We start from the raw sequence: 56,875 nt of genomic DNA on the forward strand, positions 1-56,875 counted from the left end.
TGAACTTCATAAAAAGAATTCTTCTTTAACCCAGGTAGCTTAGTATAAGCTTAAAATTAAGCTTAAAATGAGCGCAGAATTAATCTATTATGTATGACAGTAATTTTATGTAATTTTCAAAGAGCTTTAGATTTAGACAGATTTTTTACATTAATAAGGGGCTAAGTCGACCAGACCGCCATACGGTATCTTTTGCTTTTCATTGCCGAACTGCTCAAAAAATTCCCCAGGGTTTATACGCAGTAATTTTGTGTCAAGTTCAATATTGGATTGCTGGCCAACCAGCATAAATTAGGGCTTTGATGCCTGTTTTAAACTGCGAAATTTGGGTGATATAACTAATTCGGTTGTTACTGCTATAAATACCAGATAATAAAAGATTTCTGAGGTGAAACAAAGCCAGCAAATGCTCCAACCGCCTGTTGCTTGGATATTCATCAATGCGGATGATATTACTGCAGAAACCCCAGCTGTCACAATACAAACAATTCTAATCACCTTCCACTTTTTTCCCATCATGTATAACCCCAAAATTACACAGGCTCCTACAAGTGATAGTAATGATAATATCAAATGTGTTGTTTTCAGGCCTGCATTACATGTCGGGCAAATAGGTGTAGACAACACCCATTTGTCAATAAATACGAATATCGAAATAGCCAAGTTGCTGTAAATCAACCCTAAAACGATTTTTCTCATTTTATTACCCCCATATAGACTAATAAGGGAAGTATAAGTTTTAATAGAGCTATTATGATTGCCAAACCCAACATCCACCAGCCAAATATTCTTAAATAGCCTTCGTCTTTTAATTGAGCTGCCTTCTTAAGATTGTATAACCCTGCTAAAAGCAATGTTACTACGGCAAGAAAATCAAAAATATATTTTAACATCTTATCTCACCTACCAGCATTGCCCAAAACAATATGTTACGGTTCCTACAAGGACCACTTCTGCTGCTTTAAGACAAAGCAGACAAGCAGCACCCGCAGTGCCAATACATATAGCAGAACATGCAACACTTAGAGCTGTAATTGCCCATGCAGGGACGCCCATCCCTGCTAAACATGAGTTAAAGCAGGACCAGAATCCAGCTGCTATAGCGGTCTTAATCGTTAAAAAACTGGCTGCAAAACCAGATGCATTGGCATCTTGATTTTTATACTCTAGAATCTTGCTCAGATCTTGTCCTACACCGGATGAATCAATTTTTTCAGCATTAAGAATCTTGCCATTCTCTAAAATGTTGGCTGTAACTGTAGAGTCGCTAGTTTTAGCAACGAATTGGTAAATTCCATCCTCAAGTTTATTAAACTTGAATAACACTGCTTCTTTTTGCTGGCAGTCTTTATCAAAGAACACGGTATAGGAACTGTATTGATATCCAGTATTATCATTAATCGGGATTCTAACAGCATAGACTGAACCGTTTTCTTCCGGGAACTGCTTTACGACAACGTTGTCTGTATTAAAGGCATACTTAGCTTGCATCTCTTTAAACTTGCCGTCTTGCATGACTTTATCTCGCAGGTCATTCTGTATCTCTACTGAGACATTGGATAAGCTCCCTTCCTTTAGTGCTTTTGCCGCAGCGTTGCCTACAAATCCCGGGGTCATTAGTAAACATGAGACTAAGATTATCGATATAAGTTTTCTGAAATTTATATTCATATATTACACCTCCATTAAACAATTAATCTGACGAGTTAATCAAGTAAACCTTCATAAGGTTCATCAGATAAACAAAGCAAATCTGTAAATGTTCCGGTATTTAGAGACTTTAGGGGCAACCATCCGGGTAACCCTACCTGAAAAAGAGCAATTTCGGCTATAAGAAAGAAGGGTAGAGGTCTGGACTAGGTTGGATGGAGTCTTAGGGTTGCAAATTCTGTTCTCTCGCCTTAGCCCCTTATTAATGTAAAAAATCTGTCTAAATCTAAAGCTCTTTGAAAATTACATGAAATTACTGTCATGCATAATAGATTAATTCCGCGATCATTTTAAGCTTATATTAAGCTACCTGAGTTAAAGCAGACTTCTTTTTATCAAATTCATAATATTCAGCAGGAGTAAGATATCCCAAACTACCATGTATTCTCCGATGGTTGTAATATTCTAGGTACTGGCTTACTATTTCATATGCTTCTCTGGCCCGTTATCAGTTCTTACTATTTCTGCTTTAGGCAAAGTCTTTACAGATCCGGTTTGGCGATATTTTTTAATCCAGGTATGGATAGTATTAGTTGAAATATTATAACGCCGGGCTTGGGTAGCTACATTACCTGTTTCCCCACATTTTTTGATAATTTGCTCTTTAAACTCATCACTATACTGGTTTTTGCTGCTCATTAACATCTACCCCCATTTCCTTATTAAAGGTTATCACATTAGACAGATTTTCTCTAAAGGTTTTGGGGGGCTAAATAGACTAACGGCACAAGCACCTTAACATTAAATGTCTTGGTGTGGCAGCCCTATAGAATTCTACAAATACCATAAGTTTTACACCGTTTATCGCTGGTTTCCTATGATCGCAAAGGCTTTTGGTCAACAAAACCAATAAATTGCTTTGCTTTAATTAACCCAACCTGTGGAGGGATTCCAAAAGGTGAAACTAAAATTCGGATAATGGTTGGTAGGAAATGTATCAGAACTATGCCACCAAGAACTGGCAATAGCTTTTAAAGGGTAGTTTGAGTAAATTAGCTTTTTAGCAAATAAATCAATCCCCCTTTCATATTAGATTAATTTTTTTCCTATAAATTGCCACCAATTCTAAAATACAAAAAGAAAAAAATCAATATCCTGGGAATAAATGGTATAATTTTGAACTTAAATAACACCTTTTCAGGTATAACCAGTAAAAAAATCAACTTTTTAACAAAAAACAAAAAAGTCAATTTCAGGTCTTGCCCTTCAACCTGAAACCGACTTTTGCAATAAAATAAATATCAAAACTTCAAAACTGTCATTTTCCTTAATCTCTCATAACGCCTCTTTACCAGTTCTTCTGAAGTTAAACTTAAAAGCTCTTCTAAAGCTTCCCTTATACATTTTTTCATAATATCCGCTGTTTCTTCTAAATCCTGATTAGCCCCCCCTACCGGCTCAGGTATAATATCATCTATAATGCCGAAAGCCTTAAGATCATCGGCAGTAAGCTTTAAAGCTCCCGCCATTTTTTCTACTTCATCAAGGCTTTTCCACAGGATAGACGCACTGGCTTCCGGGGAAGCTACGGAAAAAACAGAGTTAGAAAGCATAAAAAGCTTATCCCCTACTGCCAGGGCTAAAGCTCCGCCGCTTCCACCTTCTCCGATAACTATGCTTATAATCGGTACTTTAAGCCCGGACAGCAGCATTAAGTTCTCGGCAATTGCCCAGGCCTGTCCCCTTTCTTCAGCTCCTACCCCGGGATAAGCCCCGGGAGTATCTATAAAAGTTATTACCGGCCGCCTGAATTTTTCAGCCTGTAAAAACAGCCTTTTAGCTTTGCGGAAACCTTCCGGATGCGGCATTCCAAAATTGCGTTCGATATTTTCTTTGGTGTTTTTGCCTTTTTGATGGCCTACCACCGTCACCGGGATACCCTCAAAAAAGGCTATACCCCCTATAATAGCTTTATCATCGCCAAAAGTGCGGTCCCCATGCAGTTCAACAAAATCAGTAAAAATTTCCTCTATATACTGCCGGCAGGAAGGCCTGTCCACCTGACGGCTTAAAACCACCTTTTCCCAGGGGCTTAAATTGGAGTACCTTTCCTCTTTGAGCCTTTCAATTTTTGCTTCGAGAAGTTTAATTTCTTTGTCCAGATTAAAACCAGTAGAAGCTGAAATGTTTTTTAATTCATTAAGTTTATTTAAAAGGTTCTCATGCTGTTCCTCAAACTGAAACTTTTTGCTCATATTTTCCTCCTTGATGGAGCTTTAAAAGCTTAATAAGTAGATCTCTGATTTCGTTTCTCTTTACTACCATATCAATCATGCCATGTTCCAACAGGAATTCTGCCTGCTGAAACCCCTCCGGCAGTTCCTGCCTTATCGTCTGTTTTATTACCCGCGGCCCGGTAAAACCGATTAAAGCCTTAGGCTCAGCAATAATAATATCAGCCAGGGCAGCAAAGCTGGCTGCTACTCCCCCGGTAGTAGGATGAGTCATGATTGATATATAAAGCAAACCAGCCTTATGCAGCCTTTCTATCACCGCACTGGTTCTGGCCATCTGCATAAGGGAAAACATGCCTTCCTGGATGCGGGCACCGCCTGAGGCAGTGCATAAAACCAAAGGCAGCCTCTCTTTAAGCGCTCTTTCCCCTGCCCGAAGTATTTTTTCCCCCACCACAGAGCCCATACTTCCCATAGCAAAGCGGGAATCCATAACCCCTAATATTACCTTGTATCCTCCTATACTAGCCTTGCCTGTAATTACCGCCTCATTAAGCCCTGATTTCTCCCGGGCTTCTTTAAGTTTTAAATCATAATCCGGGAAACACAAGATATTAAAAGAAATAAGTTCCTTATCAAACTCTTCCCAACTGCCTTCATCGACCAGCAGTTCTATCCTTTCCGGCGCACTAAGGAGATAATGATAGCCACATTCCGGGCAAACCCGGCAATTTTGGCTTAAAACTTCCTGGTCAACCCTTGCCCCACAGGAAGGACATGCTTCCCCCCCTGCGGTGCTTTTTTCACGATCAAAAACCTTATTACCAGCCGGGTGTACTACATAATATTTTTTCCTATCTGTCCATCCTTTTTTAAACATATTTCATCTGCCTTCAAGATAAGGCAAACAGGAACTCACCTCCACAAACAGGTTTGCCATTAAGGCTTATACTTCCTTTAGCCTTGCCTATACTACCTTTTACTGTAATTAATTCTGCAGTAATAAAGAGGACATCTCCCGGCACTATTCTCTGCTTGAAGCGAAATTTATCAACTCCAGCCAAAAAAGCAAGTTTCCCCTTATACCTTTCATCACTCAAAAGAGCAATCGCTCCTACCTGGGCTACCGCCTCTATCATCAAAACCCCGGGCATAACCGGATTTCCCGGGAAATGTCCGGCAAAAAAAGGTTCATTAACAGTCACATTTTTAACCCCCACCGCTTTTTCGCCTGGATGGAGTTCCACAATCTTATCTACCAGCAAAAACGGATAACGGTGAGGTATTATTTTCATAATTTCTTCTATATGCATAAAATCACCTAGCCCAACTTGCGTAATATCAGCACCGCATTATGCCCGCCAAAGCCCAGGGAATCAGATAGCACCGTTTTTAACTCTTTTTCCCGGGGAGTAAGCGGTACATAATCGAGATCACATTCAGGGTCCTGGTTTTCTAGATTCAAGGTAGGAGGAATAAGGTTATTCTCCAGAGCCAGAGCAGAAGCGATAAGTTCAACTGCTCCCGCTGCCCCCAGCATATGTCCGGTAGCTGCCTTAATGGAGCTTACCGGCAATTCATAACTGTATGGGCCAAATACTGTTTTTATTACTTTGGTTTCAATCACATCATTAAGCCTGGTGCCTGTACCATGAGCGTTTATATAATCTATCTCCTCAGGCTCTATCCCGGCTTGAGCCAATGCCATTTTGAATGCCAAAACTGCTCCTCTTCCTTCTTCATCCGGCTGTACCATATGGCAGGCATCAGCACTTGCTCCATAACCGATTATTTCTGCATAAATATGGGCACCTCTAGCCAGGGCATGTTCCAGGCTTTCCAAAACCACAATACCTGCTCCTTCTCCCATAACAAAACCTTCCCTTTCCCTATCAAAAGGCCGGCAGGCCTTTTGAGGTTCATCATTACGGTCAGATAAGGCCTTCATGGCACAAAAGCCTCCTAACCCCAGCGGGGTAATAGCAGCTTCAGTCCCGCCTGCTATCATCACTTCTGCCTGTCCATCCCTGATAATGCGGAAAGCTTCCCCAATGGAGTTGGTCCCCGACGCACAGGCCGTAACCGTACAGCCGTTGGGCCCCTTTACCCCCAACACTATGGCCACCTGTCCAGAAGCCATATTAGGGATAAGCATAGGAATAAAAAAAGGATTAATTCCTCCTACTCCCTTCTCCAGCATCTGCCGGTGGTTTTTTTCCAGGGTTTCAATACCACCGATGCCGGAACCTATCCATACCCCGATTTTTTCTCTATCTACCCTGGTAAGATCAATACCGGCATCTTCTACCGCTACCTTAGAAGCTGCACAGGCATATTGGACAAACTTGTCCATCCGGCGCACTTCTTTCTTAGGCAGATAATCTTCTGCCTTGAAGTCTTTTACCTGGGCAGCAATCCTAACCGGAAAATCAGAAGTATCAAAATAGTCGATATATCCTATGCCTGTATGGCCATTTAATAAATTATGCCAGAAAGTATTTTTATCATGGCCCAGGGGAGAAATCATCCCCAGGCCGGTTATAACTACCCTTTTTGCCAAACTCAACCCACCCCGATTATTTAAACTTTTTCTTTCAGCCTTTCCTCAATATATTCAACAGCATCCCTTACGGTCTTCATATTTTCGGCTGCTTCTTCCGGAATCTGGATATCATATCTTTCTTCCAAAAGCATAAGCATTTCAACAATATCTAAAGAATCAGCATCCAGATCTTCTTCAAAAGAAGCATCCATGGTTACTATTTCTTCCGGCACATCCTTAATCTCGATTATTATCTCCTTTAAAACTTCAAAAACTGACATTTTTTATTCCTCCTTCATAGTTTTTTAATTATAAAATTGACATACCTCCATCAACCCTTATAACCTGACCGGTTATAAAAGAAGCTTCAGCAGAAGCCAAAAAAGCAACTAAGGATGCCACATCTTCAGGATTTCCCATCCTGCCCACCGCTATTCCTGCAATTATGCGTTCCTTGACTTCTTCAGGCAAAACATCGGTCATAGCTGTTTTTATATAGCCAGGGGCTACTGCATTAACCGTAATGCCACGATTACCATATTCCCGGGCCATAGAAAGGGTAAGCCCTATAAGTCCTGACTTAGAAGCGGCATAGTGAGCCTGTCCCGCATTGCCGCTTATACCTACTACGGACGAAATATTTATTATGCGTCCAAAACGGTTTTTCATCATCGGTCGCAGGGCTGCCCGGCTGCAGTAAAAAGCGGAATTAAGGTTAGTCCTTATAAGCTTATCCCATTCTTCATCACTCATGCGCAGCATAAGCTGATCTTTATTAATTCCGGCATTATTTACCAGAACATCTAGCCTACCATAGGTGTCAACTGCACTTTTAATCAGATTTTCCGCCTCCCGGGAAGAAGAAACATCTGCTTTAAAGATCATCCCTTCTCCCCCTTCTTTTTTTATCTCTTCTAATACTTCTTTAGCTTCTTTTTCATCATTAAGATAATTTACTACTACCTTATACCCTTCTTTAGCCAACCGGATAGCTATAGCCCTTCCTATCCCCCTTGAGCCGCCGGTAACTACTGCCACCTTATGTTCCAACCTTTTCTACCTCCTTCAGTAAAGCCTCAAGTGATTTAATATCCTGCACATTGCCCAAAAGCCTTCTCTTATCAATGCGCTTTATAAGCCCTGACAAAACATTGCCCGGCCCGATCTCTACCAGATAATCAACCTCACTCAGCATATACCTTACACTCTCTTCCCATCTAACCGGAGAATAAAGCTGTTTTACTAAAATATCTCGTAAATCAGTATAGTTATTTTCCCGCGCATTAACATTGCTTATAACTTTTCCTCTCCCGGGCCTGAAATCTACCTTGTCCAGATAAAACCTGAACTCTTGGGCTGCCTTTTCCATCAGCCGGCTGTGGGAAGGAATACTTACAGCTAAAAGCCTGGCCTTTCCCCCTTCGGTATTAATCTTACAGACTGCTTCCTCTACGGCCCTGGTTTCCCCGGATATAACCACCTGCCCCGGACAATTATAGTTAGCAATATCAACTATCCCCTCTACCGTCTTAAGAATGGCCTCAATCCTTTCCGTTTCCATCCCTAAAACAGCCGCCATCTTCCCTTCTCCAGTCGGAACTGCATCCTGCATAATTTCCGCCCTCCTGACCACCAGAGGCAAAACTTCCTCCAAATCTATACAGCCGGCAGCTGTTAATGCCGTATATTCACCCAGGCTGAGTCCTGCATAAACAGAAGCCGTAAGCCCCTGTTTTCTTACTACCCTTAAGATAGCCAAACTGGTAGCCAGAATAGCCGGCTGGGCATATACCGTACTATCCAGTTTTTCCTGTTCTCCTTCAAAACAAAGGGTACTCAGCTTATAACCTAATACCTCATCCGCCCTAGCAAATACTTCCCTGGCTTCCGGGAAAGCGCAGGCGATTTCTTTTCCCATCCCTTTATATTGAGAACCCTGCCCGGGAAAAACAAATCCCAGTCGCATTAAAACTCCTCCCACTTTTCTTTTATAGCTAAAGCATGGGCTATTATCTCTTCCACAATAAGCCCGGCCGGTTTTATATCCTTTACCAGACCTGCAATCTCTCCTGCCAGTACGGTGCCATTATCTACTTCTCCCTTAAGAGCTGCTTCGGGATATCTGCCTCTCCCTAGTTCTTCCAGTTCTTCTTTCTTCATCCCAGAAAACTCACATTCCAGATAATGGCGGGTAAACTTATTGTGGATAGCCCTTACCGGGTGCCCGGTGGATATGCCGCAAACTACGGTCGCCCTGTCTCGGGCTTTTATAACCTTTTCCTTATAGGCAGGATGAACTTCACATTCCTCGGCACAGATAAACCTGGTTCCTACCTGCACTCCTTCTGCTCCTAAAGCAAAGGCAGCCATAAATCCACGGCCATCAGCAATTCCTCCTGCTGCAATAACCGGCACATCTACGGCATCAGCCACCATCGGCACCAGGCACATAGTGCTCATTTCCCCTACATGTCCTCCTGATTCCATTCCCTCGGCAATAACCGCATCAGCACCCAGCCGCACCAGCCTTTTAGCCAGAGCAACCGAAGCTACAACGGGTATAACCTTAATTCCAGCTTTTTTAAAACTATCCATATATATGCCCGGATTGCCGGCACCAGTAGTAACTACCGACACCTTTTCTTCCACCACTACCTGAATAAGTTCTTTAATATTAGGGGAGGCCAGCATAAGATTTACCCCAAAAGGTTTATCAGTTAAAGATTTAACCATCCTTATCTGTTCCTTAAGCCAGGTTTCATCTGCCCCTCCGGCTCCTATAATTCCTAAACCTCCTGCCTGGGAAACAGCAGCAGCCAGTTTTCCGCCTGCAATCCAGGCCATACCTCCCTGCAGAAGAGGATATTTTATATCCAAAAGCCTGCAAATCCTGTTATTCTGGAACATCTAACCCCTCCCCCACTTTATTAGGGCTCCGCCAAAAGTAAGTCCGGCGCCAAAAGCTACGGTTAATATAAGATCTCCTTCTTTAAACTTTCCTGCTTCATCTGCTTCCGACATGGCTACCGGCACGGAAGCTGCCGACATATTGCCCAAACGCTCCAGATTAATAATCGTTTTTTCTTCTCCAATGTCCATCTTTTTCATAGCCGTCTGGATTATGCGTATATTAGCCTGGTGAGGCACAAAATAGTCTATTTCCTCATAAGTAATTCCTGCCATCTTTATAAGCTTATCGCTAACTGTTCCCATAATCCGGGTAGCAAAACGAAATACTTCATTGCCATTCATCTTTATATAATGCAAGCGGTTTTTAACCGTCTCTTCGGAAGGGGGAAGCTTAGCCCCACCGGCTGGCATATAAAGAAGACCTGCTCCTCCTCCGTCAGCCCCTAAATAAGTCGCTATAATACCGCATTCGCCTTCTTCCTTGCCCAGAACAGCAGCTCCTGCCCCGTCACCAAACAGGATACAGGTAGAGCGGTCAGTATAGTCAGTTATGCGCGAAAGCATATCGGCTCCTATTACCAGAGCATATTTATGCGTTGAAGCCAGCAAAAATTTTTCCGCCATAGATAAAGCATAAACAAAACCTGTGCATCCTGCCCCTAGGTCAAAGGCAGCTGCATTATAGGCTCCTAATTTATCCTGAACGATACACGAAGTAGAAGGAAACAGCATATCAGGGGTAACTGTAGCTACCACTATCAAACCTAATTCTTCCGGCTTAACCCCTGCCTTTAAAAGGGCATGATGGGCTGCCTTTTCACACAAATCAGAAGTAGTTATGTCTTTTTCCCCTATCCTTCTCTCAGAAATCCCGGTTCTTTCCTTTATCCATTCATCACTTGTATCCACCATCATTTCTAAATCTTTATTGCTGAGTATCTTATCAGGCAGGGCATGGCCCAGGCCTAAAATCTTCACCTTCATAAACTGCACCACCACAATAAGCTGTTTTATTTTTCCTTGTTTTTATCTTTTTATTCCACGATTATGCATATAATAAATCAACTTCCGCGCAAAAGTCAATGTATTTTTCAGAATATTCTGATAAATATTGTCAGGTTAAAAAAACACCTATAACAACTATATTTATTGGGCACACAAAAAAACCGCTTTCAGGTTTAGAAACCTGAAAGCGGTTTTGGACAGTATGGTATCTATTTTAAAAGGGGGGAGATCTTTTACATCATGGGCATTCCGCCGCCTGCTCCCGTCATGGCTTTCATTTCATCTTTATCCGGAACTTCTACTACTATCGCCTCAGTGGTAAGGAGCATAGCTGCGATACTTGCCGCATTCTGGATAGCAGAACGGGTTACTTTAGCCGGGTCAATAATTCCCGCGGCGATCATATCTTCATATTCGCCGGTTAAAGCATTAAATCCGATTCCCGGAGCAGCTTCTTTAACTTTTTCTACTACTACTGAACCTTCCACACCGGCATTATTAGCAATCTGGCGCAGAGGCTCTTCCATCGCTTTCTTAACCAGTTTAACACCGGTAAGTTCGTCTCCTTCAGCTTCAATGGTATCCAGCACCTTCATGACATTGATAAGAGCCGTTCCTCCACCCGGAACGATACCTTCTTCTACAGCAGCTTTGGTAGCAGCCAGAGCATCCTCAATGCGGTGTTTCTTTTCTTTAAGCTCAGTTTCGGTAGCAGCACCAACATGGATTACAGCTACGCCTCCAGCCAGTTTAGCCATTCTTTCTTGCAGTTTTTCCCGATCATATTCGGACTCAGTTTCTTCAAGCTGCATCTTGATGTTGGCAATGCGGTCTTTTACTGCCTGTTCAGAACCTGCTCCGTCCACGATAATAGTTTCTTCTTTCTTTACTACTACCTGACGGGCACGACCCAGCATGTCAAGATCTACATTTTCCAGTTTAGCTCCCATATCTTCAGATACAACTTTACCACCGGTAAGTATAGCTATATCTTCGAGCATAGCCTTTCTTCTTTCACCAAAGGCAGGAGCTTTTACGGCTACACAGGTAAAGGTTCCTCTTAATTTGTTAACTACGATAGTAGCCAAGGCTTCGCCTTCAACTTCTTCAGCTATGATAAGGAGCGGTTTTCCGGTTTGTACTACTTTTTCTAATACAGGTAAAATCTCATGTATAGAGGAAACTTTCTTGTCGGTAATAAGGATGTAGGGATCTTCCAAAACAGCTTCCATCTTTTCAGCATTAGTAACCATATAAGGAGAGATGTAACCACGGTCAAAGCTCATTCCTTCAACTACTTCAAGAGAAGTTCCCACAGACTGGGATTCTTCAACAGTAATAACCCCGTCTCTTCCTACTTTGTCCATGGCATCAGCTATAAGCTGTCCAATTTCCGGATCACTTGCAGAAATAGAGGCAACCTGGGCAATAGCTTCTTTAGATTCAACCGGTTTGCTTATTCTCTTAATTTCTTCTACTACAGCCTTAACCGCCTTTTCAATACCCCTCTTCATTATCATGGGGTTAGCGCCAGCAGCTACATTCTTAAGCCCTTCTTTGATCATAGCCTGAGCTAAAACCGTAGCAGTAGTAGTTCCATCTCCTGCCACATCATTAGTCTTGGTAGCAACTTCTTTAACCAGCTGGCACCCTAAGTTTTCCCACGGATCTTTGAGATCTATATCACGGGCAATAGTAACACCATCATTAGTAATAGTAGGAGAACCAAACTTCCTGTCTAATACTACATTTCTTCCTTTGGGCCCCAGAGTAACTTTAACCGCATCAGCTAAGGCATCTACTCCTCTTTCTAATGCTCTTCTTGCTTCTTCCCCAAATTTGATTTCTTTAGCAATCATCTACTGTACCTCCTTTTCCTCTGGTAATTATTTAATTATAGCCAGAACATCTCTTTCAGAAAGAATGAGGTATTCTTCACCATCAATCTTTACTTCCGTTCCTGCATATTTGGAGAAAATAACCTTGTCGCCAACATTAATATCCATAGGTATTCTTTCCCCTTTATCATTGCGGGCTCCCGGTCCTACTGCTAAAACTTCACCTTCCTGAGGTTTTTCTTTAGCTGTGTCTGGAACATAAAGTCCGCTCTTAGTCTTTTCTTCTTTAACTTCTGCTACCTTAATTACCAGACGATCTCCTAACGGTTGAATCTTCACAGGTATACCTCCTTCTATATTTAATTTTTTCCTCCGTTTGTTGTTAGCACTCATTAAGTGCGAGTGCTAATCGCTATCTATAATATTAGGCCAGACTTAATAAGCTTTCAAATAACAACACTTATTAAATCTGCCCAATATTTCCGATTTATATTATGCTCCTTCTATTTTCTTTTTATACCTTTAAAAATCACCTTTTTTTAATAATTTATCATAACTGCCCGCATTCTCCGGCTTCTCCTTTAAGGATATCCAGGCCATGCTCTAAAGCAGGCATTATAGCTTCTAACCCTTCCCTTACTCCTTTTACACTTCCGGGGAGATTAATAATAAGGGTTTTCCCCCTTATTCCGGCTATTCCTCTTGACAGCATGGCCCGGGGAGTATTTTTTAGACCATAAAAACGTATAGCCTCTGGAATTCCGGGAACCAGCCTTTCCACCACTTCATAGGTAGCCTCGGGAGTAACATCACGCGGGGAAAATCCCGTACCCCCCGAAGTCAAAACTAGATCCAGCTTTAAGCTATCACAGGCATATTTTAATCTATCTATTATAATATCCTTTTCATCGGGAATCATTTCATAATACTCACAAATATATTTTTCCCCCATCAACTCCCGTATAGTCCTGCCGCTCACATCTTCGCGCTCACCTTTAGACCCCTTGTCACTCATGATCAAAATACCTGTCCTGTACATCATAACACCTCAACCTTATCTCCCCTGCGTATAATGCCTCCCTTTACCACCCGGCAGAACAAGCCTTCATAAGGGAGCAGGGTTATTCCTCCATAAGTCCTGGTAACAATGCTCGGATGGTCTTCTTTTCCTATTTGCATAACTTTCAAAATTACATCCTCACCTATTTTAAGCATTCCGCCCACCCCTATACTTACCAGGTCTATCCCTTCAATCAGAAGATTTTCAGCAAAACCTCCCGGCCCTACATTAAGGCCGTATTCTTTATTCACTCTATCCACACTCGCTTTATTAAGACAGGTAACCTGCCTGTCCCAATCCCCGGCATGTCCATCATTTTCAATACCAAAATTTTCAATAACCCTGGCCTCAGGAACTTCCTTTTTGAGCTGCCCTCTTTCCGGGCTTATACTTATGGAATATAAAATACCCCCCTGCAAGCTGACCCCTCCTAATCTCCTTCTCTCAGCAAATGTCCGCTTTTGCCACCCATTTTTTCCACCAGCTTTATATCAGTAATCTTCATCCAGCGATCTACTGCCTTACACATGTCATAAATGGTAAGTGCAGCTACGCTTACCGCAGTCAGGGCTTCCATTTCCACCCCCGTCTTGCCTGTAGTCTTAACTTCTGAAGTTATTATTATCTCACTTTTTTCCTCATCCAGAGTAAAATTTATATCTACCCCGGTAATAAAAAGAGGATGGCACATGGGAATAAGGTCCGCCGTCTTCTTGGCCCCCATTATTCCAGCCACCTGGGCTACCGCTAAAACATCCCCTTTCTTAATCCCTCCGCTTTTAATCTTTTCTAAAGTCTCCTTGTTCATTACTATCCTGGCCTGGGCTACAGCCAGCCTTTTGGTATCTTCTTTATGCGTAACATCTACCATTTTAGCCCGGCCCTGTTCATTAAGGTGTGTAAAATCCAACGCCTTTCACCTCTCGCTTATGTCAAATTAAGAATACGAACAGCTACCGCAAAATAAATTAAAAGGCCTGCAATATCTGCAATAGAGGTAACCAGAGGACTGCTGGCAACTGCCGGATCCACCTTAAACTTAGCCAGCAGGAAAGGTAAAAATATACCTAAGAGGTTGGTAAACAAAACGATAATTACCATAGACAAACCTACTACCAATCCTATTTCATATCCACCCCGCCACAAACCAAAAGCGCCTACTACTACACCCATAGTTAATCCTAAAAGTAATCCTATAACCAGTTCTTTTCGGAAAGCAGTAAACCATTCGCTCAGTTTTATATCTCCGGTAGCTAAAGCTCGGACCATTAGGGTTGCTGCCTGCGAACCTGTATTTCCCCCTACATCTATAAGCAGGGGAATAAAAAAAGCCAGAGCAATTACCTTTGTTAATACTTCCTCATAAGAAGCTATCACTTCAGAAGCCAAAAGCATAACAAAAACCAGAGCAACAAGCCATCCCGCTCTTTTTCTAAAAAGCTCCTTAAAAGAAACTTGTCCATAATCAGTAGTAAGAGGGGTAACAGCTGCCCCCCTTTGAAAGTCTTCCGTAGTCTCTTCCTGTACGACATCAAATATGTCATCAAAAGTTACAACTCCCAGCAATATACCATCCGAATCAGTAACTGGTAGAGCAGAAATATCATATTTTTGCATTACCTGGACTGCCTTTTCCTGATCATCAAAAGCTGACAGGCTTATAAAAGAATTATCCATTATATCAGCAACTTTAGCATCAGGCGAAGCTAAAACAAATTTTTCAATCCCCAGCGCATCAAGCAGTTTCCATTTTTCATCAGTTACATATACCGTGCTTAAAGTTTCTATTTTCTTACCTTTGCTGCGAATATGTTCAAGTGCCTCTGCAACTTTCCATTCCGGTCTTACTGCCACATATTCAGGCGTCATCAGCCTACCAACGCTTTTTTCCGGATAACCCAGCAAAAACCTGGTTTCTAATAAATCCTCATAGCTTAAAAGGTTTAATAATCTCTGGGTAACCTGTCCGGGCAATTCCTCCAAAAGGTCAGTACGGTCATCAGGCTTAAGATTGGCCAATAAAAGACGGGTTTCTTCATCGGTCAAATCCTTGAGCAGAGAATTTTTGTTTTCTTTATCCAGATAAGAAAAAACATCAGCAGCAATATCCCGGGGCCAAAGCCGAAATAGTACTGCCCGGTCTGTTTTGTCAAGGCTTAAAAGGAGATCTGCCAGATCAGCCAGATGCCATTTATGCCATTCTTCTCTTTTGAGAAGTTCAAAACTTCGCTTTTTTATAGCTTCCTCTACTTTTTCTTTAAATTTTTGCATAAACTCCTCCTTGGACCAAACTTATTTTTACATTATATGTAAAAACCAATTGGCAATAAAAAAATATATAAACAGACTTAATATATCAACAATAGAAGTAATAAGGGGGTTGCTGGCAACTGCTGGATCCAAACTTATTCTCGCCAAAAAAAACGGCAGCAAAACCCCTATAAGAGAAGCCGCGATTATCACAACTATCATAGTTATACCTACAATAAGAGCAATTTTAGCCCCTCCGGTAATCATACCGAATATGGCTACGATAAAAGCCATCACTACTCCCAAGCTGAAAGCTACGAAAATTTCACGCCTTAAAACTGATAAAAGTTGTCCAGTTTTTAAATCCCCGGTAGCCAGTGCCCGCACGGTAAGGGTAGCCGACTGGGATCCCGCATTACCTCCACTGCAGTTTAATAGAGGAATGAAAAAAGCCAGAGCAATAAAAGAGGCCAGTAGCTCTTCATAAAAAGCTATAACTTCAGAAGCAATAAGCATAACAAAAACTAAAACCACAAGCCAGCCTACTCTTTTAAAATATAACTCGCGAATACCTGCTTCACGATAAATATTTTTTAGAGGAGCTACCGCTGCTCCTTTGTGAAAATCCTCGGTCGCTTCTTCCTGGGCTACATCTAAAACATCGTCAAAAGTTACAACTCCGATTAATATCCCATCTGAATCCGTAACCGGAAGAGCAGAAACATCATATTTTTGCATTACCTGAACTGCTTTTTCCTGATTATCAAAGGCTGATAGGCTGACAAAAGATCTGTTCATGATATCTGCCACTTTATCTTCAGGATCAGCTAGGATAAATTTTTCTAACTCTAAAGCATCTAATAGTTTCCAATTTTCATCTGTTATATATATGATATTTAAGGTTTCTATATTTCCCCCCATTTTGCGTATATGCTCGAGGGCTTCTTTAACTTTCCACTCCGGCCTTACTGCTACATATTCCGAAGTCATAAGACGGCCAACACTTTTTTCCGGATAACCCAGCAAAAACCTTACTTCTTTTAATTCTTCAACACTTAAAAGGTTCAAAAGCCTCTGGGTAACCTGTCCAGGCAATTCCTCAAAAAGGTCAGTACGGTCATCAGGCTTAAGATTGGCCAACAAAAGACGGGTTTCTTCATCGGTCAAAGCCTTGAGCAGAGAATTTTTGTTTTCTTTATCTAGATAAGAAAAAACATCAGCAGCAATATCCCGGGGCATAAGCCGAAATAGTACTGCCCTGTCTGTTTTATTAAGGTTCAAAAGAAGATCTGCCAGATCAGCTAGTTCCCATTCATGCCAGTTTATGTTTCTTATTTTATTAAAATCATGCTTCTTTATCGCTTCTTCTATTTTTATCTTAAAATCTTGCATAAAAATCACCTAAATATATATTTTAATTAAAAATAAGCCGATCAGAATTTTCACCAAATTCAAAAAAATCATACCACCTTTTTATCTTATTTTTTTAAATCTAAAGAATATTATATACTATTACCCTCCTATCTGATACATCTTGCGTTCATTTTCTCTTCCCCAGCCAGCATCCATTCTATGTCGAACCGGCTTATTGTTGATAGTTTCTAAAAAAAGAAGGATTAATTCCTCATCAGAAGCTCCTTTCTTTAAAGCTTCCCACAAATCTACTTCTTCCTTGCTGTAAAGACACCCTCTCAGCTTACCATCAGCTGTAAGCCGGATGCGGTTACATGCAGCGCAAAAATGGTTGCTCATAGGGCTTATAAAACCAATTGATCCCTGTCCGCCTTCTATCTTAAAATATTTAGCCGGTCCATTGCCGGTAATCTTATCGGGAACGGTTAACGGGAACTTCTTCTCGATTTTTTCTTTTATCTCCCTGCTTTTTATAAGCTTGTCCTCATGCCAGAAAAGAAGATCTCCTACCGGCATAAATTCAATAAATCTTATATGCAGAGGATAATCATAAGCTAAAGAAGCAAAATCAATTATTTCATCATCATTAAATCCTTTTATAACTACCGTATTTATTTTTACCGGATTAAGCCCTAATTCCAAAGCTTCCCAAATGCCTTCCTTAACCGGCCGTATATCTCCCCCCCGGGTAATATAACGGAACTTTTCCGGTTGCAAACTATCCAGGCTGAAATTTACCCGCTTAAGCCCTGCTTTTTTAAGCCTATCCGCCATAGGTTTAAATTTTATACCATTGGTAGTAAGGGCAATATCATCTATCTCCGGTATCTCGGCAATATATTCAATCAATTTTTCAATATTTCGCCTGACTAAAGGCTCTCCTCCCGTAAGACGCACTTTTTTTATCCCTACCCGGGCCGCTATTCTGGTAAGGTAGGCCAGTTCTTCCAGGCTTAAAATCCCCTGGTGATTAAGTTTGCCTTCTATGCCCTCTTCCGGCATACAGTAAAGACAGCGCAGATTACAGCGGTCGGTTACCGAAATGCGCATATAATTTATTTCTCTTCCCCAGCTATCAACCATCTAAAAACACTCCCCTGGAGGGGAAAACCCCTTACTTAAAAACATCCTAGTTCACAGGCCCAAATCTTTATTTTAAGCTCATCACACATATTGCCTACTTCTCGCGGGGATACACCAAGTTCTTCGGCTATTTTTCTGGCTTCGCTGCAGGTTATCTTGCCATTTACCGCTTTTTCTTGCAATGCCTGCACTATTTTTTCTTTTTTTTCCATAAATATTCCTCCCCATAATAAAATAAACACCCCGGAAAAGGGTGTAAAAATCCCTGGTATAAAAAGTTTACACTCCTTTCCTGACGGGAGGCATAAAGGTTTCCCTTTACACCCTATCGTTCAGCCGCCATAGCTCTAAGCCTTAGGTCAGACTGAATCGGAGCTTTATTTTTTTACAAACATTATATAACATTTTAAGCTTTAATTCACAATTAATTTAATTTCCCATCCTGATAATTTTGTCCCCCACCTACACGCTCCTTATGGGTTTAAAAGTAATTCCAGTTTACGGCTACTTCCGATTTATCGGTTACAATCCAGTGTACAGGAAAATCGGCTGCATGAGGATAAACGGTTTCTACTACCTGAAAATCATAGCATACTCCGCATAAAAAAGCATCTTTGCGTAAACGGGGAAGAAAGCGGTCATAGTATCCTCTTCCATAGCCCAGGCGGTATCCTTTAACATCAAAAACTAACCCCGGAACCAGCACTACATCAATCTTTTGCGGGTCAAAAGGTTCTCCCACCGGCTCAACTATACCGAAAGGCCCACTTTTAGTATACTCCCTTCCGCGGTATTCTATAGCCTCCATATTTTCCTCATCTATAACCCGCGGTAGAACAATTATCTTCTCCCTCCGCAATGTTTCCAGCCAGGGCATAAGGTTGACTTCATTCCGGATACTAGAAAAACCCATGATAACCCGGGCATGGGCAATTTTGTCTATCTGGCCTAGTTTCTCACATATCCTGCGGCTTAAACCTTCCACTTCTTCGGGAGTAAGGCTCTTACGTTTTTCGCTTATTATCCTTCTCAATTCATCACGTTTTTCTTGCATTACTACCACCTCGTTCTCTGTTCATGGTAAAATCGCATTTTAAGCCACTTATAAAGTATAACCCCTATAATAAACAAAACCCCTGTATATAACTGTCCTAGAGTAAACATACCGTAGTTTATAAGGCTTTCCCGGAAAAATTCTATTATAAAGCGATAGACAGAATATCCTATTATATAAACAGCAAAGACCTGTCCCTCAAACTTACGCCGGGGATAAAGCCACCACAGCACTCCAAATAAAACTAGATTTAAAAAAGAACTGTAAAGCTGGGTAGGATGCCGGTGAAAACCGTCTACATAGGGGAAAACCACCCCGCAGACAGAGTCGGTAACCCCTCCATAACAGCAGCCATTAAAGAAACAACCCACCCTTACTATCGCATAACCTAGAGCTATATAAGGGGCAAACATATCAGCTATCCTAAAAAAAGGAAGCTTATGCTTCTTAACATACAGGTAGTAGGCTATAAATCCTCCTACAAACCCTCCATACCATATTAAGCCTGATAAACCGGCAGTAAACAGAACTGATGCTGGATCTCTTAATAAATCCTGCCATTCATAAATAAGGATATAAGCTGCTCTCCCCCCTATAACCCCTGCTATAATCATAATAATTGTCATACTTAAGGCAGTATCTGGAGAAAAACCTTCCCTGGCAAACAGCCTTCCTACTCCCCAGACACCAATAATAACTGCCAAAGCCAGCATAACCCCCCAGGAATATACCGTAAATGGCCCCAACTTTAATAAAACCGGATACAATATTTTCACTCCTTCTTTTTACTTATCCACAGAAAAACCTGTCGTTTTTTCTCTTCTTTTCTCATCATCCGTATTTCCTTTTCTACGCCTCCTCTAGTTCCCCCGAGTTATCAACAGACTTATGCACATTATCCACAGCCTTTTTCACAGCATCGACATAGTAGCATAAGCATTAAGGTCCAGAGAAGCAAACTGGCCATTTATAAACTTATGATAAGCACTGCCTGCTATCATAGCTGCATTATCGGTACACAGCTTTAAAGAAGGATAATAAAGTTTTATTCCTAACCTATCTGCTTCTATCTGTGCTGCTCTTCTAAGCTCACTGTTAGCAGCAACTCCTCCCGCCAGGAGAATACTCCTCGCCTTATATTTCTCGGCAGCCCTGGCTGTCTTAACTGCCAGCACTTCTACTAAAGCTGCCTGAAACTCGGCTGCCATATCATAAACATTGGCTTCTCCTCTTCTTTCCATTTTAGTCCAGAGATTCATGGCTGCGGTTTTAAGTCCGCTGAAGCTGAAATCAAAATCATCCCGGTCTAAAAAAACCCGGGGCAGCTGATAACGTCCTTTTACTCCTTTTTCCGCTGCCCTCTCTACTGCCGGTCCTCCTGGATAACCTAAACCTAAAAAACGGGCTACCTTGTCAAACGCTTCTCCGGCAGCATCATCCAGAGTCTCACCAATAACCTCATAATTTTCTATATCCTGCATAAAAAGAAGGCTGGTATGCCCTCCGGAAACTACCAGGCAAACCAGAGGAAATTCTATGTTATCATGCTCCAGAAAATTGGCATAAATATGCCCATAAAGATGGTTTACCGCTATAAGGGGCTTATTAAGGGCATAGGCAAACGATTTGGCAAACGAAACCCCTACCAGAAGGGCTCCTATAAGACCCGGCCGGTTAGTAACCGCTACCGCATCAATATCGTCATAACTCATACCGGCTTCCGCAAATGCCGTATGGACTACCATCACTATATTTTGGATATGCTTGCGGGAAGCTACCTCAGGCACTACACCACCAAACTGCTGGTGCACCCTTATCTGGGAATTAACCACATTCGACATTATCTCTTTACCGTTTTTTACAATGGAGGCAGCTGTTTCATCACATGAAGTTTCAATACCTAAAATCCTTATCTCCTTCGGCACTCTTTTCACCCTCAGTTCTGTTAAATTTATCCCCAGTTTTATAAATTTATCCACAGAATTCTGTGGATAAAAAGTGAATCCTGTTGAAAAGTGTCAATAGATTTAACCGTTAAAATAACAGCTTGGTCATGACAATAGCATCTTCTCCATTATCCGCATAATACCCTTTACGGATGCCGGTTTCCATAAACCCCATGTTCTGATAAAGCCTGCGGGCCACCTCATTGGAAGGCCTTACCTCCAGGATTATGCGCAAAACATTTTTTTCCCGCGCTATCTTTTCCAGTTCCTCTAAAAGCCTTCTTCCCATACCCATTCCTCTAAAATTCTTATCTACCGCAATATTAGTTATATGAGCTTCCTCAAATACGATCCACATTCCCGCATATCCTACTACTTCGCCTTCAAAATCACAAACCAGGTAAACAGCAAAATTATTCCTCAGTTCATGCCGGTAAGCTTCCCGGGACCAGGGAACGGGGAAAGATTCGTTTTCGATGCGTACTACGGCATCCAGATCTCTTTCCGTCATTTTACGTATAATAAAAGGAACGCTTTTTGCTTTCATTTAAAGCTCTCCTCTTCCCAAACGATATTCTGCTTCCGAAAGTCTTAGATAAACCGGAGTTAATGTAAACACATCAGCAAAGTCGCCTCTTTCCGCTTTAGCTAAAGCTATTTTCCCCATCGCAGCTGAACGCGGATACATTAAATGCTCCGGAGGTAAAAGCAAACTCTCCTCCAAGACCTCCTGCCAGTAGGCAGCATAAGGATAATAACCATCACCCAGTATTACCACATATTTCTTAAAAAGGCTCTCCTTTTTTTCCCTTATCTTCAAAGCCAGTTCTTCTATTCCCCATGCCTTCTCTTCTACTACCTTTTGCATTGTCCCATAGCGGAAAGTATAAACTGCACTGTAAACCTCATTTTTACGCGCATCAAGCAGAGGTACTGCCAGTATATCTTCACAAGGCAAAACATTAGCAGCCAGCATATCGAGGGTAGATACAGCAACTATGGGCTTGCCGGTGGCCAGACTTAAACCTTTTACCGCTGCCATCCCTATTCTAAGTCCCGTAAAAGAACCTGGTCCAGCGGTTATACCAATTACATCAATATCATGCAAACTGCAGGCACAAACCTTTAAAGCCCGGTCAATCATGGGCAGCAAAGTTTCGGAATGAGTTTTCCTGTAATTACAAAACTCTTCATATAAGACTTTTTCCTCATTTAAAATAGCTACCCCGGCCACCGGAGTAGCACTATCAATTGCCAGAAGCAGCAATTTCCTTCAACTCCTTAATCTTTTGTCTATATTTTTCGCCTTTAGCAGTAAACCTTACCTTCCTACCCCTGTCATAATCACCATCCAGGATCTCTATATTTATAAACAAAGCCTCCGCAGGTAAAAAACCCGACTGCAAACGGGGCCACTCAATAAGGGTTACCCCTCCTTTGCCTACATAGTCATCCAAGCCTAAATCCTCAAAATCTGCATCTTCGTCCAGGCGATAAAAATCAAAATGAAAAACAGGCATTATGCCTTCATAAATATTCATCAAGGTAAAGGTAGGACTCGTAACCTTACCTTCATAGCCTAATCCCTTAGCTATCCCTCTAACCAGGGTGGTTTTACCAGCTCCCAGCTCTCCGATAAGATAAGCTACATCCCCTTCCTTCAAGACCGAGGCCAGCTTTCTCCCTAGTTTTTCCATATCTTCGGCACTGGTAATGATCAGCTCCATTTATCCACCTCTTTTAAATTTATCCTTCCTTAATTTTTTTAAACTGATCCCGTATCATCTTAAAATCTTCCCAGCAGGGACGCTTGTAAGATTCATTACGCAAAAGAGCTGCCGGGTGGAAAGTAGGCATTATCATTATTCCTTGCCTGGTGAACCATTTTCCTCTTATCTGCGTAATGCGCGCCTTGGGGCTTATAATAACCTGACTGGCTAAGGAACCTAAACAGACAATAATATCCGGTTTTATTATCCTTATCTGGGCTTCTAGATATCCTTTGCAGCTGTTTACTTCATCCGGGTTAGGCAGCCTGTTCCCAGGAGGACGGCATTTCACGACATTAGTGATATAAGCTTGTTCACGCGGGATTTCAGCCGCCTTAAGTATCTTATCTAAAAGCTGCCCGGCTCTGCCAACAAAAGGCCTTCCCTGTTCATCCTCATCCCCTCCCGGGCCTTCCCCTACAAACATAATGCGGCTTTTCGAGGGGCCTTCGCCAAATACCACCTGCTTGCAGCCTGCACGTAAACGACAGCTCTGACAACTTAGCGCCGTTTTTTTTAGCTCGTCCAGATCATCGATATGGGGATATGCCTCTTCCAGCCTAACTCCCTCTAAAAACGGTAAAACCGGCTCCCCCCGGCTTATATCCCCGGCTTCTTCCTTTTCTATTTCCGGGAATAAACCGGCAAAAAGATCAGGCTGCTTTATTTCCACAATATCCCCTCCCTAAAGTATAACCTTTTTCCCCATCTGAAATTACTTTTTAAGACAAAATTTTACCGCCTGTCAAAGGCGGTGCTACAAGTTAATTATATATTAAAAACCACAACATGAAACGAAATTTTTAACTTCTTCCTCTCTCCTGCAAAATCTGATATAAGTCGGTAAATCCATTTCCTATTCGCCAGAAGGAAATTCCCCCGAGATCATATTCCCTGGCTACCTTAAGCTTTTCCTCCAGACTTGTCCTGTTTTCCAGATAGATAATATGTCTGTTTCCATATTCATCATAGTATATATAATACGGACTTAAGCTTAAGCTATCAAAATACTCGGTCAGCTTATATTTGCTTTTAAGCTGATTAAGGCGGGCAAGGGTAACAGTAGTTGCTCTTCCCCCCGCTGAAGACCAATCATAACCATAAGTCGGCACCCCTAAAAGAATCTTTTCCCGGGGAATCAATCCTGTCATATAATGGGCTACCTCCTTCACCCACCACAAGGGAGCAACCGGCCCCGGTGCTGAAGTAGCGTAGCTGTAGTCATAAGCCATAACTACCACATAATCTGCTATTTTCCCTATATTTTCATATTCATAAGCTACCGGCCATTTTTCCTTTCCGGTACGGGCAAAAACAGCTACGGATAAGGGAATATTTTCTCCCAAAGCGTTTTTAAGTTCGCGCAAAAAGGTGGTAAAATAAGGGCCATCAGCAGGATCTATAAATTCAAAATCGATATTTACCCCATTATAGCCGTCTCTTTTTACTACATACACAATATTATCAATAAGCCGCTTTCTATTCTGGCTGCTGGTTAAAAGCTCATGCAGAAGGTCTTTATTCATCAATGCTATACTGGCATGACTTTTAATTCCTGCTTCCCGGGTAAATTTTAAAATTTCCTCATAATTATCCTTATATTCATAAAAAAGATCACCTTTTCCATTAGTTTCAAACCAGCGAAAAGCTACATCAGTAAACAAACGGGCATTCTGTTTAAGCTCATCAAAAGCCCGGTAATAATAGTAGGCAAATACCAGCTTAGGCTGCTGGGAGTTAAAACTTATAGCAACTTCCCTTTTGCTGCCATCCCAAAACACTTTAGCACCTAAAGCCTCAGCGAAAAATCTTAAAGGGATATAAGTCCGGTTTTGGTAAATATAAGGCGGGGTATCAAAATAATAAATATTCCCATCGACTACCGCTTTAAGGCTCCCTATGTAAAACTCCAGGTATTTCCCCTGACAATTAATAGCTATTTTACGCCTGGTTCCATCCCAAAAAACTTCTCCCCCGAAAGAAGGATGTTCAACTACCAGGCGTACAGGTACCATAACCCGATTATTCACCAATTGCGGCCCGGTTTCAAAAGTACACAGCTGGCCGTCAATTTTTATGTTAATATTGCTAGCCTGTACAGGATAAGCCAGCATAGATAGTAAAAAGCAAAACACCAGACCTAAAGCCGTAAATTTTTTATACAAATTCTCCTCACCTCTTAAAAAACATCATTTTCTTACAAAATTCGCATAAAAAACCGGCTTTCCTTTAGGTAAATAATGCCAAAAACAAAAAGGCCTCCGTTTTGCGGAAGCCTTAAAAAAATTCTATTTAATTCAGATATTTCTTATGGGGGAAAATCGCTTCTAAATCAGCCGCTGGAATATGGACCAAATTGTCCTGATTTACTACAGCCAGAATAACCATCTCCTCACCGCTATATTCTTCCCGGTAAAACCCTAAGACACAAACGGTAAGGACATTGCCATCAATATATACGGTAAAAATATCTCCCTTATTCAAGTTTATCCCCCCATAAAAGGCCATCAACCAGAACATATCTTACTCGGGTCCTAAAGTCCAGCGGATGTCCATCAAAAATAACTATATCGGCTCTTTTGCCCGGAGCAATAGAGCCCAGTTCATCATCACATTTTAATATTCTAGCCGGCTGCCAGGTTAGAGCCTTTAAGGCCTTTTCTTCCTCTAAACCTTCTCTTACCGCTAAAGCAGCACAAACGCGTAAATGTTCAACCGGTATTACCGGATGATCAGTTATAAAAGCAAAATTTACCCCCGCCTTAGCAAGGAGGTAAGCATTCCTAAACGAAACCTCCTTCATCTCTACTTTGGCACGGTTAACCAGAAGCGGACCCAAAAACACGGGCACATCCCTTTTCACCAGTTCATCAGCTACCATAAAAGCTTCTGTCCCGTGCTGGATAACCAGATCAAAGCCAAACTCATCTTTTATGCGCAGAGCAGTTAAAATATCATCAGCCCGGTGGGCATGTAAAAAAAGCGGTATTTCCCGGCGCAAAACTTTAAAAAGGGGTAAAAGCTTGAACTCTTCTTCCGGGGATAAATCTTTTTTCTCCATTTTCTTTAAAGCATTATAAAAAGCCTGCCTGAGTAAACTTGCATTAGCCATTCTGGTTTTAGGCGACTTTTTTTCTGCTGCATATACCCTTTTGGGATTTTCACCTAAAGCCGCCTTTAAGGCAAGCGGATTCTTATAAATCATCCCGGTCATATTCTCCGCCAGATGTTTTAAAAAAACGGCCTGCCCGCCTATAATATTGGCACTTCCCGGCATACTTACCGATCTGGTCACTCCGCCTCTTAAAGCATCAGTAAATGCCAAATCGGCAAAATTTATACCGTCTACCGCCTGCAGCTCGGGACTTATCGGATTATCTATTTCGTTTACATCATCCCCTTCTACCCGATATATTTCTTCTTCCAGCCCTATATGGGTATGAGAGTCAATAAATCCTGGTGTTACATAACATCCCGCAGCATCAATAACCTGGCATTCCTTTTTAATTTCTACATCCGTGCCGACTTCCCTGATAAAACCGTCTTCGATAATAATAGTTCCCTTTTCTATTAACCCTGCCCTATCCATGGTGAGTATTCTGCCATTTTTTATAGCCAGCATAAATATGTTTTTCCCCTTTCCTCTCCCTTATCATCTTATGAAATCATATTTCTGGATGTTCAATATCTCCTACGGGTGGATTTAATCTATTATAATACTAACAACTATACTTAAGACAAGAACTTACCAAAGACCTAAATAAGTAAAAAGAGTATTTATCTTCCATGCACTCCGGATGCCACTGAACCCCGATAACAAAAGGATGATCTTGGCTTTCCAGGGCTTCAGCTATTCCATCCGCCGCCCGGGCCGTTATCTTTATATTGGCCCCCGGTTTATCTACGGCTTGATGATGGAAGCTGTTTACCCTTATCTTTTCTGCTCCCAGTATCCGGTGTAAAATACTCCCTTTTTCTATAAATATATCATGGAAAGGATAATAGCAAGGAGCATTCTGCTCATGAGAAAGCGAAGTAGAAATATCCTGTATAAGGCTTCCCCCGGCAGCTACATTTAAAACCTGACATCCCCGGCAGATACCCAAAACCGGTTTATTTCCGCCCAAAAGCCTTACGGCCAGCATCATCTCAAACCTGTCCCGCAAAGGATTTATTCTCCTTACCGCAGGTAAGGCTTCTTCTCCCCAGTAAAAAGGGTTGAGGTCTCCTCCCCCGCTGAAAATAAAACCATGGCATATATTGATATAATTATTTACCACCACTTCATCCGCCACCGGAGGCAGAATAATCCCCAGCCCTCCGGCATTGAATACCGCATCAAGGTAATACTTCCTGACGCCTATTAAATTTTCATCTTCCAGAAAGTTTCCCGTTATGCCAATAATAGGACGCAAAAAATCTCCTCCCTATATATGAATTCATCTATATCTATTCTCTTGGTATAGCCGTTAATGTATATATAATAATGATTAGCAAATGCAGATTTGTTTTTCCATTAAGCAACCCCTCCTTCAGGCCCCCTTTTTATCGGAACCATTTTGCTTGACCCTTTAATTTCTCCATAACAGCTATAAAATCTATTTATCAATATTACACCTGCAAGAAATATAGAAATAAATCTTGACTGCAATCTTTTTATCTTTTATTATTGATATTGATAATCATTATCAATATCAATAAAGGGGGTTAAAAAATTGAGACTTCTACCTTTTTCTTCTAGCAAAACTAAATTACTGTTAACATTTATTCTTATTTTAGCCTTACTAATCAGCACCTCGTCATTTCCAGCCTATGGTAACGAACCAGATAAAAAAATCGGTGTACTGCTGATCGCCCACGGTTCTAACCAGGAAAGCTGGAACAATAAAGATCCAATTTTTCAGGACACAGAAGGCCACTGGGCACAAGACCATATTAAAAAAGCATACAGTATTGGCTTGATTGCCGGATATGATAACAATAAATTTGCACCCGACTCACCTATAACCCGTGAACAGGCAGCGGTTATAATTGCCCGTATGAATGAAATCACTGGTAAATATTCCACTTCTGGCAGTAACAAAAATTTAAATTTTGCCGATACACATCTTATCTCTGCCTGGGCTAGAAAAGGAGTGCAAAAATGCATAGATATGAATATAATGCATGGTTATCCTGATAATAGATTTTATCCTGACCAGAAACTCAAAAGAAGCGAAGCTTGTGTTATTTTTTCCCAAATGCTTTAAGGCTAAATTTTCAATTTGTTCCCTCCCTTCACTAATATAAATAAAACCTCACCCATAGTACCTTTTCCCCAAAAATACCCCGGTATTTCTACACCGGGGTATTTTTTCCCTTATGTAATTTTACACTTCAGTTAAACCCAGGCTTATAAGCAAAGCCTCGTCTACTTTCTTCATGGTCTCTTCATTCAATACCGCTATACGCTGTTTCAGCCTGGTTTTATCGATAGTTCTTATCTGTTCTGCCAGTATAACAGAATCTTTTTCCAGACCATAGGTTTCCGCCTTTAATTCTACATGGGTAGGTAGTTTAGCCTTATTTATTTGTGAGGTTATGGCCAGTATAATCGTAGTCGGACTATACTGGTTGCCAATATCATTTTGCACAACCAAAACCGGCCTTATCCCGCCCTGTTCTGATCCTATAACCGGGTTTAGCTGAGCAAAATAAATCTCACCTCGTTTTATCATCAAGCATATCACTCCACTGATTTTTCTACCCTTTTTTTCATAACCTCATCTTCCACTCCCACATTTTCATAGGCCAAACGCAGATTTATCTCCGCCATTTCCATATAGCCTTTTCGCATCTTTTCCCGCATTAAAACCTTTTTACGCTCCCCAAGATAAAACTGGATAGCATCCCTTATTATCTCACTGCGGGTTTTAGAATCAGCAAGCATTATATCATCAACCTCGGAAAGGAGGTTTTCGGGAACAGTAATTATTATCCTCTTTGAGGCTGGCAAGATGAGCACCTCCACAATAGCAAAACATATAAACCGATATAAACATTATATATAAAACAGAAAGGTGCTCGCAAATCCAATAATTTCTTTTTGCCTACCCTGCAATATAAACCCGGGGAACCCGGGGGCCTATACAGGATACTATCTCATAATTTATGGTTCCTATAATAGCTGCCAGGTCATCTGCCGTTACTCCATCTTCTTCACGCCCAAAAAGAATAACTTCATCTCCTTCTTTTACCCCTTCTACTCCGGTCACATCAAACATACACTGATCCATACACACCGTACCTATCAAAGGCACTTTAACCCCTCTTACTACCGCCCAGGCTTTGTTGGACAAAAGCCGGCTGTAACCATCGGCATAGCCTATAGGTACAGTAGCCACCTTGGTAGGAGAAGTGCACCTATAAGTTCGACCATAGCTTACTGTATATCCAGGCGGCAGCACTTTAAGAAAAACTATCCTGCTCTTAAGGCGCATAGCGGGAATAATTTTCAGCCTATCCCGCTTTACTTCCCGGGAAGGATAAAGGCCATATAAAGTGATTCCCGCCCGCACCATATTAAACCTGGCTTCCGGTATATCAATAAGGGCAGCACTGTTGGAACAATGTTGCCAAGGAATTTTTATGCCCTCTTCTTCTATTTTCTTTATAAATCGGTTAAACTTATCTAGCTGCTCATAAGCAAAAGCTTTATCTTCAGTATCAGCCGTAGCCAAATGGGTAAATACCCCTTCCAATTCCACACCCGGCAAACAGGCTATCTCCTTTACAAGCGCCAGGCCATCTTCATCAGGGAAGAAGCCTAATCTCCCCATTCCGGTATCGATCTTTAGATGTATCCTGGCTTTGCTTCCTAGCCTGACGGCAGCAGCCGATAAAGCCCTAGCCGCTTCCAGATTAAAAACTGTACTGCTTATATTATTTTTTACCACCACCTCCGCATAACAAGGGGGAATATACCCCAGAACCAGTACCGGATTTTTTATCCCGCTACTACGCATGGTCAAAGCTTCATCCAGGCTGGCAACCCCAAAATATTCTACCTTTTCCTGCAAACAAACCTTGCATATCTCCAGCATTCCATGTCCATACGCATTGGCCTTTACTACCGCCATTATCTGTGCCTTACCTGCTGCTTCCCTGATACAGCGCAAATTATGTCTTACCGCCCCTAAATCTATTTCTGCCCAGGTAGGCCTTTTATTATCCATCTTTTCTTACCAGAAATTTTAAGATATCATTCCGGGTAATAATTCCGGTTATTACTCCATCCTTAACTACCGGTACCCGGTTTACTTTCTCATTCTGCATAATCCGGGCCACTTCCGGCACCGGGGTATTTTCATCTACCGTAATTACCCGGGCAGTCATCACCTCTTTTACCTGGGAAGCAAAGTATTTGCGAATATGGTTATTAAATTTTATGGGGTTTTCTAAAAAAATAATACTGTCAAATAAAGTAATATAAAAAGGCACCTTGAACTCAGACGCCTTAACCATCAAATCCTTTTCCGTAACTATGCCCAGTATTCTTCCTTCGTCATCTACCACCGGGATCCCGCTTATCTTATTATCCACCATAATCTTAGCCGCTTCTTCTATCGTAGTATCAGGCTTAACGGTAATAACTTCCCGCGTCATTATATCCCTGGCTAACATTTTTCTCCTCCTCTTGCAAATAATTTTTTTTATTAGACATGAGACTGCCCTCTGTCTAGCAAGCTTCCATCTGCCTTAAAACTTCCGGCAGCCATTCTACCAGATCAAGAGCTATAAGTCCTCTTTCTCCCTTGGCCATAGAGGCTAAATCTCCTGCCCGGCCATGGACATATACACCAGCTACTGCCGCCATTTGCGGATTAAGGCCCTGGGCAATAAAACCGCTTATAATCCCGCATAATACATCACCACTACCAGCAGTAGCCATACCTGGATTTCCGGTTAAATTTACATACACATCACCACTAGGCATAGCAACTACCGTCTTGTTTCCCTTCAAAACCAGAGTTACATTCCAATCTACGGCAAAGCTGCGCGCTATTTCTACCCGGTCGGCCTGCACTTCTTTTATGCTCTTTTGCAAAAGCCTTGCCATTTCCCCCGGATGAGGAGTCAAAACTACCGGTACCTGCCTGTTTTTTAAAATACTTATATCTTCAGCCAGAGCATTGATCCCATCTGCATCTATCACCAGCGGAACTCCTGCTTTTTCCAGAATAAAATTCATTATCGCCTTAGCCTCTAAATAACGCGACATACCACAGCCCACAGCACAAACCGATACGGCTCCTAAAAGATTTTCTATCGCCGGCAGGGCTTCTACGGCAATAGCTGCCTTTCCCGTCTCCGCCAGAGGAACAGTCATAATTTCAGGGCGAAAACCTGCCACTATAGGAAGCAGCGATTCCGGAACCGCAGCAGTAACCAGTCCAGCTCCTGCCCGCAAGGCAGCATAAGCAGCCATACTTACTGCCCCCGTCATACCCAGGGAACCGCCTAGCACCAGTACATGACCATAAGTACCTTTATGTGATTCACGCTTTCTTTTCCCCCAATAAGGTTTTATCGTTTCCTCGCGGATTAGATTACTTTTTAAACTGCTCTGTTCCAGTAAAAAACGGGGAATAGATATATCTGCCACCGTAAGATTTCCGGTGAAATCAGCACCTGGCTCTAAAATATGTCCCCACTTGGGAGCAGCAAAAGTAACGGTATGGGAAGCTCTTACCGCTGTACTATGTACTTTGCCCGTATCCGCCTCTACTCCTGAAGGTATATCTACAGCTATCACCGGCACCCCTCTGCTGTTAATTATATTTACTACTCCGGCTTCAAATTCCTGTAAACTTCCTTTAAATCCTATCCCATATATGCTGTCAACTATTATTTCCGCCTTCTGGACTTCCTCAGCAAATTTTTCCATATGTTCAGGTTCATACAGAGGATAAATATCCCCTTTTATTTTCTGCATGATTTCATAATTTATCCTCGTATCCGGAGTAAGCTCCTCTTTTTTACCCATAACAAAAACGGTTACTCTAGCTCCTCCGTTCATAAGCTGCCTGGCTATTACCAGGCCATCTCCCCCGTTATTACCTCTGCCCGCTACTACTACCACCTTTTTATTTCTTATTTCCCCCAGTATCTCATTTATAACTTCAACCGTGCGTATTCCAGCATTTTCCATAAGGACAATACCAGGTATTCCATATTCATTGATCGCCATCCCATCAATAAGCCTCATTTCCTCTGCCCGCAATATTTTCAAAATGTCCACCTCCTAAAGCTATAATCGCAGCCACCGCCTGGCTCTTAGAATGGGACAAACTTAAAATCATCCTCTCTATCCCCGCCTTCTCCTGCCAGAGCAAGGCCTGTCCGTGCAATACGATCCTTGGCCTTCCGCTTTTTTCATTTCTAACTTCTACTTCCTGAAACCTTATTCCGCTTGCAAAATATGGATGTACTTTGCGCAATGCTTCCTTAGCCGCCCACCTAGCGGCCAGTGAGGGATAAGGGTCTTTTTTGCTAAAACAGTAGGCAATCTCTTCCGGAGTAAAAACCCGCTTTAAAAAGCGCGGGGTTCTCTGGACCACCTCTTTTATGCGTTCTATATCTACAATATCTATCCCTATAAACATCATACCACCTGCCCATTATTATATATGCATTATAACCCAAAAATAATAGCCCTGGAAACTTCATCCCTCCAGGGCTCTCTTATATTAAAACTCGACCTTATTCCTTTACCTCAGCCAGTTCCTTCTTTTCATGTTCGGTCAATATCTTATCCATATCCAGCAGAATAAGAAGCCTATCCCCTAGTTTACCTACCCCTTTAAGATATTCAGCGGTGATACCACCTATAACTGCCGGAGGAGGTTCAATGCTGCTTACCGGCAGGCGCAGCACTTCACTCACTTCATCTACAATTATCCCTACCGTCTGCCCTTCTACTTCTACTACCACGCTTCGGGTCTCACTTGTAATTTCCGATGTTCCCATAGCAAACCTCTTTTTCAAATCGATAATGGGTATAATCTTTCCTCGGAGATTTATAATACCTTCCACAAAATCAGGGGTCTGAGGTAGTTTAGTCGGAGTAGTCATGGGTATTATTTCCTGCACCTGCGTTATCGGTACCCCGTATTCACAAACTACATCGCCCTGTTTTAGAGTAAACACTACCAGCTGTATCTCATCAGCCATCTTTTAACCCTCCTTCTCCCGCCTTTAAACCGGCTTGCTTTAAAAATTACCCCTTACTTAATAATATACATTATATTTCACACTTTAGGCATAAAATCCTTTCTAATAACAAAAAATATTTGCCAATATATCACACTAACCGACATTAAAACCTGGCCCCTTATTATATAAACATATATCCAAAGCTCTTTTTAACTGCTCCTGAGTAAAAGGTTTGCTCAAATAATAATCACAGCCTGCCTTAAGACATTTTTCTCCATCTCCCTCCATGGCATAAGCAGTTAAAGCAATAACCGGTATATCCTTTATCCCTTCCGTCTCCCTTATAATCTTAACCGTCTGATAGCCATCCAGAACCGGCATCTGCATATCAAGCAGGATAACATCAGGCCTTTTTTCTTTTAAAACTTCCAGGCATCTTTGACCATTTTCAACATCTATGACTTCATAGCCTAAATTTTTGAGCATATACCCTATGAGCTTACGATTTACCCCTATATCCTCTACCAGCAAAATCTGTTTGCAGGAAGTCAAAGCATAACCAAAGCCATCAAACCATCCCTTTTCCATCATATTCTCCTCCATCTGGGCCTCTTGTAAAGGCAAAGAAAAACCAAAAATAGACCCTTTTTCTCCATTAGGCTTATACCATATACGTCCCCCCATAAGGCTTACCAGTTCTCTGGTAATAGCCAGTCCTAATCCGCTTCCCCCACTTCTCCTTTCCCCATCTCGCAGGCGCACAAAAGGTCTAAAAACTCGTCCTATATCTTCTTCTTTAATACCTATCCCCGTATCATAAACCGCAAACTGAACTTCTCCTTCGCTTAGCAGATTAACCTCCAGTTTAACATATCCTTCATCCGTATACTGTACGGCATTAAGTAGAAGATTGTTAAGTACCTGTCTTAAGCGCACTTCATCCCCCAGGACATCTTCCGGTATTTTTTCATCAATAACTAAACCTAAAGCCAGTCCTTTTTTTTCTATCTTAGGCTGCAGGGAAAAAAGCGTTTGCTTTATTAAGCGGAAAAGGTTAAATTTTTCCTTTCGTATCTCTATCTGTCTCGTTTCAATTTTGGACAAGTCAAGCACATCATTAACCAGCCCTAAAAGCTGCCGGGCACAGCAATGTATGATCTCTATCCCTTCCCTCAGCTTTAATTTATCCTCCTCGTTTTGCATTATCTCACAAAATCCTAAAATCCCTACCAGTGCATTCCTTACTTCGTGGCTTATGCTGGCCACAAACTCACTTTTAATATAGCCTACCTGTTCTGCTTTATCCTTTTCCCGGATAATATCGGTAATATCAGCTCCCCAGAAAACCAGGTACCTTTCACCTTTCTCATCTATAAATTCTTCCCTGTGCAGTTTAAAATTCTTTATCTGTTTTCCATCTATCTTTAGATTAATTATTTTTTCCTTATTTTCTGCCTTAAAAGCATATATCTCTTTTTTTAATTCTTCTAAATGCCATAAATCCCTTACTCCCTTACTATCCATTACTATATTATAATCCTCATCAGTTACCAGAAAAAAAGCTTCTAAAGCTTCGATCAGTTTTATATCCAAATCTTTTTTATCTTTTAAAACATCTGCCGTCCTGCAGTATACAAGATTTGTATCCAAAACCTCACCGCCCCCTGCCTGGCAAAATAAAGGACAAGTTTTATTAACCAAAGAATCTAAATTTATATAAGTAAATTATAACTGCAATAACCATCTTTTTACTGTCGAAATGATACACAAACAATATTTTTATTTTATTCATTCCCTAATTTGAAATTCTCCTTAATAATCGAAATAGTTAAAAAATAAAGCCTATAAAAAAACTGAGATTTAACTGGCTACAAACAAGGAAACAACATAAATGTAAGTAGCATCATCGCCTTTACAAACCTTTCTATAATTGATACCATTTTATTGAAATACTACAAAAGGAGGAAAATTCGTGCCCAATAGAGCTCTGGATTGGCTAAAACAGGCACTAAAAAACTTAAACCATGCTGAAGGGTCAAGAAAAAATGGGGACCATGAATGGGCATGTTTTGCGGCTCATCAGGCAGGAGAAAAAGCAGTAAAAGCACTGCATCTTTACCGGGGACAGGAAGCATGGGGACATGTTATAGCACGACTTCTAAAAGATTTACCTGAAGACATTGAGGTAAGTGATGAACTTATCGAAAAAGCAAAAGTATTAGATAATTTCTATATACCCTCCAGACATCCAGACAGTCATCCGGAGGGAGCACCTTTTGAACATTACGGCTCATTACAAAGCGGGGAGGCTATAAAGTATGCTGGTGAGATCATTGCATTCGTCCGTTCTCAAATGGCCACATAAAGAAGCAGTAATTTCTTCACTTCTCCTATGGGTAGAAAAAATAGTTAAGGAAAACAAAAATATTGTCAAAATAGGATATTTTGGTTCTTATGCCCGTGGCGATTGGGGAGTCGGAAGTGACCTTGATGTAATAATTATATTAAAAAAATCAGCAACCCCTTGGTCTAAACGCTCAGCTGCATGGAACACAAATCATATACCTGTCCCTGTAGATCTTCTAATCTATACAGAAGAAGAGTATGAAAAAATGAAAAATTTTTCTCCCAGATTCTATAAAATCATGGCCAAGGAAGTCATATGGATTTATCCTTAAGGAAAATCTCATTTTTACGCAAGCAAAAAAATAAGAGATAGATCTAATTTTGTCAAAACATGTCATGGTCTCAAAATATTTCCTCTTTTAGGTTATATTCCCTGTCGCCCTTTCCCGTCTCTTATATTTCCCAACAAAAAAGATGGCCCGTAAAACCTCATCTTTAATAATTATTAATAATTATTAAAGGGGGAATTATCTATTCTTTTTCTTCCCGCATAAGTTCTTCATTCACCAGTTTTAATTCTTCTTCTAAATATTTCTTATATCCTTTAAGGTCAAATCCAGGGCCCCAGATAAACCCCCGGCCCCATCCGGCTCCCCAGGCGCGTCCCCATCCTCTCCTGGTAAAGCCGCGTCTCATTTTTCTTCCACAGGGTCCAAGACCCCTTCCCGTCACAGGGCTATACCCTAAAGGACCAGTTTCATCCCATCCCGGCATAAGATCTGCACCTCCCTTTTTGAACATATGTCTATTTTCATTTTAGGGAGTATATGAACATATGTCAATATTGTTTAATCAATTAACCCTAAAGCCCGATAAACATCTTCATCTACTTTGCCTGTAGGCTCAAGTCCATGCGTTATCTGAAAATACTTTACAGCTAGTTCAGTCATGTTGCCAAATCTTCCATCTGCCCTATCAAATACATAACCCAGATCTTTTAATCTCGCCTGGACATAAACCACCTGCTGACCACTGCTTCCTTTTTGCAAGGGTTGGGGAAGTACCTTTTCCGGATACATTTTCCCATTCCTCACTATCCGCACGGTAGTCCCCCAGGGTATCATAGGATAAAGTTTTTCCACATCACGATTAAACATCCTTATGCAGCCATGGGAAGCATAAGTTCCTATAGATCCCGGTTTATCCGTCCCATGTATGCCATAAATACCCCAGGGGACATTCAGTCCCATCCACCTGGTACCAAAACCATTTCCCCAGTTTAACGATTTATGCACTATGCGCCATTCTCCAAGCGGGGAAGGAGTAGAACTTTTTCCTACCGCTACGGGATAGCTTACCACCTCTTTTCCATTCTCATACACAGTCAATCTGCGCGTTGCTGTATCAATAACAATAATCACTCTCCCTTTAAGCTGTTCCTTTCTTTCCGTAAGGCAGTCTTCTCCTCTTTCCTCCTCCGTCAGTTTCAACCACAACTGACGATTAACTACCCCATTATCTTCCATGCCGTGGGCCAGCTGAAAAAGCCTTACTATTCTCTCGGTTTCTTCATCATATATGCCATCAGGCACTATATCATAACCTAGTTCTTTTAAGCGAGCCTGAAGCAGCCAAACTGTTTCTCCTTTAATACGCGGCTCGCTAAGATAAAGAACGGGAAAATCAGTGCGGTTTATGATTATACTATTCCTTTCCTGTTCAGGATAGGAAAAGTTATGAGCTGCTTCCGCCTTTGCCGGCAGGACAGCCAAAACCCAGCATAACAAACTAACCATAAATATATTTTTAGCCATAAAATCCCCCTTATTTCTGGCAGCTGTTTTCGCTATATTTTATCCTCTTTAAACCACCCTTATAATAGAAAAACCTGGCATAAACCAGGTTCTTTACTCTATATTGAAAATTTAAATTTATAAATTATTATCCTGTTCCAAAAGACGCCTGGCAAAAGCTAAAGCCGTGGGAGTTGCTGCACATCCTCCACGCGCCGTTTCTCTTAAATCAGGCGACATTTGTCTTCCCACCCGGTACATAGCTTCCACTACTTCATCAAAAGGAATAAAGCTTTTTATCCCAGCCAGGGCCATATCAGCAGCGGTAAGAGCCATAGCAGCTGCCAGTGCATTCCTTTTGGAACAAGGCACTTCCACCAGCCCGGCTACCGGATCACATACCAGTCCTAAAAGCCCCTTTAAGGCCATGGAAGCCGCTTCAAAGCACATTTCATCACTTCCCCCACTCATAAAAACAGCCGCCGCCGCTGCCATAGCTGCCGCCGCACCTACTTCGGCCTGACATCCGCCTTCAGCTCCCGAAAGGGTGGCATTAACAGCTATAATCTTACCTACTGCTGCCGCCACCAGCAAACCATTTATAGCATCGGCCACCTCAAGCCCTTTTTCTTCCTTTATGGAAATAATAACTCCCGGCACAATTCCACTGGATCCGGCTGTAGGTGCAGCCACTATCTTCCCCATCGCCGCATTAACTTCACTTACCGCCAGAGCATAACTAGCTGCCTTGAGAACTCTGCTGCCACTTAAAGTATCATTTTGCGCATATGTTTTTAATTTATACGCATTTCCTCCTATTAATCCCCCTACCGATTTTATATCCGGGGCTAAACCCTTCATTATCGACTCTTCCATCACCTTGAAGTTGTTTTCTAAAAGGCTCCATATCTCTTCTCTGCTTCTCCCTGTTTCACAAGCTTCGGAACGCAAAACAACTTCCGGCAAACTCAAATTATGTTCCCGGCATAAATTTAAAATTTCTAAAGCATGATTGAAATGACACATATTTCTTAGCCCTCCATTTATATGCCATTAGCATCAATAAACATAATCTGTTTTATAGTAGGAATAGCCTGTATCTCTTCCAAAATCTCCGGAGTAACTTTATTATCGGTTTCTATTACCATGGAAGCCAGGCTTCCCCGGGATTGCCGAAAAACCTTCAAAAAAGCAATATTTATATCATATCTGGCCAGTATAGAGGAGACTTTAGCTACCGTTCCCGGCTTGTCTAAATGCTTGTTTATGATAGTAGGATATTCCGCCGTAAACTCCATTTCCATACCATCTATGTTAGTTATCAAAATCTTGCCTCCACCTACGGAAGAACCGATGAGTTCATGTTTCTCCCCTCTATCATCCCGCATCACAATTTTTACCGTATTGGGGTGGACATCACCTAAATCAACCTGATGAAAAGAAAATCTTATTCCCTGCTCTGCTGCTATTTTATAAGAATCCCGTATCCTCTCATCACAAGGACTCATACCTAAAATACCGCCTAAAAGAGCCTTAGCCGTTCCATGTCCTTTATAAGTCTGGGCAAATGAACCATGCAGATAAAAATCTACCTCGACAATCTTTCCCTTACACACCCTGCGGGCTACACTACCTATTTTGGCTGCTCCAGCCGTATGCGAGCTCGAAGGACCTACCATGACCGGCCCTATTATGTCGAATATGCTGACTGACGTAACTATCACTCCCTGATATAAATTTCCTCCCCCACCCATTTTTAAAAAAGCAGAGCATCAGGCTCCGCCGTATTAAATATTCCTTATTTAAGATTATAACACAAGCTTTATTTTCCCAATAAATAATAAATAATTAGCCATTTTCATAAAAATTATTTCTTTCTTCAACTACCATCAGCCTCCTGTTTTTTATCCCCCGCAGGGCAAGGGAGATAAAGAAACCAGCTACAGCCAGAAGCACCATGGTAGCTCCTGAAGCCAGGTCAAGATAAAAAGAAAGCCAGAGCCCCCCTACGGTAAAAATACTTCCTAGCAGGACGGAAATCAGCATCATACGGGAAATACTCGATGTATACTGGGCAGCAATAGTAGGGGGAATGGTAAGCAGTGCTATCACCAGAATTACCCCTACCGCCCTTATCATTACCACTACGGTCATGGCTATCAAAAAAAGAAGCAAAAGATAAATCTTCTCAGTATTAACACCTACTGTACGGGCAAATTCTTCATCAAAAGCTACCGCTCTGAATTCTTCAAAAAAACAATATACAACTAGCAGTATTATTATATCCAAAACCCCTGTAAATATCAGATCCTCCCGGGGTACAGTCAATATATTGCCAAAAAGATAACTCATCAGGTCAGCTGTATAGCCTGCAGACATCTGTATCAGAATAATGCCCAGAGCCATACTGGCTGCCCACATTATACCTATTATGGTATCTTCTTTTTGCCCTGCTCTATAATTTATAAACCCTATTCCCCAGGCAGATAAAGCAGTAAAAGCAAAAGCACCCCAAATCGGATTTATCCCCAAAAAATACCCTAAACCAATACCTCCATAAGCAATATGAGCCATACTTCCGCTTATAAAAACTATACGCTTGACTACCACATAAGTCCCCACAACCCCACAGGCTATGCTTACCAGAACCCCCGCCAGCATCGCCTGACGGGCAAAATCATACTGTAAAAAATCCATCATCTTTCACCTACCACCCCCTCATGGGGCATAAGTACCCGGTGGGGTATGCCATGGGCAATCAAATCTACCGGACAAGGATACACTTTTTCCATAAGTTCGTAAGTTAGTATTTTGTCCTCATTGTAGTATAAAGTCCGGTTCATACAGGCTAAAGTCTTTACATACCGGGAAACGGCCGTTATGTCATGAGAAACCAAAATAATAGTCATCTCCCGGTTCAATTCACATAAAAGCTCATAAAAATCGGCAACAAAACCTTTATCCGCACTAGCTGTCGGTTCATCCAGGAGAAGGATTTTCGGTTCTACGGCCAAAGCCCTGGCTACTAAAACCCGCTGTCTTTCACCTCCGGAAAGTTCTCCGATCTGCCTTTTCCTAAAACTATACATTTCCACCTGTTTAAGCTTATCATGGGCAATTCTATAATCAGCAGCCGAAAAACGCCGTCCTTTTTTATGCTTTAAACGTCCGGATAAAACTACTTCTTCTACCGTAATAGGAAATTCATAGTCAAAATAGGCATATTGAGGGACATAGCCAATATACCCCGGCCTGATTCTATCCTCTCCCATAACTCTGATCTCGCCTCTATAAGGCTTTATAAGTCCGGCTATTACCTTAAGCAGGGTAGTCTTGCCGCCTCCATTGGGTCCAATTATACCTAAAAAATCCTTTTCCTTTATCTTAAGATTCACATCTTCTAAAATACTGCGTCCATTTATTTTCACCCATAAATTTTTTATTTCCACGGCTGTCGTTTCTTTTTCCATCCTCATCCCTCATCATTTGTTTTTTTCCGCTCTCCTCATAGCATCAGCTATGAGGGAAACAGTTTCATAAAGCTCACGGTAATCCTCAGGCAAGGGATCGATTATCTTAACTTCTCCTCCCAGTTCTTTTGCTATCACCTGGGCACTTTTTATACTGTGTTGAGGGCTGGCAAAAACTATCTTTATGCCATTCTTTTTCGCCACATCAATAATATGGGCTACATGTTTAGGTCCTGGTTCCTTACCGTGCTCTTCAATAGCCAGCTCGGTAAGCCCATAGTCTCTGGCCAGATAGGTCCAGGCCGGATGATAAGTTAAAAACATCCTGGTTTTAATACCGGTAAAAAGCTCTGCTATATCCTCATCCATTTTTTCCAGTTCATCCTGCAAGGCAGCATAATTTTCTTCATAATAACCCTTATTTTCATCATCAATACTGCTTAAAGCTTCATAAATATGGCGGGACTGTATAGCTACCAGGCGGGGTGAAAGCCAGATATGAGGGTTGTCATCAATTATCTCTATACCCTGGGAGGTATCAACAACCAGCAGATCTTTATTTATCCCTTTTATCCTTTCTATCCATACTCTTTCCAGAGGCAGATGCCCAACTACAAAGTAAACATCAGCCTGGCTTAATTCTTTAAGCCTTCCCGGTGGAATTTCATAGTCTTCCGGACTAGCCCCTTTCGGTACCAGCACATTAACCTCTACCAGTTCGCCTCCTATCTTTCTTACCAGGTCAGCCTGCGGCAAAACGGTTACCCAAACTTTTAGGACTCCCTCTTCTCTTACCTTACTCTCTTCTTTTTTAAAACAACCCGTAATTAAGACAGTCAGAATCAGAAGAACAGAAATACTAAGCCCAAGTCTTGTTCTTTTCATTATATCCTAACCCCCAATACCACTTTTCTGCTTACATGCTCCGCAGTAACCATTTATCTGAAAGTAATGGCTTTTTATCATAAAATCATATTGTAATGCCACATCATTTATCTCTTCTTTTAGGGGACAAAAAGTCAGATTTATGACCTTGCCGCAAATAAGACAAATCATATAATGCTCATGTTCCCAGGAAAGCTGGTATAAAGCAGCTTCCCCTCCGCCATGAAATTTGTTAACCAGATCCATCTCTACCAGCAAATTAAGATTGCGATAAACGGTAGCCAGAGAAATCTCCGGCCTTTCTTTTTTTATTTCCCTGGCTATATCTTCTGCCGTTAAAGGCACTTTTTTTTCTTCCATAACTTTTAAAATAAGCCTGCGCGGAGGAGTAATCTTATAGCCTCTGCTTGCTATTTTTTCCAAAAAAACAGACAAAATACATCACCTCTAAATGATAATAATTCCTATTTAGATTATATTATCCCCGCTTAGAAAATAGAGCAACCCTAAAAATTAAGGGAGCACCCAGCCCCCTAATTTTTCCCTGTTATTAACATGAGTGATGAATGGGTAAGGAATATTATTATAAAACTAGCTAAAATATTTCCTAATAAAACCGCCAAAAAAGTAGACTTAAAACGCACATCGAGCAATATGGCCAGCAAAGTACCGCTCCAGGCCCCCATTCCCGGTAGAGGAATACCTACAAATAAAATAAGCCCCCAAAAACCGTATTTTTGAACTTTAGCGCTTTTGCGCAAGGTTCGCTCAATCAGGTTGTTTATGCGGTGAGTCAATAAATCCCGCTGCAACAAAAAATTAAATACCGGCCTTATGGTAAAAAAAATCAGAGGGCAGATCAAGGTACTGCCTGCAATACTTAAAAGAGCCGCCTCCCCGTAACTTAACCCTAAAGCTACTCCTAAAGGAATAGCCCCTCTAAGTTCGATTACCGGCAGCATAGAAGAAAAAAATACACTCATCATTATTTTAGTATTCATATAAATTCCCCCATCATAACATCGCCGTAAATTCGGAAAAATTTATTTTTTTGTTTACAAACAAATCAAGCAAAATTTTTACTGTAATATATTAAACCACATTATAAAGGCAAAAAAAGATAAAACCGTGCTTATTATTATAGCTCCGCTGGCTAAATCTTCATCTCCCTCCATGCCTGCTGCCACTATATAAGTAACTACCGCCGTGGGACAGGCTAAAAATATCACTAAAACCTTGTCAGCTAAAACTAAACCTCCCCGGCTTAGCATAAAATAGCCAAAAACCAGAAAAGGCATGACTAAAAGCTTTATCATGCTGCTTAAGAACAGCACCGCCCGGTTTCCCAAAAGACGCCGAAAATCCATAGTAGCACCTATGGCAATAAGCGAAAGAGGCATAGTTACCCCGCTCATTATATCCAAACTGTTCTTAATAAAAAGGGGAAGCTTTATATTTAAAAAAGAAAACATTATTCCTAAAACAGCACTCAGGATAAGAGGATTCAGAAAAACCTCGCGCACAAAAAGGGCAGAATCAGCCTTTTGCCCCTTCATCACCAGAACACTTAAAATATTTACCAGAGGGGTATAAAAAGCCATATAAATACTGGCCAGAGCCAAAGCCGTATCTCCCCAGGCATAATAACAGACCGGAAGCCCTATATAGGCCACATTACCGCGAAAACTTGTCATCACAAAAGTTGATTTTTCCCCCGGTTTTAACGATTGCCACCGGGCAACAGAGTAGCTTAATAAAATAACTATTATAACTGCTATGTACATAAGAATAATATTGGGTAGATAGAAAACATCAGCCCAATGGGAAGATGAAATTTTGTAAAAAAGCAAGACCGGCAGAAAAAAATAAAATATAACCTTGTTAGAAGTATTTATAAAATCTTCATCTATCAGCCTTATGCCCTTTAAAATCCAACCTGCCAGCAAAACAACAAATACCGGCAAAACCGTAGACAAAATGTTCAACATAGTGCTTGCCCCTTTCCTCTACCGGCTTATCCCTTGCATAATAAAAATTATATTTATTTTTAAATTTTTTGACCAGGGAATGAATTTAACAAGCACCAAAAATGTCAAATAAGCATAAAAGATTATAAAAAAGCAAAGGGTGAGGGCTATTGCTTAGAATCTATTCTACCGGCCCGGTAGAAAATGCATTTGCCCATGCGGCTACCAATGTATGGATTAAGGTACTAAATATAAGCTCTAAATATAAAGTAGAAGTAGAAGTAAAAATATTCAGGCTCAATGGGAAAAAATCCGAGATAGACAGCGCTTCTTTTTCGGTTCCCCCCAACGCTTCTGACTTTGCCGTTTTTGATATAACCAACCTGGTAGAATATGAGGTGCAGATAAGGGTAAAAAAACCCAAATATGCCCTAGTAAGCGTATGGAGCAAAAATGCTGATGCCGAACTGGTAAACGGCCAGCGTTTGGTGCAGAAAGAACTTAATATTATATATGAAGGGAACAAGAAAAATGCCAGAAGAATAAGCCGAAAAAAATATCGTTGATTAAAGTATGCATGGATAAAAATTACAAGTATATTCACATATAAATTCCTGCATCATATTAATACAATTATAAACAACAATAAAAAGGAGGTAAAAAATGAAACTCAACCAGCAAGAACTGCAAAATTTGCGACATCTTATCGGCATCCACAGTATAGCGGAAAAAAAACTGAATGAATATGCTTCCCAGTGTTCTGATTCTCAGGTTAAACAGATGTTTCAGGAATCAGCCCGCTCAGCTGCCCAAACCCGGCAAAAACTTATGTCATTCTTAAGTTGAAGGAGGAAAATGAATGCAGTACATGAAAGACAAAGAAATGGTAAATGACATTCTTGCCATGTATAACAGCAGCCTTACCTGTTATGCTAACTATATCGCTCAAACTTCCAATCAACAATTAAGGCAAACCCTTCAGCAAATAAGGAATGCGGACGAGCAATTCCAGTATCAACTGTATCAACTGGCAGAAAAGAAAGGTTTTTATAAACCAGCCGGAGAAGCAAGTCCCCAGGAAATACAACAAGTTAAAAATCAGTTTAACTTCATGAATGCATAATTTTTTAAACAATCTGAAGCAGGATTAAATATCCTGCTTTTTGTTTCTTTAATAAATTTTGTGAAATGAAAATTAAAACAAGTAAAATAAGCAGTTATTGTTTTCCTCTTTTTTTATTTTTAATATTTAATAATTATTACTTATACCTGCCCCTAAATTTGTGCTATTATTATTAATATACTGACATAATAATTCATCTCAAATTAGGAGGCTTTGGCTATGGATAACCAGCTTTTAAAACAGAATATGATCGCCAATCATTACCGGGTACTACAAGTTATCATCATGACTGGTATCCTGATTTCAGCAGGAACTATAGCTGTTTTTTTAGCGGGCAAAGCCAGCTCTACGATAACTCCAAAGGTAATCTATTTTTACCTGGCCAACTATATCTTTTTTACCCTGCTTGTCTGGGCATTGATTAAAAAATACCCGGAAAAAAACTGGCTTAAATGGATAGCAATAATTATTCAATTTTATCTGCTCATGACCTGCCGGGTACTATCTCCGGTTACGGAAACGGTTAATCTTATGTATTTAGTCCTTATGCTGGCTCTACTTTATTTCGATGTCAGGTTGGTTATTTTTGCCGGATTACTTGTAATAGCAGGAGATATGTTTCTCATGAAAGCTATGCCCGATATTGCACCACCTGCCAACCAGCTGGCCATAAGATATGTAGCTTTTATTCTGGGAACTGCAGCCGCATTTATCGGGGCTAGAGCCGCGCAAAACCTCCTCTTGCTGGCCTGTGACCGGGAAGAAAAAGCATGTAGTTATAATAATCTTTTAAAACAGGAAGCAGAAAATATAAATACCAGCTCCCAGGAACTGGCCGAAAGTTCCCACACCTTATTCCAGGCAGCCGAATTCAGTAAAGAATCTTTTACCCAGATCAGCCAGGGCATCGAAGATATTGCTGCTACTAGTTCGGCTCAAGCTATGCAGATGGAAAAAACTTCGCAGACTATAAACCAGATGGTAAAAGCCCTGCAGGATATAGGAAGGGAAATCGAACGTATAAGCGAGCTTTCGCACAACTTCGTGGAAATAGTAAGCGCTGGACGGGCAACTATTGAAAATCAATCCCAAACCTTATCTAGAACAGCCGAAATAAGCAAAGAAGCCACCCTGGCCGTACAGGCTCTAAACAAACAGTCGGAAGAAATAGGTAAAATTGTGCTTACTATATCTAATATTGCTGACCAAACCAGCCTTTTAGCCCTTAATGCCGCCATCGAAGCTGCCCGCGCCGGAGAGGCAGGGCGCGGCTTTGCGGTGGTGGCGGAAGAAGTGCGCAAACTGGCTGATGAATCAGCTGCCGCTGCCGGCAATATCCAGGAAATAATCCGGGAAGTACAGGTCAACACTGCCCATACGGCAGCTAAAATCGAGGAATCCAACCGGGCTCTATCTGAACAGATAGCAGCCGTAAATGAAGGACACCATCTCTTTAACCAGATAGATAAGCATTCTTCGATAATCGACAGCTCAGTACATAATATTTCTGCTACCGTGGAAGAACTCATTGCTTCCAGTGACGAAATAGACCAGAATATACAAAACATAGCTACCGGAGCCCAGCAGCTGGCAGCAGCAGTAGAAGAAGTTACTGCTATAACCAGTGAACAGCTTAAAGTAGTAGAAGAAATATTTAATGCCGTCCAAAATATAAACCAGATGGCAGAAAAGCTTAAAAAAGACGCGGACAAGCTACAAAACCTTTAAAATGGAAAGGAGGCTTCTCGCCTCCTTAGTTGTTTCTATACAACTTCTCATTTAAAGCCATATCCTCATTGAACATACTCCGATAGGAAAGACCCACAATTATAAGACAGCCCATAGCTACGGCAGCAGCTATCATCACCATGACTACAAACTGATAGCGCACCGCTACCGCCGGGTCCATCCCAGCCAGTATCTGCCCGGTCATCATACCCGGCAAACTTACCAGCCCTACGACCATAAGCGAATTTATAGTCGGGGTCATCCCTGCCCGCAAGGCTTCTTTGACATAATCGCGTACAGCTTCAAAAGGGGTAGCCCCCAGAGCCAGAAGCTGCTCTACCTCATCCAGATGGCCGTAAATTTCTCCATACATGCGGTCAAGAGCTAAAGCAATCCCATTCATAGAATTGCCCAGGATCATGCCAAATATAGGTATCATAACCTGAGGAGTATACCAGGGATCAGGTGCTACTATAAACACTACTACGATCATGCCTACGAGAAAAGTGCTGGCTGTTAAGGCCAGAAAAGATACGGCATCAGGTTTAACCATCGGTTTTTTTATCCTCCTGCTGGCTTCCCGGCTGGCTATATAGCACATTAAAAGTATAATAAGCAAAATAACCGCCCAGTTGTCGAGTTTAAAAATAAAGCTTAAAACATACCCAATCAGGGTAAGCTGCACAAAAGCCCTCACGGTTCCCCAGAGCAGTGATTTGATAAGTCCTAGCTGCAATAGAGCAGATATTATGCCGGTTATAAGCACCAGAATTATGCTTAATAAAAGCTGAGCATAGGAGATTTCAATATAGCTGTAACCCCCGCTTCCCATCTTTTACCCCCCAAGGCTTATAAAACTCGTGTCCGAAAATTCTTCTATATCATTTTCCTGGTGGGATATTAAAACTATACCCCTCCCGGGCTCTTCTTTAACCCAGCGGCTAAAAAAGCGCAAAACCTTGATCCGGTTCTCCTGATCCAGATAAGCCGTAGGCTCATCCAGTAAAATTATCGAAGGCTCTATAAGCAGAGCCCTTATAAAAGAAAGGCGGGCTGCTTCCCCTCCCGACAGGGTTATTGCTTCCTGCTCTAGTATTTGGGGAGGAAGAGAGAAAATATCCAGGTATTCTCTAACCTTTTCTTCATTGAATATCCGATCTTCCCTTATTCCTTTGAGCAAAAAAGGCTTATATAAATTTTCCCTGCCGTTTCCCCTGAACATAACCGGTTTTTGGGGCACATACTGAATGCAGGTTCTCCAGGCATAAGGACTGTATGCATACCAGTTTTTATCCCGGTATATGATCTCTCCTCCCTGAGCTTTAACCAGCCGGGCCATAACTTTAAGCAGGGTGGACTTGCCGCTTCCCGAAGGGCCTTTGACTACCAGAACATACCCGGGTTTTAGTTCTCCGCTTATCCTGATTTCTCTTTCTCTGCTGCCTAAATAGTAAGTAAGCTCGGTAAAACGGAAAAAATCCTGCATCTTTATCCCCCTTTCCCCATTGCCCCTTATCATCTCCATTTTATTCAGTTTTAGCCGTTCTTTTCCCCGTTCTTCTCCCAACCGGGAAGCTATCTATAGCCTTATACACTATATCCACATAGTCAAGCGGTATCTCTACATAGGTTTCTTCTTTGCCTATTTCTATTTCACCTATGGAGGAGGAAGACAAACCTGTATAATCCATTATGAATTCATGTATAAGCTTTACATTTATGCCATGTTTCCTGCCCCAGGGGAGGGCAATATTAACCATTTCGGCAAAATCCTCTCTCCCTTCCTCGGTTTCCCCATAATAATCTTTCCACAACATACTGAGCACAGTCTTTAGCAAATCTTCAGGTTGATTATTTTTCATAAGCCTCAAGGCCAGTTCCTCAACTAGCGGAGAGATTTTTTCCTTTACTTTATTTTGTACCAGAGCTTCCAGCTGTAGAAGCTGTTTTTCCCTCACCTTCTCATCCAGCGGTAAATGTTCTTTTTCTATCTTTCTTCCAATATAGCGTTCAATAGCTTTTAACCATTTCATCTGCTCCGGTTCTACCAAAGTTATAGCCGTTCCCCTTCTTCCGGCTCTGCCTGTCCTTCCTATGCGGTGCACATAGTTTTCAGGGTCTTCCGGTATGTCATAATTAATTACATGGGATACATGTTTTATATCCAGACCGCGGGCTGCCAGGTCAGTTGCCGTAAGTATCCGGATGCGGCGCCTGCGGAAAGCATTCATTACATGATCCCTTTCGCGCTGCGACATATCACCATGCAAACAATCTGCTGTATAACCTCTGCTTTGCAAAACAGCCGCCAGTTCAGCTGCTCCTCTCTTCGTGCGACAAAAAATAAGGCTAGATGAAATATCCAAACTTTCTAAAAGCCAGCATAAAAACTCATTTTTCCATCCTGGTTTAACCACATAATATTTTTGTTCAATTACCGGTACCGTACGTTCCGGAGAAGGAATAACTATAAGCCTTGGCTTATGCATATATTTAGCTGCCAGCCTTCTTACCTTTTCATCAAGGGTAGCGGAAAAAAGAAAAGTTTGTCTTCGAAGCGGACAAAAACCTATAATCTTTTCAATATCAGGCAAAAATCCCATATCCAGCATCTCATCAGCTTCATCCAGCACCAAAAACTTAATCTCTTTTAAAGAAATAGTCCTCCTCTGCAGGTGGTCAAGAAGCCTTCCCGGGGTTCCCACCACTATTTCCGGATTCTGTTTTAAAGCATAAATCTGTTTTTCTATGGACTGCCCTCCATATACAGGCAAAACATTAATAGAGAGCTGGCTTCCTAAAAAAGATATTTCCTTTGTAATCTGAACAGCCAGCTCGCGCGTCGGGCATAAAATAAGGGCCTGCAACCCCTGTCCCTTCTCAACTTTATTAAGTATAGGAAGGCCAAAAGCAGCTGTTTTACCCGTTCCCGTCTGCGCCTGCCCCATTATGTCTTCCCCGGCTAAAGCCCAGGGTATAGCCTCGGTCTGAATAGGAGTAGGATATTTAAAACCTTTCGCTTCTATCATAGCCAGAAGTTCATGCTTTAAACCCATATTGCTAAAACCGTTGTTTTCCAAAAATATTTCCTCCTTTTAGGATCTATAACGCTTTACATCCCTATAACTATACCACACTTATCTTTCTTCAGCCAGCAATTAGGACATTTCCCATGTATAAAATCCATCTTATCGGACCATAATTTATTAAGCATACAATATCTGGGAATATTTGCCCCTAAACATCATACCTATTTTAAAAAAACATCGGGAGGGATTTGATGCATAAGCAAAAAAGCACATCTATTTTATCTATCAGCCTTATAACCTGGCTGGCATTAGCCTTTATCCTTTTTATGCCGGTTTATGTTCAGCCCGCTCTTAGTGAGCAGTCGCCATCTGACAATTACTTAACCGAAAATTATCTGCCGGCAGAAAATGAAGATGTTGACCAGAACGAAATTACTGATAATACAGATGATAATACAGATATACCTGTTGCCGATCCCATGCCGAACACCATAGCTCTGGTTTTAGATGGTAAACCTGTAACTACTCAGCACCCTCTGTTTATCAACTCCGATAACCGGGCCATGATAGCAGCCGAAGATGCGGCTACTATTTTTAACTTTGTACTGGATAGGGCAGATAATAATCAAATATGGCTAACCAGTAACCAAATCAATATTTCTCTGCGCGCCCATGATATATCGGCATTAAAAAATGATGAAATAATTAAACTTCCTAATGTACCCATCATAATCAACCATACTTTATTTATTCCCCTGCGATTTATAGGCGAAATAGCAGGCTATACTTTAAATTATAATACGGAAGAAAAAACCGTCTACCTTACCAGTTCAAGTTTTAGCAGCAGCCAGGAATTCGCTATTCCCGAAAATATTCCTCTCTGGGGAACATTTAAAGAAGTCCCTGGCTGGCATCTCCTGTATCCTGGATACAAAATCATAGGCGGATACTATACTACTCTGCTTAATAGTTCACCTAACCGTACCCATAATATAAAATTAGCCTGTTCCAAAATAAACGGTTACACTCTGTATCCGGGACAAATTTTTTCATTTAATCAAACGGTAGGAGAACGAACAGCAAAGAAAGGCTTCAAAGAAGCACCAGTATTTGCCGGCAAAAAAGTAGTGCCGGGAATAGGAGGAGGAATATGTCAGGTAGCAAGCACCCTTTATAATACTGTCCTTGCCTGCAACCTTAAAGTGGTAGAAAGGCATCCCCACAGCATGAAAGTAGCCTATGTTCCGGAAAGAAGAGATGCCACGGTTTCTTTTGGCATCCAGGATTTCAAGTTTCGCAATACCTTAAACCGTCCCCTGAAAATCTGGGCCCAGGTAGTAGATAAATATGTGATAACGGTTATAACCGAATCTGAATAAAAAGGAGTATAAAATAATGAAAATAGCGCTTTTATCACCAATTGCCTGGCGTACTCCCCCCAGTCATTATGGCCCCTGGGAAAGAGTAGTATCACTCCTGGCCGAAGGGCTGGTCAAAAAAAATGTGGATGTAACCCTTTTTGCTACCGGAAACTCGGTTACTTCCGGTAAGCTTTCTTTCATATGTCCTTATCCTTATGAAGAAAATAAAGATATAGATCCCAAAGTCTGGGAAGCGCTACATATATCGCATTTATTCGAGCAGGCAGAAAATTTTGATCTCATTCATAATCACTATGATTTTCTGCCTCTAACTTACAGCCGTCTCGTTAAAACCCCGGTTTTAACAACCATACACGGCTTTTCATCAGAAAAAATACTTCCCGTATACCAGAAATACAATCAAAATACCTATTATGTGTCTATAAGCAATGCCGACCGCAGACCGGAACTAGACTATATAGCTACCGTCTATCACGGCATCGACCTAAATGAATTCACTTTTCGCGAAAAAAGCCTTAACTATCTGGTATATTTAGGCCGTATTCATGAAGATAAAGGCACCTTTGAGGCTATTCAGATTGCCAAACAGGCAGGAAGAAAACTTTATATAGCCGGCATAATTCAGGATCTCCATTATTTTCGCACCCGGGTAGAGCCTTATATTGACAACCAGAATATAATTTATATCGGCTCTGTTGAACCTTATGCCCGCAATCTCCTTCTCAGCAGAGCCTATGCCCTGTTACACCCCATAAAATTCAACGAGCCTTTCGGCTTAAGCGTAGTAGAAGCCATGGCTTGCGGTACACCGGTTATAGCATTTAGGCGCGGTTCTATGCCTGAAGTTATAAAAGACAGCATAACCGGATTTCTGGTCGATAATGTGAAAGAAGCTGCCGTTAGAGTTAAAGACATCTCAGACTTGAATCGTGCCCACTGCCGCCGCTGGGTAGAAGAACGATTCAGCCAGGAAAGAATGGTAGAAGACTATATAGACATATACCAAAAAATATTATCCCAGGATACAGGCAAAACCTTTTAGCCCTGCCTGTATCTTAAACCATCTTAGCCCTTGTTGAGGAAAAATACCGAATAAGTACCTGCTCCTACATGAGATCCGATAGCTGCTCCGATTTCGGAAATAATAAAATCCTTACAGCCAAATCTCTGCTCAATCATCTCTTTTAATTCTAGGGCCCCTTCATAGTCAGCTGAATGATTAATCCCAATAAGCTGGGAAGGTAAATCCTCGGCTGCCCTTTCCTCCATAATTTCCAGCATCCTTTTTTTCGCTTTCTTAAGCCCTTTCACCTTCTCCAGAGGAACTATTTTGCCATCTACAAAATGCAGTATAAGCTTTATATTAAGGAGATTGCCAAAAACAGCTGAAGTTGCGCTTACCCGCCCTCCTCTTTTAAGCATTTCAAAATTACCTACCACAAATATATGTTCAATCCTCCTTACATTGTCTTCAATTTCTGCTATAACTTCCTCTTTGCTCTTACCAGCCTGTACGGCTTTAGCAGCTCTTATAACCGTAAGAGCATAGCCTACGGAAGCACTTTTCGAATCAATTACCGTTATCCTGTCCTGGCTAACCATTTCCCGGGCCAAGCAGGCTGATTGATAAGTAGCACTAAGCCCAGAAGAAAAAGCAATATAGATTATGTCATCATCTGTTTCATTAATAACCTTCTCAAACTCCTGCTGAAATTCAGCTGGAGTTATCTGCGCTGTAGTAGGCAACACCCCCGGTTTGGCAATTAGCTTATAAAACTCCGCCGGGGTTATATCCAGACGATCACGGTAAGTCCTGCCTTCTATAGTTACCGGCATGTGAAACATCCTTACTCCCAGGCTTTCAGCTACTTCTCGGTCCAGATCACAGCCGTTGTCTGCATATATCCTTATATTTCCCATCTATTTTCCTCCTCATCTAAATCTTCCATTTTTCGGTTTATTCTATACTAACTAACATTCTATTACTTTGGCCTAGCTTATACAAGCTATAATTTCTTCATTTTTTTAACTCCAAAATAATAAGGGAGCAGTACTCCCCTATTAATTAATATTATTTATATCTATTATTATCCTAAATTCTTTTATTATTCCTCAAGGCAAAAACGACAAGTTTTCTGAGTATCCTCTCTTTTACCCCTTTAGGACGAGCCAGGTCTACCAGCTCCAGATAGCGTTCAGCCGCTTTCGGCACTGGCCGGAACAATTCCAGGAAAAGGCCGCTTGCCATCTTAAGCGGATAACCGGTAGAGAGTGCTTTTAATGCTTTAAGCGACCCTCCCAGTATTATTTCATCCTGAGTAAGATCCGTACCGTAAGGATGAGGCTTGAAATACCCCTGCTTCTGATAAGGAGCTAAAACAGAAGCTATCCTCTCCGGCGTATTCTGGCGATATTCAGCAGGTATATCCCAGTTTTTAGGTATAAGTTTGGCCTTCTTGGCTTCTTCTAAAAGCTGATCCTGGAAACGGGAGTCCGCCACCTTTAGCATTTCCATGACTACTTCCTTGTGAGGTTTACCTCTGACATCAGCAATTCCATATTCTGTAACAATAATATCCCTTAAATGTTTGGGAACCGAACAATGCCCATAGCTGAATCTTATATTGGATTTCAAGGTTCTTCCAGTCCCCTTGGTGCTCTTTATAAGAAGTATGGCTCGGGCATCAGGCAGGGCATGAGCCATCGCCACAAAGTTATACTGTCCGCCTATACCGCTTACCACTCTGCCGTCTTCCAGCTGGTCAGAAGCCACAGCTCCTAAAAGGGTAGCTATCATCCCGGTATTGATAAAGCGGGCATCTTTGCGCTGCAGCTTTCTAAGCTCTTCATCGCCATAAAGCTGATTAACCCTCCTTACCCCCGACATCTGGAAGAGCTTTCTTTCTTCTTCACTCATATTATTAAGGGCATCATAAAAAGATTTAGGTCCTATAAAGAAAGCCCCCAGCATAACATATCCATTGAGAAGTCTTTTTCCTAAAATTTTCCTTATTTCCCGGCGGGCTTTCTCATCCGTAAGATCGGCAGAATACTGCACATCTCCATCCAGTATAATCCCCTCGGAAGAAAACTGTAATCCCGGTTTTAAAATGCCAAAATAAGTCAGGAAGCGAAAATCTTCATCGGTAAGCCTGGGATTTATGGCCTTCATCTCCAAAAGTTTATCTATTATATCTTCCCGGATATTATTTTCATCAAGTTCACCAGCGTTTATAAGCTTCATAAGGGGTATGCTGTCATAAACCTTGCGCTTAAGTATCCCATTTTTATACATCTGCATAAAAGCATCGATAAACATCTCAGAAGATCCATAAAGACCTTTTTCCAGCGTTCCTAAGCCTCCGACCTTTTCAATAAGCTTTCCATATTTCTGGTCAATGCCCATTTTGCTGATAATTTCCCGGTAAACATCGTTATGGTCATTACGCATGATAAGTCCATAAACAATAGCATCCCCCAGAGCACCTATACCTACCTGGATAGTTCCTCCATCTTTCACCAGGGTGCTGGCATGAAGCCCGATAGAGTAATCTGAGAAGGCTACCGCATCTTTAGGAGGAGCAAAAAGGGCATAATTATAGTAAGGCCCTTCTAATATATAGTCAAAATTATCTCCTGTTACCACCGCATCTCCGTACATAAAGGGCATATTGGCATTTACTTCGCCGATAATAGCTACTTTTTCTCCATTTTTTCTTTTTTCCATAAGCAATTCTATGGCTTCCAGGGTAACGTCAGGATTGCAGGCCGTAGAGTAAACCTTTTGCCCGTCAATTTCCCCCGGGGCCAAAAGCACTCCCAAAACATTAGTTCCGAAATCTACGGCATCACGGGGAACATGGGTATAGTTAGAGGCGAGATGATTCTGCTGCAGTTCAGGCGAGTGAAGATTGGCACCAGCTTTACAGAAGAATTCGTAGATTTCCACATTGGGAGGAAGTCTTCCTTCGCGATAATCAATAATATATTCAAAATCTGGAACCCCGTCAAATATTCTATCTGCGATTGGTTTTAAGAATCTGCGTTCAATCTCAGAATGTCCACGCGGCTTTTCCAGGGAAAGAGCAGTAACTATCCTTAATTTTAGTTCGGGATCTTCCTTAGCCCGCCGGTAAAGCTCGTTAACCAGCCGGGCCGGCTTGCCTAAAGCCAGTGTCATGGCAAAAGTTATATCTTTACCAATATAATTGATGATCTCATCGACACACTTTTTAACATCGTCAGTAATAACCCCCGCATTTAACTGCATTAACATCACCTACCCCTTTCCCATAATTTGTCATAGCAAAGCATATAAAGCTCTTTTAATAAATATTTCAATAAAGGCTAAAAAATTCCTCTATTTTTCTGAATTTTATCTTTATTTTAAATTATTAATATTTTTTATTTTTACATATAAATAATATTTATAAGCATTTAATACTATTAACATAAAGCAAATTTAGAGCAGGAAATCATAGTGCTTATATAGTAATACTCATTAGCAAATATATTAAATAAAATATCGGGAGTGAAAATAATGGCTTATCCTGATTATGAAACCCTGAAAATCGAAATGATGGAAAACAATATCATGCTCCTTTCTCTTAACCGGCCGCAAAAACTCAATGCTGTTAACCGCCAGATGGCCGATGAGCTTACCGACATCTGGCAAAGACTTAAAGATGACCTTGTAACCAGAGTAGTTATCTTAAGGGGCGAAGGAGAAAAAGGCTTTTGCGGGGGAGTTGATGTCAAAGAAGAGGTAGCATCTGATCTTTTAACTACCCCCGGATTTTATCAATATCAAACCAAGCTCGGTTATCTGCAATTGGCCATGCGCCAAATCCCCCAGCCCATAATTGCTCTCATTCACGGCGCAGCAGCCGGAGCTGGATTCAGCTTTGCCATGGCTTCTGATATCCGCATAATATCGCCTGATGCCCGCTTTTCCGCTTTCTACATAAATGTAGGACTGGGCGGAGCCGATATGGGATCTAGCTATTTTCTTCCCCGTCTCATCGGAGCAGGTAGAGCCTATGAATTTCTCCTTACCGGACGTTTCATGAACGCCGAAGAAGCTGTCCAGCTAGGCTTTGTTTCCCGCTGTGTCCCCCGGGAAAAGCTTTTAGAAACTGCTCTGGAACTGGCCCGGGAAATAGTAGCCAAAGATCCCCTGGCCATAAGACTTACTAAAGAAGCCATCAATCAAAACCTGGACTGCGCAGGCCTAGAAGCCGCTCTTAAAATGGAAGATCGCAATCAGACCTTGATGATTATGCACAACTTAAGTAAAGGCCGGGAAAGACCTTTTGCTTAAATTTAATTAAGAGAATTTTCTGAATGTGAAATTTTTCTCCACTAATTTAATTTTTTATGCTATTATTAATTTAACTATGACGGGAATAAAAAGTTCCCTGTTCATAGCCCAGGGGTGGTGAAGATAAAATTCTCCACCTTTATTAAAAAACAAAAAGGAGTGGGGATGTAATGAAAATCGCTGGCAAAACTGCTATCGTTACAGGTGGCGCCTCCGGATTAGGAGAAGCTGCTGTTATCCGTCTGCACAATGCAGGGGCTAATGTGGTAATCGCTGACCTCAATGAAGAAAACGGAAAAGCTTTAGCTGAAAAATTAGGGGAAAGGGCTGTCTTCGTAAAAGCTAATATGACCTCCACTGATGATATTAAAAATGTATGCGCTGTGGCCAAGGAAAAATTCGGAGCTATCCACATTCTGGTCAATAATGCCGGAGTTGGCGCAGCCGGCCGCACCATCGGCAAAGATGGCCCCTACAACATTGACTGGTTCAGAATGGTTATTGAAATCAACCTGATCGGTGCCTTCAATATGCTCGCTCATGCCGCATTTGAAATGGACAAAAATGAACCTGATGAAAGCGGCGAAAAAGGTGTTATTATAAATGTTTCCTCCGTTGCTGCTTTCGATGGCCAGATTGGACAGGCTGCCTATTCTGCTTCCAAAGCTGGCGTAGTTGGCATGACTCTGCCTATCGCTCGTGACCTGGCCAGACATTGTATCCGTGTTTGCACTATAGCTCCTGGTATATTTGATACCCCGATGATGAAAGCTCTGCCTGAACCTGCTCGTCAGTCCCTAGCTCAGCAAGTTCCCTTCCCGCAGAGACTTGGTAATCCCGATGAATTCGCAATGCTTGTTGAACAGATCGTAGTAAACGGCTAC

The 56,875-nt window shown here is 41.5% G+C and carries 67 protein-coding genes, 1 pseudogene and 1 riboswitch (1 of these 69 only partly in view); of the genes and pseudogenes, 11 read left to right on the top strand and 57 right to left on the bottom strand.

The features are described from left to right. Positions 1–291 precede the first annotated feature (291 nt). From BUB92_RS00325 to BUB92_RS00485, 34 genes and pseudogenes are all read right to left on the bottom strand, one after another. A complete protein-coding gene (locus BUB92_RS00325; RefSeq protein ID WP_073088805.1) occupies positions 292–699 on the bottom strand; it encodes a hypothetical protein in 408 nt (135 codons plus the stop codon). Beyond that, entirely contained in the window at positions 696–893 is a 198-nt protein-coding gene (locus BUB92_RS00330; RefSeq protein WP_073088807.1) for a hypothetical protein, read from the bottom strand. The genes BUB92_RS00325 and BUB92_RS00330 overlap by 4 nt, the downstream gene beginning before the upstream one ends. Before the next feature lie 10 nt (positions 894–903). Then, entirely contained in the window at positions 904–1,671 is a 768-nt protein-coding gene (locus BUB92_RS00335; RefSeq protein ID WP_073088808.1) for a hypothetical protein, read from the bottom strand. A 340-nt stretch (positions 1,672–2,011) separates the two neighbouring features. Beyond that, positions 2,012–2,140: pseudogene (locus BUB92_RS11200) on the bottom strand (IS3 family transposase); the annotation flags it as partial. Continuing rightward, positions 2,131–2,355: a transposase gene (locus BUB92_RS00345; protein WP_084728232.1), complete on the bottom strand. Its 225-nt coding sequence runs from the start codon at positions 2,353–2,355 to the stop codon at positions 2,131–2,133. The pseudogene BUB92_RS11200 and the gene BUB92_RS00345, both read right to left, overlap by 10 nt. A gap of 596 nt (positions 2,356–2,951) precedes the next feature. After that, positions 2,952–3,905: an acetyl-CoA carboxylase carboxyltransferase subunit alpha gene (locus tag BUB92_RS00350; protein ID WP_073088812.1), complete on the bottom strand. Its 954-nt coding sequence runs from the start codon at positions 3,903–3,905 to the stop codon at positions 2,952–2,954. After that, on the bottom strand, positions 3,883–4,764 hold the full coding sequence (accD, locus tag BUB92_RS00355) for an acetyl-CoA carboxylase, carboxyltransferase subunit beta (protein ID WP_073088813.1): 882 nt from the start codon (positions 4,762–4,764) through the stop codon (positions 3,883–3,885). Before accD ends, BUB92_RS00350 begins: the two co-directional genes overlap by 23 nt. A gap of 13 nt (positions 4,765–4,777) precedes the next feature. Beyond that, positions 4,778–5,197 carry a 3-hydroxyacyl-ACP dehydratase FabZ gene (fabZ, locus tag BUB92_RS00360; RefSeq protein WP_073088815.1) on the bottom strand — a complete coding sequence of 140 codons (420 nt, stop codon included), beginning with the start codon at positions 5,195–5,197 and terminating at the stop codon, positions 4,778–4,780. A gap of 8 nt (positions 5,198–5,205) precedes the next feature. Continuing rightward, complete coding sequence (fabF, locus tag BUB92_RS00365) at positions 5,206–6,444, bottom strand: beta-ketoacyl-ACP synthase II (RefSeq protein ID WP_073088817.1); 1,239 nt, start codon at positions 6,442–6,444, stop codon at positions 5,206–5,208. Positions 6,445–6,464: 20 nt separating this feature from the next. Then, positions 6,465–6,707, bottom strand: a complete 243-nt coding sequence (acpP, locus tag BUB92_RS00370; RefSeq protein WP_073088819.1) for an acyl carrier protein — start codon at positions 6,705–6,707, stop codon at positions 6,465–6,467. A gap of 28 nt (positions 6,708–6,735) precedes the next feature. Further along, positions 6,736–7,476 (bottom strand): 3-oxoacyl-[acyl-carrier-protein] reductase, encoded by a 741-nt coding sequence (fabG, locus tag BUB92_RS00375; protein WP_073088820.1) that lies wholly within the window; start codon positions 7,474–7,476, stop codon positions 6,736–6,738. Continuing rightward, positions 7,466–8,392: an ACP S-malonyltransferase gene (gene fabD / locus BUB92_RS00380; RefSeq protein WP_073088822.1), complete on the bottom strand. Its 927-nt coding sequence runs from the start codon at positions 8,390–8,392 to the stop codon at positions 7,466–7,468. Before fabD ends, fabG begins: the two co-directional genes overlap by 11 nt. Continuing rightward, positions 8,392–9,333 (bottom strand): enoyl-[acyl-carrier-protein] reductase FabK, encoded by a 942-nt coding sequence (fabK, locus tag BUB92_RS00385; RefSeq protein ID WP_073088824.1) that lies wholly within the window; start codon positions 9,331–9,333, stop codon positions 8,392–8,394. Before fabK ends, fabD begins: the two co-directional genes overlap by 1 nt. Further along, the gene (locus tag BUB92_RS00390) at positions 9,334–10,320 is read right to left on the bottom strand and encodes a beta-ketoacyl-ACP synthase III (RefSeq protein WP_073088825.1); all 987 of its coding nucleotides are present in this window, start codon (positions 10,318–10,320) and stop codon (positions 9,334–9,336) included. Between the two features lie 254 nt (positions 10,321–10,574). Beyond that, positions 10,575–12,197 (bottom strand): chaperonin GroEL, encoded by a 1,623-nt coding sequence (gene groL / locus BUB92_RS00395; RefSeq protein ID WP_073088929.1) that lies wholly within the window; start codon positions 12,195–12,197, stop codon positions 10,575–10,577. 30 nt (positions 12,198–12,227) lie between these two features. After that, entirely contained in the window at positions 12,228–12,518 is a 291-nt protein-coding gene (gene groES, locus BUB92_RS00400; RefSeq protein ID WP_278280480.1) for a co-chaperone GroES, read from the bottom strand. A 211-nt stretch (positions 12,519–12,729) separates the two neighbouring features. Continuing rightward, positions 12,730–13,218, bottom strand: coding sequence for a MogA/MoaB family molybdenum cofactor biosynthesis protein (locus BUB92_RS00405; protein ID WP_073088932.1), 489 nt, complete (start codon positions 13,216–13,218; stop codon positions 12,730–12,732). Beyond that, a complete protein-coding gene (locus BUB92_RS00410) occupies positions 13,218–13,658 on the bottom strand; it encodes an MOSC domain-containing protein (RefSeq protein WP_073088827.1) in 441 nt (146 codons plus the stop codon). The genes BUB92_RS00405 and BUB92_RS00410 overlap by 1 nt, the downstream gene beginning before the upstream one ends. An 11-nt stretch (positions 13,659–13,669) precedes the next feature. Continuing rightward, positions 13,670–14,149 (bottom strand): cyclic pyranopterin monophosphate synthase MoaC, encoded by a 480-nt coding sequence (gene moaC, locus BUB92_RS00415; protein WP_073088828.1) that lies wholly within the window; start codon positions 14,147–14,149, stop codon positions 13,670–13,672. Positions 14,150–14,166: 17 nt separating this feature from the next. Beyond that, a complete protein-coding gene (gene mgtE / locus BUB92_RS00420; RefSeq protein WP_073088830.1) occupies positions 14,167–15,510 on the bottom strand; it encodes a magnesium transporter in 1,344 nt (447 codons plus the stop codon). Between the two features lie 27 nt (positions 15,511–15,537). After that, the gene (mgtE, locus tag BUB92_RS00425; protein WP_073088831.1) at positions 15,538–16,881 is read right to left on the bottom strand and encodes a magnesium transporter; all 1,344 of its coding nucleotides are present in this window, start codon (positions 16,879–16,881) and stop codon (positions 15,538–15,540) included. Between the two features lie 120 nt (positions 16,882–17,001). Then, a complete protein-coding gene (moaA, locus tag BUB92_RS00430; protein ID WP_073088833.1) occupies positions 17,002–17,985 on the bottom strand; it encodes a GTP 3',8-cyclase MoaA in 984 nt (327 codons plus the stop codon). A gap of 35 nt (positions 17,986–18,020) precedes the next feature. Further along, positions 18,021–18,197, bottom strand: coding sequence for an AsnC family protein (locus BUB92_RS11670; RefSeq protein ID WP_143156818.1), 177 nt, complete (start codon positions 18,195–18,197; stop codon positions 18,021–18,023). A gap of 56 nt (positions 18,198–18,253) precedes the next feature. Then, positions 18,254–18,372: riboswitch (molybdenum cofactor riboswitch) on the bottom strand. A 94-nt stretch (positions 18,373–18,466) separates the two neighbouring features. Further along, entirely contained in the window at positions 18,467–19,039 is a 573-nt protein-coding gene (locus BUB92_RS00435; RefSeq protein WP_073088834.1) for a 5-formyltetrahydrofolate cyclo-ligase, read from the bottom strand. 2 nt (positions 19,040–19,041) lie between these two features. After that, positions 19,042–19,815, bottom strand: a complete 774-nt coding sequence (gene lgt / locus BUB92_RS00440; protein WP_084728233.1) for a prolipoprotein diacylglyceryl transferase — start codon at positions 19,813–19,815, stop codon at positions 19,042–19,044. Between the two features lie 135 nt (positions 19,816–19,950). Continuing rightward, positions 19,951–20,964 (bottom strand): tRNA (adenosine(37)-N6)-threonylcarbamoyltransferase complex transferase subunit TsaD, encoded by a 1,014-nt coding sequence (gene tsaD, locus BUB92_RS00445; protein ID WP_073088934.1) that lies wholly within the window; start codon positions 20,962–20,964, stop codon positions 19,951–19,953. A 109-nt stretch (positions 20,965–21,073) separates the two neighbouring features. Further along, positions 21,074–21,532 carry a ribosomal protein S18-alanine N-acetyltransferase gene (gene rimI / locus BUB92_RS00450; RefSeq protein WP_073088837.1) on the bottom strand — a complete coding sequence of 153 codons (459 nt, stop codon included), beginning with the start codon at positions 21,530–21,532 and terminating at the stop codon, positions 21,074–21,076. After that, positions 21,533–22,252 carry a tRNA (adenosine(37)-N6)-threonylcarbamoyltransferase complex dimerization subunit type 1 TsaB gene (tsaB, locus tag BUB92_RS00455; RefSeq protein ID WP_073088838.1) on the bottom strand — a complete coding sequence of 240 codons (720 nt, stop codon included), beginning with the start codon at positions 22,250–22,252 and terminating at the stop codon, positions 21,533–21,535. After that, positions 22,233–22,712, bottom strand: a complete 480-nt coding sequence (tsaE, locus tag BUB92_RS00460; protein WP_073088840.1) for a tRNA (adenosine(37)-N6)-threonylcarbamoyltransferase complex ATPase subunit type 1 TsaE — start codon at positions 22,710–22,712, stop codon at positions 22,233–22,235. Before tsaE ends, tsaB begins: the two co-directional genes overlap by 20 nt. 19 nt (positions 22,713–22,731) lie before the next feature. Then, positions 22,732–23,427: a uracil-DNA glycosylase gene (locus tag BUB92_RS00465; protein ID WP_242938960.1), complete on the bottom strand. Its 696-nt coding sequence runs from the start codon at positions 23,425–23,427 to the stop codon at positions 22,732–22,734. Between the two features lie 130 nt (positions 23,428–23,557). After that, positions 23,558–24,919 (bottom strand): glycosyl hydrolase family 18 protein, encoded by a 1,362-nt coding sequence (locus BUB92_RS00470; RefSeq protein ID WP_073088841.1) that lies wholly within the window; start codon positions 24,917–24,919, stop codon positions 23,558–23,560. A 127-nt stretch (positions 24,920–25,046) separates the two neighbouring features. Continuing rightward, entirely contained in the window at positions 25,047–25,238 is a 192-nt protein-coding gene (locus BUB92_RS00475; protein ID WP_073088843.1) for a TMEM143 family protein, read from the bottom strand. Continuing rightward, positions 25,231–26,376, bottom strand: a complete 1,146-nt coding sequence (locus tag BUB92_RS00480; RefSeq protein ID WP_073088845.1) for an amidohydrolase — start codon at positions 26,374–26,376, stop codon at positions 25,231–25,233. Before BUB92_RS00480 ends, BUB92_RS00475 begins: the two co-directional genes overlap by 8 nt. Before the next feature lie 97 nt (positions 26,377–26,473). Beyond that, positions 26,474–27,169 carry a gamma-glutamyl-gamma-aminobutyrate hydrolase family protein gene (locus BUB92_RS00485; RefSeq protein ID WP_073088847.1) on the bottom strand — a complete coding sequence of 232 codons (696 nt, stop codon included), beginning with the start codon at positions 27,167–27,169 and terminating at the stop codon, positions 26,474–26,476. Positions 27,170–27,469: 300 nt separating this feature from the next. On the opposite strand from BUB92_RS00485, the gene BUB92_RS00490 reads away from it, so the two are divergent. Then, positions 27,470–28,003 carry an S-layer homology domain-containing protein gene (locus BUB92_RS00490; protein ID WP_073088849.1) on the top strand — a complete coding sequence of 178 codons (534 nt, stop codon included), beginning with the start codon at positions 27,470–27,472 and terminating at the stop codon, positions 28,001–28,003. A gap of 120 nt (positions 28,004–28,123) precedes the next feature. On the opposite strand, the gene BUB92_RS00495 is transcribed toward BUB92_RS00490, so the two are convergent. From BUB92_RS00495 to BUB92_RS00530, 8 genes are all read right to left on the bottom strand, one after another. Further along, positions 28,124–28,474 (bottom strand): type II toxin-antitoxin system PemK/MazF family toxin, encoded by a 351-nt coding sequence (locus BUB92_RS00495; RefSeq protein ID WP_073088850.1) that lies wholly within the window; start codon positions 28,472–28,474, stop codon positions 28,124–28,126. 5 nt (positions 28,475–28,479) lie between these two features. Beyond that, positions 28,480–28,749 (bottom strand): CopG family ribbon-helix-helix protein, encoded by a 270-nt coding sequence (locus BUB92_RS00500; RefSeq protein WP_073088852.1) that lies wholly within the window; start codon positions 28,747–28,749, stop codon positions 28,480–28,482. Between the two features lie 94 nt (positions 28,750–28,843). Continuing rightward, positions 28,844–29,968, bottom strand: a complete 1,125-nt coding sequence (alr, locus tag BUB92_RS00505; protein WP_073088854.1) for an alanine racemase — start codon at positions 29,966–29,968, stop codon at positions 28,844–28,846. Continuing rightward, positions 29,961–30,416, bottom strand: a complete 456-nt coding sequence (locus BUB92_RS00510; RefSeq protein WP_073088856.1) for a CBS domain-containing protein — start codon at positions 30,414–30,416, stop codon at positions 29,961–29,963. The genes alr and BUB92_RS00510 overlap by 8 nt, the downstream gene beginning before the upstream one ends. A gap of 55 nt (positions 30,417–30,471) precedes the next feature. Continuing rightward, entirely contained in the window at positions 30,472–32,034 is a 1,563-nt protein-coding gene (locus BUB92_RS00515) for an NAD(P)H-hydrate dehydratase (RefSeq protein ID WP_242938961.1), read from the bottom strand. After that, entirely contained in the window at positions 31,988–32,398 is a 411-nt protein-coding gene (gene acpS, locus BUB92_RS00520; protein ID WP_084728234.1) for a holo-ACP synthase, read from the bottom strand. The genes BUB92_RS00515 and acpS overlap by 47 nt, the downstream gene beginning before the upstream one ends. A 97-nt stretch (positions 32,399–32,495) precedes the next feature. Then, positions 32,496–32,966: a chemotaxis protein CheW gene (locus BUB92_RS00525; protein WP_073088862.1), complete on the bottom strand. Its 471-nt coding sequence runs from the start codon at positions 32,964–32,966 to the stop codon at positions 32,496–32,498. Positions 32,967–33,101: 135 nt separating this feature from the next. Next, positions 33,102–34,598 carry a response regulator gene (locus tag BUB92_RS00530; protein ID WP_073088864.1) on the bottom strand — a complete coding sequence of 499 codons (1,497 nt, stop codon included), beginning with the start codon at positions 34,596–34,598 and terminating at the stop codon, positions 33,102–33,104. 322 nt (positions 34,599–34,920) lie between these two features. Between BUB92_RS00530 and BUB92_RS00535 the strand changes: the two genes are divergently transcribed. Both BUB92_RS00535 and BUB92_RS00540 read left to right on the top strand, forming a co-directional pair. Next, entirely contained in the window at positions 34,921–35,313 is a 393-nt protein-coding gene (locus BUB92_RS00535; RefSeq protein WP_073088866.1) for a HEPN domain-containing protein, read from the top strand. Beyond that, a complete protein-coding gene (locus tag BUB92_RS00540) occupies positions 35,267–35,626 on the top strand; it encodes a nucleotidyltransferase domain-containing protein (protein ID WP_073088867.1) in 360 nt (119 codons plus the stop codon). Before BUB92_RS00535 ends, BUB92_RS00540 begins: the two co-directional genes overlap by 47 nt. Positions 35,627–35,825: 199 nt before the next feature. Here BUB92_RS00540 and BUB92_RS00545 read toward each other — a convergent pair whose 3' ends face one another. The 10 genes from BUB92_RS00545 to BUB92_RS00590 all read right to left on the bottom strand — a co-directional run bounded on the left by BUB92_RS00545 (position 35,826) and on the right by BUB92_RS00590 (position 43,430). Then, entirely contained in the window at positions 35,826–36,068 is a 243-nt protein-coding gene (locus BUB92_RS00545; RefSeq protein WP_073088869.1) for a DUF5320 domain-containing protein, read from the bottom strand. A 74-nt stretch (positions 36,069–36,142) separates the two neighbouring features. Beyond that, a complete protein-coding gene (locus BUB92_RS00550; RefSeq protein ID WP_073088870.1) occupies positions 36,143–37,108 on the bottom strand; it encodes a L,D-transpeptidase family protein in 966 nt (321 codons plus the stop codon). Positions 37,109–37,225: 117 nt separating this feature from the next. Beyond that, on the bottom strand, positions 37,226–38,113 hold the full coding sequence (gene sdaAA, locus BUB92_RS00555) for an L-serine ammonia-lyase, iron-sulfur-dependent, subunit alpha (RefSeq protein WP_073088872.1): 888 nt from the start codon (positions 38,111–38,113) through the stop codon (positions 37,226–37,228). Positions 38,114–38,130: 17 nt separating this feature from the next. Beyond that, the gene (sdaAB, locus tag BUB92_RS00560; protein ID WP_278280481.1) at positions 38,131–38,811 is read right to left on the bottom strand and encodes an L-serine ammonia-lyase, iron-sulfur-dependent subunit beta; all 681 of its coding nucleotides are present in this window, start codon (positions 38,809–38,811) and stop codon (positions 38,131–38,133) included. 124 nt (positions 38,812–38,935) lie between these two features. After that, complete coding sequence (locus BUB92_RS00565; protein WP_073088876.1) at positions 38,936–39,787, bottom strand: metal ABC transporter permease; 852 nt, start codon at positions 39,785–39,787, stop codon at positions 38,936–38,938. Continuing rightward, positions 39,784–40,557 carry a metal ABC transporter ATP-binding protein gene (locus BUB92_RS00570; protein ID WP_073088878.1) on the bottom strand — a complete coding sequence of 258 codons (774 nt, stop codon included), beginning with the start codon at positions 40,555–40,557 and terminating at the stop codon, positions 39,784–39,786. The genes BUB92_RS00565 and BUB92_RS00570 overlap by 4 nt, the downstream gene beginning before the upstream one ends. 12 nt (positions 40,558–40,569) lie before the next feature. Beyond that, positions 40,570–41,442 carry a metal ABC transporter solute-binding protein, Zn/Mn family gene (locus BUB92_RS00575; RefSeq protein WP_073088880.1) on the bottom strand — a complete coding sequence of 291 codons (873 nt, stop codon included), beginning with the start codon at positions 41,440–41,442 and terminating at the stop codon, positions 40,570–40,572. A 6-nt stretch (positions 41,443–41,448) separates the two neighbouring features. Then, on the bottom strand, positions 41,449–41,877 hold the full coding sequence (locus tag BUB92_RS00580; protein ID WP_073088882.1) for a Fur family transcriptional regulator: 429 nt from the start codon (positions 41,875–41,877) through the stop codon (positions 41,449–41,451). Positions 41,878–41,975: 98 nt separating this feature from the next. Continuing rightward, positions 41,976–42,443 carry a COG2426 family protein gene (locus BUB92_RS00585; RefSeq protein WP_073088883.1) on the bottom strand — a complete coding sequence of 156 codons (468 nt, stop codon included), beginning with the start codon at positions 42,441–42,443 and terminating at the stop codon, positions 41,976–41,978. Positions 42,444–42,521: 78 nt separating this feature from the next. Then, positions 42,522–43,430 carry an AEC family transporter gene (locus BUB92_RS00590; RefSeq protein WP_073088885.1) on the bottom strand — a complete coding sequence of 303 codons (909 nt, stop codon included), beginning with the start codon at positions 43,428–43,430 and terminating at the stop codon, positions 42,522–42,524. A gap of 149 nt (positions 43,431–43,579) precedes the next feature. Between BUB92_RS00590 and BUB92_RS00595 the strand changes: the two genes are divergently transcribed. The 4 genes from BUB92_RS00595 to BUB92_RS00610 all read left to right on the top strand — a co-directional run bounded on the left by BUB92_RS00595 (position 43,580) and on the right by BUB92_RS00610 (position 46,260). Then, entirely contained in the window at positions 43,580–43,975 is a 396-nt protein-coding gene (locus tag BUB92_RS00595; RefSeq protein ID WP_073088887.1) for a hypothetical protein, read from the top strand. Positions 43,976–44,072: 97 nt separating this feature from the next. Then, positions 44,073–44,255, top strand: coding sequence for a hypothetical protein (locus BUB92_RS00600; RefSeq protein ID WP_073088888.1), 183 nt, complete (start codon positions 44,073–44,075; stop codon positions 44,253–44,255). 22 nt (positions 44,256–44,277) lie between these two features. Then, positions 44,278–44,532 carry a spore coat protein gene (locus BUB92_RS00605; protein WP_073088937.1) on the top strand — a complete coding sequence of 85 codons (255 nt, stop codon included), beginning with the start codon at positions 44,278–44,280 and terminating at the stop codon, positions 44,530–44,532. Positions 44,533–44,751: 219 nt separating this feature from the next. Further along, the gene (locus BUB92_RS00610; RefSeq protein ID WP_073088890.1) at positions 44,752–46,260 is read left to right on the top strand and encodes a methyl-accepting chemotaxis protein; all 1,509 of its coding nucleotides are present in this window, start codon (positions 44,752–44,754) and stop codon (positions 46,258–46,260) included. Positions 46,261–46,285: 25 nt separating this feature from the next. On the opposite strand, the gene BUB92_RS00615 is transcribed toward BUB92_RS00610, so the two are convergent. The 3 genes from BUB92_RS00615 to BUB92_RS00625 are packed head-to-tail and all read right to left on the bottom strand — an operon-like array spanning position 46,286 to position 49,340. Beyond that, positions 46,286–47,092: an ABC transporter permease gene (locus BUB92_RS00615; RefSeq protein ID WP_073088892.1), complete on the bottom strand. Its 807-nt coding sequence runs from the start codon at positions 47,090–47,092 to the stop codon at positions 46,286–46,288. Between the two features lie 3 nt (positions 47,093–47,095). Then, on the bottom strand, positions 47,096–47,746 hold the full coding sequence (locus tag BUB92_RS00620; protein ID WP_073088939.1) for an ABC transporter ATP-binding protein: 651 nt from the start codon (positions 47,744–47,746) through the stop codon (positions 47,096–47,098). Between the two features lie 40 nt (positions 47,747–47,786). Then, entirely contained in the window at positions 47,787–49,340 is a 1,554-nt protein-coding gene (locus BUB92_RS00625) for a DEAD/DEAH box helicase (RefSeq protein ID WP_143156820.1), read from the bottom strand. Positions 49,341–49,540: 200 nt separating this feature from the next. On the opposite strand from BUB92_RS00625, the gene BUB92_RS00630 reads away from it, so the two are divergent. Together BUB92_RS00630 and BUB92_RS00635 are read left to right on the top strand one after the other, a co-directional pair. Next, positions 49,541–50,668 carry a VanW family protein gene (locus BUB92_RS00630; RefSeq protein ID WP_073088894.1) on the top strand — a complete coding sequence of 376 codons (1,128 nt, stop codon included), beginning with the start codon at positions 49,541–49,543 and terminating at the stop codon, positions 50,666–50,668. 16 nt (positions 50,669–50,684) lie between these two features. Continuing rightward, positions 50,685–51,713: a glycosyltransferase family 4 protein gene (locus tag BUB92_RS00635; RefSeq protein WP_073088896.1), complete on the top strand. Its 1,029-nt coding sequence runs from the start codon at positions 50,685–50,687 to the stop codon at positions 51,711–51,713. Positions 51,714–51,736: 23 nt separating this feature from the next. Here BUB92_RS00635 and BUB92_RS00640 read toward each other — a convergent pair whose 3' ends face one another. Beyond that, entirely contained in the window at positions 51,737–52,591 is an 855-nt protein-coding gene (locus BUB92_RS00640) for a DegV family protein (RefSeq protein ID WP_073088898.1), read from the bottom strand. Positions 52,592–52,763: 172 nt separating this feature from the next. After that, entirely contained in the window at positions 52,764–54,947 is a 2,184-nt protein-coding gene (locus BUB92_RS00645; RefSeq protein WP_341372060.1) for an acetyl-CoA hydrolase/transferase C-terminal domain-containing protein, read from the bottom strand. 264 nt (positions 54,948–55,211) lie between these two features. Between BUB92_RS00645 and BUB92_RS00650 the strand changes: the two genes are divergently transcribed. Then, positions 55,212–55,991 (top strand): enoyl-CoA hydratase/isomerase family protein, encoded by a 780-nt coding sequence (locus tag BUB92_RS00650; protein ID WP_073088900.1) that lies wholly within the window; start codon positions 55,212–55,214, stop codon positions 55,989–55,991. Positions 55,992–56,161: 170 nt separating this feature from the next. Beyond that, positions 56,162–56,875, top strand: partial view of a 3-hydroxyacyl-CoA dehydrogenase gene (locus BUB92_RS00655; protein ID WP_073088902.1) — the 5' portion only. Its footprint extends 54 nt past the window's final position; only the first 714 of its 768 coding nucleotides appear in the window; its start codon is at positions 56,162–56,164; the stop codon falls past the right edge of the window.

The organism is Thermosyntropha lipolytica DSM 11003, from assembly GCF_900129805.1.
Taxonomy (GTDB): Bacteria; Bacillota; Syntrophomonadia; order Syntrophomonadales; family Syntrophomonadaceae; genus Thermosyntropha; species Thermosyntropha lipolytica.

What these genes read in the sequence shown, in the direction of transcription:
- accD (WP_073088813.1), bottom strand. Translation starts at nt 4,764, where the DNA reads ATGTTTAAAAAAGGATGGACAGATAGGAAAAAATATTATGTAGTACAC.
- BUB92_RS11670 (WP_143156818.1), bottom strand. Translation starts at nt 18,197, where the DNA reads ATGGAAAAAAAAGAAAAAATAGTGCAGGCATTGCAAGAAAAAGCGGTA.
- BUB92_RS00620 (WP_073088939.1), bottom strand. Translation starts at nt 47,746, where the DNA reads ATGCAGGATTTTTTCCGTTTTACCGAGCTTACTTACTATTTAGGCAGC.
- moaA (WP_073088833.1), bottom strand. Translation starts at nt 17,985, where the DNA reads ATGGTTGATAGCTGGGGAAGAGAAATAAATTATATGCGCATTTCGGTA.
- mgtE (WP_073088830.1), bottom strand. Translation starts at nt 15,510, where the DNA reads ATGCAAAAATTTAAAGAAAAAGTAGAGGAAGCTATAAAAAAGCGAAGT.
- BUB92_RS00570 (WP_073088878.1), bottom strand. Translation starts at nt 40,557, where the DNA reads ATGGAAAAAGAAACGACAGCCGTGGAAATAAAAAATTTATGGGTGAAA.
- fabK (WP_073088824.1), bottom strand. Translation starts at nt 9,333, where the DNA reads ATGTTCCAGAATAACAGGATTTGCAGGCTTTTGGATATAAAATATCCT.
- BUB92_RS00610 (WP_073088890.1), top strand. Translation starts at nt 44,752, where the DNA reads ATGGATAACCAGCTTTTAAAACAGAATATGATCGCCAATCATTACCGG.
- BUB92_RS00590 (WP_073088885.1), bottom strand. Translation starts at nt 43,430, where the DNA reads ATGTTGAACATTTTGTCTACGGTTTTGCCGGTATTTGTTGTTTTGCTG.
- tsaE (WP_073088840.1), bottom strand. Translation starts at nt 22,712, where the DNA reads ATGGAGCTGATCATTACCAGTGCCGAAGATATGGAAAAACTAGGGAGA.
- BUB92_RS00640 (WP_073088898.1), bottom strand. Translation starts at nt 52,591, where the DNA reads ATGGGAAATATAAGGATATATGCAGACAACGGCTGTGATCTGGACCGA.
- BUB92_RS00345 (WP_084728232.1), bottom strand. Translation starts at nt 2,355, where the DNA reads ATGTTAATGAGCAGCAAAAACCAGTATAGTGATGAGTTTAAAGAGCAA.
- BUB92_RS00575 (WP_073088880.1), bottom strand. Translation starts at nt 41,442, where the DNA reads ATGAAAAGAACAAGACTTGGGCTTAGTATTTCTGTTCTTCTGATTCTG.
- BUB92_RS00645 (WP_341372060.1), bottom strand. Translation starts at nt 54,947, where the DNA reads ATGTTAATGCAGTTAAATGCGGGGGTTATTACTGACGATGTTAAAAAG.
- BUB92_RS00630 (WP_073088894.1), top strand. Translation starts at nt 49,541, where the DNA reads ATGCATAAGCAAAAAAGCACATCTATTTTATCTATCAGCCTTATAACC.
- BUB92_RS00600 (WP_073088888.1), top strand. Translation starts at nt 44,073, where the DNA reads ATGAAACTCAACCAGCAAGAACTGCAAAATTTGCGACATCTTATCGGC.
- BUB92_RS00525 (WP_073088862.1), bottom strand. Translation starts at nt 32,966, where the DNA reads ATGGCTGATGAGATACAGCTGGTAGTGTTTACTCTAAAACAGGGCGAT.
- BUB92_RS00330 (WP_073088807.1), bottom strand. Translation starts at nt 893, where the DNA reads ATGTTAAAATATATTTTTGATTTTCTTGCCGTAGTAACATTGCTTTTA.
- rimI (WP_073088837.1), bottom strand. Translation starts at nt 21,532, where the DNA reads ATGAAAGCAAAAAGCGTTCCTTTTATTATACGTAAAATGACGGAAAGA.
- BUB92_RS00585 (WP_073088883.1), bottom strand. Translation starts at nt 42,443, where the DNA reads ATGAATACTAAAATAATGATGAGTGTATTTTTTTCTTCTATGCTGCCG.
- BUB92_RS00550 (WP_073088870.1), bottom strand. Translation starts at nt 37,108, where the DNA reads ATGGCTAAAAATATATTTATGGTTAGTTTGTTATGCTGGGTTTTGGCT.
- BUB92_RS00350 (WP_073088812.1), bottom strand. Translation starts at nt 3,905, where the DNA reads ATGAGCAAAAAGTTTCAGTTTGAGGAACAGCATGAGAACCTTTTAAAT.
- BUB92_RS00390 (WP_073088825.1), bottom strand. Translation starts at nt 10,320, where the DNA reads ATGAAGGTGAAGATTTTAGGCCTGGGCCATGCCCTGCCTGATAAGATA.
- BUB92_RS00435 (WP_073088834.1), bottom strand. Translation starts at nt 19,039, where the DNA reads ATGCAAGAAAAACGTGATGAATTGAGAAGGATAATAAGCGAAAAACGT.
- BUB92_RS00650 (WP_073088900.1), top strand. Translation starts at nt 55,212, where the DNA reads ATGGCTTATCCTGATTATGAAACCCTGAAAATCGAAATGATGGAAAAC.
- BUB92_RS00565 (WP_073088876.1), bottom strand. Translation starts at nt 39,787, where the DNA reads ATGATGGATTTTTTACAGTATGATTTTGCCCGTCAGGCGATGCTGGCG.
- BUB92_RS00635 (WP_073088896.1), top strand. Translation starts at nt 50,685, where the DNA reads ATGAAAATAGCGCTTTTATCACCAATTGCCTGGCGTACTCCCCCCAGT.
- BUB92_RS00335 (WP_073088808.1), bottom strand. Translation starts at nt 1,671, where the DNA reads ATGAATATAAATTTCAGAAAACTTATATCGATAATCTTAGTCTCATGT.
- fabD (WP_073088822.1), bottom strand. Translation starts at nt 8,392, where the DNA reads ATGCGACTGGGATTTGTTTTTCCCGGGCAGGGTTCTCAATATAAAGGG.
- BUB92_RS00510 (WP_073088856.1), bottom strand. Translation starts at nt 30,416, where the DNA reads ATGTTAGCCAGGGATATAATGACGCGGGAAGTTATTACCGTTAAGCCT.
- sdaAA (WP_073088872.1), bottom strand. Translation starts at nt 38,113, where the DNA reads ATGTGTCATTTCAATCATGCTTTAGAAATTTTAAATTTATGCCGGGAA.
- BUB92_RS00540 (WP_073088867.1), top strand. Translation starts at nt 35,267, where the DNA reads ATGCTGGTGAGATCATTGCATTCGTCCGTTCTCAAATGGCCACATAAA.
- BUB92_RS00480 (WP_073088845.1), bottom strand. Translation starts at nt 26,376, where the DNA reads ATGCTGGCTATAAAAAATGGCAGAATACTCACCATGGATAGGGCAGGG.
- acpS (WP_084728234.1), bottom strand. Translation starts at nt 32,398, where the DNA reads ATGTTTATAGGGATAGATATTGTAGATATAGAACGCATAAAAGAGGTG.
- BUB92_RS00545 (WP_073088869.1), bottom strand. Translation starts at nt 36,068, where the DNA reads ATGCCGGGATGGGATGAAACTGGTCCTTTAGGGTATAGCCCTGTGACG.
- BUB92_RS00615 (WP_073088892.1), bottom strand. Translation starts at nt 47,092, where the DNA reads ATGGGAAGCGGGGGTTACAGCTATATTGAAATCTCCTATGCTCAGCTT.
- BUB92_RS00405 (WP_073088932.1), bottom strand. Translation starts at nt 13,218, where the DNA reads ATGTACAGGACAGGTATTTTGATCATGAGTGACAAGGGGTCTAAAGGT.
- mgtE (WP_073088831.1), bottom strand. Translation starts at nt 16,881, where the DNA reads ATGCAAGATTTTAAGATAAAAATAGAAGAAGCGATAAAGAAGCATGAT.
- BUB92_RS00605 (WP_073088937.1), top strand. Translation starts at nt 44,278, where the DNA reads ATGAAAGACAAAGAAATGGTAAATGACATTCTTGCCATGTATAACAGC.
- BUB92_RS00325 (WP_073088805.1), bottom strand. Translation starts at nt 699, where the DNA reads ATGAGAAAAATCGTTTTAGGGTTGATTTACAGCAACTTGGCTATTTCG.
- acpP (WP_073088819.1), bottom strand. Translation starts at nt 6,707, where the DNA reads ATGTCAGTTTTTGAAGTTTTAAAGGAGATAATAATCGAGATTAAGGAT.
- fabZ (WP_073088815.1), bottom strand. Translation starts at nt 5,197, where the DNA reads ATGCATATAGAAGAAATTATGAAAATAATACCTCACCGTTATCCGTTT.
- alr (WP_073088854.1), bottom strand. Translation starts at nt 29,968, where the DNA reads ATGGATAATAAAAGGCCTACCTGGGCAGAAATAGATTTAGGGGCGGTA.